Consider the following 57,135-nt stretch of genomic DNA (forward strand, 5'->3'; position numbering starts at 1 on the left):
GGTTACATTCCGAACCCGGAAGCTAAGCCTCACAGCGCCGATGGTACTGCAGGGGGGACCCTGTGGGAGAGTAGGACGCCGCCGAACAATCATTCAGGGAAAGCCCCCCGCCTTTTGGCGGGGGGCTTTTTCGCGTTTCTGGAGAATTCCCGGAGCATTCCCGAAGGACCCCGGAGGCGTGCACGGCCTGTTGCCGGGTGGTTCCGTGCGCGGCACACTGTGGCGTCATGGTCGTGGAGCAGGGCGAGGGGGCCGGCGGAAGAGCCGGCCGGGGCGGCGACGACTTTCGGGTGTTCTACGAGGCTGCGTACGGTCAGCTGGTGGCGCACTTGTATGCGCTGACGGGCGATCTGGGTGAGGCGCAGGACGCTGCCCAGGAGGCGTTCGTCCGGGCGTGGAACCACTGGGGGCGGCTGGTGTCGCACGAGAATCCGGTGGCGTGGGTGCGGCTTACGGGGCAGCGGATCGCGATCAGTCGGTGGCGGCGGGCGCGGACGGCGTTGCAGAGCTGGATCCGGCACGGGGATGCGAATCTGCCGGTTCCGGGGCCGGGGCCGGAGACCGTGGTGCTGGTGGAGGCGTTGCGGCAGTTGCCGGAGGCGCAGCGGTCGGCGTTGGTGTGGCATCACATGGGGGGTCGTTCGGTGGCGGAGATCGCCGCGGACGAAGGGGTGCCGGTGGGGACGGTCAAGGCGCGGTTGCACCGGGGGCGGCAGGCGTTGGCGGTGCTGTTGGGGGAAGATCCGGCGGCGGTCGTGGAGGAGCCGACGATCGCGCCGCTGCGGTCGGCTCCGGCGGTTGCCGCAGGTGAACGGTCGGCGGGGGACGGGGAGTTGACGGGGGACGGGGAGTTGACGGGGCTCGGCGGCGGTGACGGGGAGCCGGTGAAGGTGACGGGGGCTCAGGTGCAGGTGGCGGAAGACTGCGGTTCGCATGTCTAGGCCCGAGGCGGAGACGGTGCGGACGGCAGGGGCAGCGCGGGCAGCGGGGGCGGCGGACCGTCCGGCGATCGGGGCGGCCCGGCTGGAGACGATGTTCGACGGGTTGCGGCGCGAGGTGGTGCTTGCCGTGCCGGTGCCGCCGAGTGCGGAGGTGGCGCGTCGCGGGGCGAGGCGGCGTCGGCGTCGGGTGGGGGCGGTGGTGGTGGCGGGGGTGTTGGGCGTCGCCGTGCTGTGGTCCGCGGCGGCGGTGGTGCCCGGGCCGGTGGGGCACGGGGTGGCGGGGTATCCGGTGCCGCCGACGGCTGCGGCGCCCGCGCCGAAGCTGGAAGTGCCTTTGCCGGAGCCGCAGTTGCCGTTGCTGCCGTCGGTGAACTGGGTGGCGGAGTGGCCGTCGCTGGAGTCCGCCGATCCGATGGCGCGGGCGCTGGTGCTGGACGTGTCGCGGCTGCCGAGCGTGCTGGGCGGGTACGGCCCGTGGACGGCGCTGCCGGCCGTGGACCCGGCGGCGGCAGGTCCGTCCGGGAGCGCGTCCCCGGGCGGGCCCGCCACGATTCGTCCGAGCGCAAGCGCCGGCTCGTCTGCCACCAACAGCCCTTCACCGAGTGGGAGTTCGAGCGGAAGCCCGTCCGGTGGCCCGTCGGCCGATCCGTCCGGAACTCCCGGTCCGGGGGCGTTCGCGGACGGGTGCGTAGCGCGGCTGGTGAGTACGTCGGGTGCCGAGCAGTTGTGGGGGCAGCGGTATGTGGATGCCGGGCACCCGGAGGTGTCGGCGCAGCAGATTGTGATGCGCTTCGGCTCGCCGCTGGCGGCGGAGCACCAGGCGACCCGGCTGATGGCGGGCGGGGAGTGCGTGAGCTCGGGGGCGGGCTGGGCGGTGGAGCAGCAGGTCGGCGCGGTGGTGGCGTTGGGTGTGCGGCAGCCGGTGGCGTACGCGGAGGAGTTGGCGGTGCACATCAGCGGGACGACGGTGGCGGTGCTGACGGTGCATCGGGGCGGGCGGGGGGTGGCTCCGGCGGCGGGGTTGTCTGATCCGTTCCGGGAGTCGGCGCTGGAGTTCCTGCAGTTGCGCGCGTCCGAGCCGGGGGAGGGCTGAGGTCCGCGTCGGCGCTTCGGCAGTCCAAAGCGGGCGCTGCTCGGAGGGTTTCGAAGAAAGTCCGTGGGCCGGTGCAACCGGTCTGCTTCGGGCCGCGTTGGTGTGGTGAGGCCGCTGTCGATCGGGGCGGTGGCCCGCGGGGGGTGCGCCCGGTTGGGCGGTCGGGGCAGAACAGGGGACTGCCCCGGCTGTCCGACCGGGCGTCGGCCCGGAGTGCAGGCCGTGGTGAATCGTGGGTTCGGCGGCCGGAGGGGAATGCGGTGGGGGCTGAGGCGGTGGGGGTGCCGGCGGGGCCGGAGCCCGGGGGGCTGGAGGAGTTGCGCAGGCGCGCGGCCGCGGCGGGTCCGCCGCCGGCCGAGGGCATGGTGGTGTGCGAGAACCTGATGCGGATCCACCGTTCCGAGGGCGTCGAGGTGCAGGCCCTGCAGGGGCTCGATCTGACGGTCGAGGACGGCGAGTTGATCGCGGTGGTGGGCGCGTCGGGTTCGGGGAAGTCGACGTTGCTGGGGATCCTCGCGGGGCTGGACGTGCCGACGGCGGGCAGTGCCCGGGTGGCGGGGAACGATCTGCTGGCGATGGACAAGAAGGAGCGGTTGGCGTTCCGGCGCCGGACGGTGGGGTTCGTCTGGCAGCAGACGGCGCGGAATCTGCTGCCGTACCTGACGGCGGTGGAGAACGTGATGCTGCCGATGGGGTACGCGGGGGTGCCGCGGCGGGACCGGCAGCGGCAGGCGACGGATCTGCTGGGGATGCTGGGGATCGGGCACCTGGCGGAGCGTAGGCCGGCCGAGATGTCGGGTGGTGAGCAGCAGCGGGTGGCGATCGCGGTGGCGAACGCCAACGCGCCGGCGCTGCTGCTGGCGGACGAGCCGACGGGTGAGCTGGACAGTGCGACCAGCGAGGAGATCTTCGCGGCGCTGCGGTCGGTGAACGAGGAGCTGGGGGTGACGGTGCTGATCGTCACGCACGACCCGATGGTGGCCCAGGAGGTGCGGCGCACCGTGCGGATCCGCAACGGGCGGACGTCGACGGAGGTGCTGCGTCCGGAGCGGGGCGAGCCGGGGGTGGAGTACGCGGTGCTGGACCGGGTGGGCCGGTTGCAGTTGCCGCAGGACTTCACGGAGGCGTTGGGGCTGAGCCGCCGGGTGCGGCTGGCGTTGGAGGAGGACCACATCGGGGTGTGGCGCGCGGAGGGTGCGGAGGTACGCGGATGAGTGGCGCGATGGTGGTCGTGGAGGACGTGCACCGGACGTTCGGTGCGGGCGACCGGGCGGTGCACGCCGTGCGCGGGGTGTCGTTCACGGCGAAGGCCGGGGAGTTGACGGCGCTGCGGGGAAGGTCGGGGTCGGGGAAGACGACGCTGCTGAACCTGGTGGGCGGTCTGGACATGCCGTCGGCGGGGCGGATCAGCATCGCCGGGATGGACCTGTCGGGTCTGGACGAGTCGGGCCGGTTGGCGTTGCGCCGGGACCGGATCGGTTTCGTGTTTCAGTCGTTCGGGTTGATCTCGGTGTTGACGGCGGCGGAGAACGTCGGGGTGCCGATGCGGCTCCGCCGGGTGGCGGTGAAGGAGCGCGAGGAGCGGGTGCGGACGCTGCTGGCGCTGGTGGGTCTGGCGGACCACGCGGCGCAGCGGCCGACGGAGATGTCGGGTGGTCAGCAGCAGCGGGTGGCGGTGGCGCGGGCGTTGGCGAACGAGCCGGCGTTGTTGATCGCGGACGAGCCGACCGGGCAGCTGGATTCGGACACCGGTATGGCGATCATGGAGTTGCTGCGGGCGGTGGTGCGCAGTGAGGGCGTGACGGCGCTGGTGGCGACGCACGACCCGCAGCTCATGGACCTGGCGGACCGGGTGCTCGAGCTGCGGGACGGCAAGATCGTCGAGCCGTAGGGGTCAGAGCCAGAGTTTGCGGACCTGGTCGGCGACCCGCCGGGCCTGGGCCCGGCCGGCTTCGGCGGCGGGGGCGCGGACGGTGGTGTCGAGCGGGTTGGCACCGAAGGCGGCGAGCGCGTCCTCGTCGGGGGTGATGGCGAGGACGGTGCCGGTGGTCCGGAGGGTCTCCAGCTCGGTGTCGAGGTTGGGGTCGGGCATCGGGGCGACGACCAGGACGGTCTGCTGGCCGGTCATCAGGTCGGCGTTGGCGTAGGTGCGGATGCCGCCGTCCATGTAGCGGTGGCCGTCGATCTCGACGGTGGGCCAGATGCCGGGGATGGCGCAGCTGGCGGCGACGGCGTCGACCAGGGGGACGCCGCTGTGGCGGTCGAAGGTGCGGGGTTCGCCGGTTTCGGCGTCGACGGCGGTGAGCGTGAGCGGCCGGCTGGGCCAGTCGTGGGCGGGGAGGCGGCCGGCGATGACGGCGCGTCGGTCGGCGGCGGGGACGGTGTCGGCGTCCAGGGCGAGGCGGCCGATGCGGCGGCGCAGTTCGGCGGGGTCGGTGATCTCGGCGTGCAGGGCGGCGAGGGTTTCGAGCAGCGGCCAGAGGGTCTCGACGGGCGGGACGATTTCGTGGTTCTGCCGGGCGGGATCGGTCTGTCGCAGGTGGAGTTCGGCGAGCGGTAATCCGGAGGAGAGTTGGCCGGCGACGGTGGCGCCGGCGGAGGTGCCGAGGATGTGGTCGGCGGTGCCGGGGAGGTCCAGGCCGGTTTCGGCGAGGCCGTGGAGCAGCCCGGTCATCCAGGAGATGCCGGCGAGTCCGCCGCCGCCGAGTACGAGTCCGCGCATGGTGGGTCCTTTCAGGTCGATCTTTCCGTTCGGCATTTTGGCGCAACGGCCGTCAAGAAGTTGACAATTCTTCAGCCAAACCACCCTGATCAGCGGATATTCAGATTGCAGGGCTTAACCTCAAGGGCATGGTGCACACGGGCCGCGGCCGGCTGCGGATCTACCTCGGGGCGGCCCCGGGCGTCGGCAAGACGTACGCCATGCTCGCCGAGGCGCACCGGCGTCTGGGCCGCGGCGCGGACGTGGTGATCGGCTTCGTGGAGACCCACGGACGGGCTCACACCGCCGAACTGCTGGACGGCCTGGAGACCGTCCCGCGCCGCACGCTGATCCACCGTGGCGCCGAGTTCACCGAGCTCGACCTGGACGCGGTGCTGGCCCGCGACCCGGCGGTGGTGCTGGTCGACGAGCTCGCCCACACCAATGTCCCCGGCTCGCGGCACACCAAGCGCTGGCAGGACGTCGAGGAGCTGCTGGCGGCCGGGATCGACGTCATCTCCACCGTCAACATCCAGCACCTGGAGTCGCTCGGCGACGTGGTCGAGGGCATCACGGGCGTCCGCCAGCGGGAGACCGTCCCGGACGAGGTGGTGCGGCGCGCCGACCAGATCGAGTTGGTCGACATGTCGCCGCAGGCACTGCGCCGCCGGCTGGCGCACGGCAACGTGTACGCGCCGGAGAAGGTCGACGCGGCGCTCGCCCACTACTTCCGGCTCGGCAACCTGACGGCGCTGCGCGAACTGGCGCTGCTCTGGACGGCGGACCGGGTCGACGAGTACCTCCAGCGGTACCGGGCCGAGCAGGGCATCCAGGGCACCTGGCAGGCCCGGGAGCGGATCGTGGTCGGCCTGACCGGCGGCCCGGAGGGCGCCACGCTGATCCGCCGCGCCGCCAGGATCGCGGCCCGGGCCAGCGCCGGCGAACTGCTGGCGGTGCACATCTCGCGGTCCGACGGACTGTCGGGCTCCTCGCCGCAGACGCTGATCGAGCAGCGCGCGCTGGTGGAGAGCCTCGGCGGCAGCTTCCACTCGGTGCTCGGCGACGACCCGGCGGCCGGGCTGCTGGACTTCGCGCGCGGCGTCAACGCCACCCAGATCGTGATCGGCACCAGCCGCCGCAAGTTCTGGCAGTACCTGTACGGGCCGGGTGTCGGCCTCACGGTGACCCGGGACTCCGGCGACATCGACGTCCACATGGTCAACCACGAGCACGCGGCGCGCGGCCGGGGCCGGATCCCGATCCGCAAGGTCACCGACCTGGGCCGGACCAGGACGGTCGCGGGCTGGCTGATCGGCGTGGCCGGGCCGCCGCTGCTGGCGTTGGTGCTGACGCAGTTCCGGGGGCAGGGGCTCTCCACCGACATGCTGCTGTTCCTGTCGCTGACGGTGTGCGCGGCGCTGGTCGGCGGGCTGTACCCGGCGATCGCCTCGGCGCTGGTCGGATCAACGGCGCTCAACTACTACTTCGCGCCCCCCATCCACGCCTTCACCATCGCCGAGCCGCAGAACATCCTGGCGGTGGCGGTCTTCACCGCCGTCGGCATCGCGGTCGCCACCGTGGTCGACCTGGCGGCCCGGCGCAGTCATCAGGCGGCCCGCGCCCAGGCCGAGGCGCAGACCATGTCGGCACTGGCCGGCACCGTGCTGCGCGGCGCCCCCACCGGCGAGGGGGTGCTGACGGCGCTGCTGGAACAGGTCCGGGAGACCTTCCAGCAGGACGCCGTGGCACTGGTCGAACGCGCCGACCCGCACGCCGCCTGGCACGTCGCCGCCTCGGTCGGACCGCGCCCGCCGGCCGGGCCCGAACAGGCCGACGTGGACGTGCCGGTCGGCGAACGCCTCGCCCTGGTGCTGCGCGGCCGGGTACTGCCCGCCGCCGACCGGCGGATGCTCGGCGCGTTCGCCAACCAGGCCGCCGTCCTGCTCGAGCGCCGCCGGCTGGCCGGGGAGGCGGCCGCCGCCCGCCGCGAGGCCGAGGGGAACCGGATCCGCACCGCGCTGCTCGCCGCCGTCTCGCACGACCTGCGCACCCCGCTGGCCGGGATCAAGGCCGCCGTCACCTCGCTGCGCGCCGAGGACGTCGAATGGGACCCGGAGGACGAGGCCGAGCTGCTGGCCGGCATCGAGTCCGGCGCGGACCGCCTCGACCACCTGATCAACAACCTGCTGGACATGAGCCGCCTGCAGACCGGCACCGTCACCCCGCTGCTGCAGCCCACCGACCTGGACGAGGTGGTGCCGTTCGCGCTCGGCGGCGTCCCGCCGGGCAGCGTCCGGCTGGACGTGGCGGAGTCGCTGCCGATGGTGCGCGCCGACGCCGGGCTGCTGGAGCGGGTGCTGGCCAACCTGGTGGAGAACGCCGTCAAGTACGGCCCGTCCGACAGCCAGGTGCTGGTCAAGGCGGACCTGCTGCCGCGCGACGCCCGGGTCGAGCTGCGCGTCGTCGACCGCGGCCCGGGCGTCCCCGAGGAGGCCCGGGAGCGGATCTTCGCCCCGTTCCAGCGTTACGGTGACGCCCCCCGCGGCACCGGGGTGGGCCTCGGCCTGGCGGTGGCGCGCGGCTTCACCGAGGCGATGGGCGGCTCCGTCACCGCCGAGGACACCCCCGGCGGCGGGCTGACCATGGTGGTCTCGCTGCCCGCCGTCGACCTGCACGACCACCCTGACAACGGAAAGGCCGGTCCCGCATGACCCGGGTCCTCGTGGTGGACGACGAACCCCAGATCGTCCGCGCCCTGGTGATCAACCTCAAGGCCCGCAAGTACGAGGTCGATTCCGCGCACGACGGCGCGAGCGCCCTGGAACTGGCCGCCGCCCGCCACCCCGACGTGGTGGTGCTCGACCTCGGCCTGCCCGACATGGACGGCGTCGAGGTGATCCGCGGCCTGCGCGGCTGGACCAGGGTGCCGATCATCGTGCTGTCCGCCCGGCACGCCTCCGACGAGAAGGTCGAGGCACTGGACGCCGGCGCCGACGACTACGTCACCAAGCCGTTCGGGATGGACGAGCTGCTGGCCCGGATGCGGGCCGCGGTGCGCCGCGCCGAGCCGGTCACCGCCGAGGGCGAGCCGGTGGTCGTCACCGACTCGTTCACCGTCGACCTGGCCGCCAAGAAGGTCACCCGTCAGGGCGCCGACGTCCGGCTCACCCCCACCGAGTGGCACCTGCTGGAGGTGCTGGTGCGCAACTCCGGGCGGCTGGTCAGCCAGACCCAGCTGCTGCAGGAGGTGTGGGGCCCGGCCTACCGCAAGGAGACCAACTACCTGCGGGTCTACCTGGCGCAGCTGCGCCGCAAGCTGGAGGCCGACCCGTCGCACCCCCGGCACTTCATCACCGAACCGGGCATGGGCTACCGCTTCGAGCCGTGACCGGGGCGTGACCGGCGCGGCCGGAGCTCTGCCGCCGGGCGGGGATGAACCGGTACCCTTCCGGCATGAGTGGTGACAACATCGGCGACCAGCCGCAGGGCCGTTTCCGCCGCATGCTGAGTCGGCTGACGTCCTCCTCGGAGGAGCTGGCCGCCCAGGAACTGCGGCAGGACACCGCCGAGGCGGGCTGCACCCCGATCGCCGCCTGCGGCGACCGTGAGATCGTCACCGTGGCCGGCACGCTGCGGACCGTCACGCTCCGCCCCCGCGCGGGTGTGCCCGCGCTGGAGGCCGAGCTGTTCGACGGCACGGAGGCGTTGGACGTGGTGTGGCTGGGCCGTCGCTCGATCGTGGGAATCGAGCCGGGCCGCCGCCTGATCGCCAGCGGCCGGATCGGCCACGCACGCGGGCGCCGCGTGCTCTTCAACCCCCGCTACGAGCTGCGTCCGGTGGGACACGGGAGCGAGTCCGCGTGAGCAACGAGGCCGAGGCGGTCCGGGTGACCGCCCACGACCCGCAGGGTGACGAGCAGAGCAGCGCGCAGCACGAGCGGGACGCCTCGAAGGAGGCGGCCGAGACGGTGCTGAAGGCGTTCGGCGGGATCCGCGGCATGGTCGACATGACGCTGCCCGGCCTGGTGTTCATCATCGCCTTCAACATCACCCACAAGGTGCCGGTCGCCGCCTGGTCGGCGCTGGCCCTGTGCGCGGTGTTCGTGGTGGTCCGGTTGGCCCGCCGGGAGACCATCCAGCACGCCTTCTCCGGCGTGTTCGGCGTGGCGATCGGCGCCTGGATCTCGATGAAGACCGGCAAGGCCGAGGACTTCTACCTGCCGGGCCTGCTGTGGAACGTCGGCTACTGCGTGGCGCTCGCGGTCTCCGCGCTGGTGCGCTGGCCGATGATCGGCCTGATGCTGGGCCCGATCACCGGCGAGATGTTCACCTGGCGCAAGCAGAACCCGGGCCGACTGGCCGCCTACACCAAGGCGACCTGGGCCTGGGTGCTGATCATGGGCCTGAAGCCGGTGATCCTCTTCCCGCTGTACTTCACCCACAACGTCAACCTGCTGGGCTGGCTCAAGGTCGCCCTCGGCATCCCGCCGATGCTGCTGGCGATGTACGTGACCTGGCAGATCCTGCTGAAGGCGCCGCCGCCGATCAAGGCGGAGCTGCCCGAGGACGACGAAGAACCCCGGAAGTAGCGCCACAGACGTGACGAAGGGCCCGCGCGATGCGCGGGCCCTTCGCCGTACGGCGGGGTGGATCAGCCGGCAAGCAGCGTCTCCAGCTCCTCCTCGCGCTCCTGGGCGGCGACGAACAGCAGCTCGTCACCGGCCTCCAGGGTGTCGCTGCCACCGGGGACCAGCACCCGGCCGGCCCGGATGATGGTGACCAGCGCGGTGTCCACCGGCCAGGCCACGTCCGAGACCCGGGTCCCGACCAGGCCGGTGTCGGCGGCCAGGGTGAGCTCGACCAGGTTGGCATTGCCCTGCGAGAAGCGCATCAGCCGGACCAGGTCGCCGACGCTGACGGCCTCCTCGACCAGCGCGGACATCAGGCGCGGGGTGGAGACGGCGACGTCCACGCCCCAGGACTCGTTGTACAGCCACTCGTTCTTCGGGTTGTTCACCCGGGCGACCACCCGGGGCACCCCGTACTCGGTCTTGGCGAGCAGCGAGACGACCAGGTTGACCTTGTCGTCACCGGTGGCGGCGATCACCACGTGGCAGCGCTGCAGCGCGGCCTCGTCCAGCGAGGTGATCTCGCAGGCGTCGGCGAGCAGCCACTCCGCCAGCGGGACCCGCTCCACCGAGATGGAGTTCGGGTTCTTGTCGATCAGCAGGACCTCGTGGCCGTTCTCCAGCAGCTCTCCGGCGATGGAACGGCCGACGGCACCGGCTCCGGCGATTGCGACGCGCATCAGTGACCAGCCTCCTCGGGGCCCTTGGCGAAGGCCGCCTCGACCGCGGTCAGTTCGTTGCGGCGCAGCATCACGTGCACCAGGTCGCCCTCCTGCACCACCATCTGCGGGTTGGGCAGCACGCCCTCGCCGACCCGGGTGACGAACGCCACCCGGGCACCGGCGGCGGCCTCGAGCTCGGACAGGCGGTGGCCTATCCACGCGGGGGCGAACGCCACCTCGGCGAGCTGCACGGCGCCCGAGGGGTCCTGCCAGACCGGCTCGGCGCCGCTGGGCAGCAGCCGGCGCAGCATCTGGTCGGCGGTCCAGCGGACGGTCGCGACGGTCGGGATGCCCAGGCGCTGGTAGACCTCGGCGCGGCGCGGGTCGTAGATGCGGGCCGCGACGTGCTCGACGCCGAAGTTCTCGCGGGCCACCCGGGCCGCGATGATGTTCGAGTTGTCACCGCTGGAGACGGCGGCGAAGGCGCCCGCCTCCTCGATGCCGGCTTCCCTCAGGGTGTCCTGGTCGAAGCCGACACCGGTGACGCGGCGGCCGTTGAAGCCCGCGCCGAGTCGGCGGAAGGCGGTCGGGTCCTGGTCGATGACCGCGACCGAATGGCCTTGTTTCTCGAGCGTTCTGGCGAGGGCGGAGCCCACGCGTCCGCAACCCATGATGACGATGTGCACGCGACTACCTCACCCGATCCGTTGGGGTCATGACCTGCGTAAACACCGCTCATCGTCCTTCCGTGCCCCCGATTCCGGGGGCCAGTTGTCGGCCGCGCCTGTGATCCGACGCGAGGGGGCAACGAGGTGTTGCCCGCTAACCCTTAATCCGACACGCTAGCCGGTCCGCCGAACAGAGTCGCGACCAAGGTGGCCCCGTGCGGCGTCGGCTCCCAGCGAGGGGCCTTACGATTCCTTGCTGTGCCTATGCCTGCTGACCTACCGAAACGCATCCTGATCGGGCGTGCGCTGCGCAGCGACAAGCTGGGGGAGACGCTGCTCCCCAAGCGCATCGCGCTGCCGGTGTTCGCCTCGGACGCGCTCTCCTCCGTGGCGTACGCGCCCGAGGAGATCCTGCTCACGCTGTCGCTGGCCGGTGCCGGGGCGATCCACTTCTCCTGGCAGATCGGCGTCGTCGTCGCCATCGTGATGCTCGCGGTGGTCGCCTCGTACCGACAGAACGTGTACGCGTACCCCAGCGGCGGCGGCGACTACGAGGTCGCCACCGTCAACCACGGACCGAACTCCGGCCTGGTGGTGGCGAGTGCGCTGATGGTCGACTACATCCTGACCGTGGCGGTGTCCACCACCTCCGGCGTGGCCAACGTGGTGTCGGCGGTGCCGGCGTTGCGCGGGCACGAGTTGGCGCTGTCGGTCACCGTGGTCATCCTGCTGATGGGCATGAACCTGCGTGGTGTGCGCGAGTCCGGTTCCGCGTTCGCGGTGCCGACGTACGCGTTCATGGTGGGCGTGCTCGGCATGGTGGTCTACGGACTCGTGCGGCACTTCGGGTTCAACACCGCGCTGCCCGCCGAGAGCTCGGCGTTCCACCTGGCGCCAACGCCCGGCAACGAGGGGCTGACCGGGTTCGCCCTGGTGTTCCTGCTGCTGAAGGCGTTCTCCTCGGGCAGCGCGGCGCTCACCGGTGTGGAGGCGATCTCCAACGGCGTGCCCGCCTTCCGCAAGCCGAAGAGCAAGAACGCGGCGACCACGCTGCTGATGATGGCCACCATCGCTGTGACGATGTTCATGGGCATCATCTACCTGGCGCACCTGACCGGGACGCAGATGGCCGAGAACCCGGCCGAGCAGCTGATCGGCGCGCCCGCGGACTACCACCAGAAGACCGTGCTGGCGCAGATCTCCGAAGCGGTGTTCTCCAACTTCACCCCGGGCTTCTACTTCGTCGCCGGCACCACCGGCCTGATCCTGGTGCTCGCCGCGAACACCGCGTTCAACGGCTTCCCGGTGCTCGGCTCGATCCTGGCCCAGGACCGCTACCTGCCGCGGCAGCTGCACACCCGCGGCGACCGGCTGGCGTTCTCCAACGGCATCGTGCTGCTCGCCGGCGCGGCGATCCTGTTCATCGTGGCGTTCGGTGCCGACCCGAACCGGCTGATCCAGCTGTACATCGTCGGCGTCTTCGTGGCGTTCAACATGAGCCAGTCCGGCATGATCCGGCACTGGACCCGGCTGCTGAAGACCGAGACCGACCCGAAGAAGCGCAACCGCATGCAGCGCAGCCGGGCGATCAACACCTTCGGCCTGGTGATGACCATGGCCGTGCTGATCGTGGTGCTCGCCACCAAGATCGGCCACGCCTGGATCGCGATCGCGCTGATGGTGGTGCTGTTCGTGATGATGAAGGCGATCCGCCGCCACTACGACAGCGTCAACGCCGAACTGAAGGCCGCCGAGGAAGCCGCGGACGTCGCCCCGCCGACCCGCGTGCACGCCGTCGTCCTGGTCTCCAAGCTGCACAAGCCCGCGCTGCGCGCCCTCGCGTACGCCCAGCTGTCCCGGGCGCACATCCTGGAGGCCGTCACCGTCAACGTGGACCCGGCCGACACCGCGGCGCTGCGCGAGGAATGGGACGAACGCGGCATCGCCGTGCCGCTGAAGGTCCTCGACTCGCCGTACCGCGAGATCACCGGTCCGGTGCTGGAGTACGTCAAGAACCTGCGCCGCGACAGCCCGCGCGACGTGGTCGCGGTCTACATCCCCGAGTACGTGGTCGGCCACTGGTACGAGCACCTGCTGCACAACCAGAGCGCGCTGCGGCTCAAGGGACGTCTGCTGTTCAAGCCCGGTGTGATGGTGACGTCCGTACCCTGGCAGTTGGAGTCCTCGGAACGCCGCAAGGCGCCCAAGGCGTGGTCCGCGCCCGGCGCGGTGCGCCGCGGCGAGCCCCGCCCGCGCGCCGGGCGAGCCACCGGGGAGTCCTCCGGCGGCAAGGACGAAGCCGCGCCGCGCGACTGAGCGACGCAGCCCGTCCGGCCTCCTGATGGCCTTCAATGGGCCCGTGGCGGATCGTTTCCGGTCCGCCACGGGCCGCCGTTGTTCTCCACCGTCCCGATCTTTTTGTTGGTTTTCGTCGTTCGTCGTTCGTCTTCGCGTAAGGAAGCGCCCCGTGACCCGCAACAACCCGCCCCGCTCCTCCGGTCGCCAGGGCCGCCCCGGCCGCACGTCCGGCGCCAAGCCCGGGCAGGTGGCGCACCCGCGCTGGAGCAGCCGGCCGTCCCGGCCCGAGGCCACCGACCGGGAAGGCAACACCGCCCGCAGCCTGCCGCCGGTGCCGGGCGAGCAGCGGCCCGCCGCGGAGCGGCCGGCGCCCGAGAAGGGCGCGCGGGGCGCGCAGGCCGCGCAGGGCGGCAAGGGTGCGCCGGGCGGCAAGTCCGCTCAGGCCGGCAAGTCTGCTCAGGCCGGTAAGTCTGCTCAGGCCGGCAAGGGTGCTCAGGGTGCTCAGGCGAAGAAGGCCGAGCGGCAGGGGCGCAAGCCCGGTGCGGTGCGGGCGCCGAAGGCGGCGCGGTCCGCCCAGCCGGTGCTGCGGCAGCCGTCCGGTGACCCGCTGGTCGGCGAGCGCTACGAGGTCGAGGTCGGGCCGGTCGCGCACGGCGGGCACTGCGTGGCCCGGCACGAGGGCCGGGTGCTGTTCGTCCGGCACGCGCTGCCCGGCGAGCGGGTGATCGCGCAGGTCACCGACGGCACCACCACCTCGCGCTTCCTGCGGGCCGACGCGGTGGAGGTGCTGGAGGCCGCCAAGGAGCGGATCGAGGCGCCCTGCCCGTTCTCCGGCCCCGGCAAGTGCGGCGGCTGCGACTGGCAGCACGTCACCCCCGGCGGGCAGCGCAAGCTCAAGGGCGCGGTGCTCACCGAGCAGCTCGCCAAGCTGGCCGGCCTCACCCCCGAGGAGGCCCGCTGGGACGGCTCGGTCGAGCCGGTCGGCGGCAAGCTGCAGGCCGGCGAGGTCCCGGCCTGGCGCACCCGGGTGCAGTACGCCGTCGGCGAGGACGGCGCGATCGGGCTGCGCAAGCACCGCTCGCACGACGTCCAGCCGATCGACCGCTGCCTGATCGCCGCGCCCGGCGTCACCGAGCTCGGCATCGAGTCCCGCGACTGGACCGGCATCGCGTCCGTCGAGGCGATCGCCGCGTCCGGCTCCTCCGACCGGCAGGTGATCCTGCGGCCGCAGCCCGGCGAGCAGCTGCCGCTGGTCGAGCTCGACCGTGAGGCCTCGATCGCCCGGATCGACGAGCAGGACCTGTTCCACCGCGTGCACGGCCGGGCCTTCGTCCGCGAGCGCGCCGCCGGCCGCACCTGGCGGGTCTCCAACGGAGGCTTTTGGCAGATCCACCCCGAGGCCCCGGCCACCCTGGTCGACGCCGTCCTCACCGGCCTCGACCCGCAGTGGGGCGAGAACGCCCTCGACCTGTACTGCGGCGTCGGCCTGTTCGCCGGCGCGCTCGCCGAGCGGGTCGGCGAGGAGGGCGCGGTGCTCGGCATCGAGTCCGGCAAGCAGGCCGTCGCGGACGCCCGGCACAACCTCGCCGCGCTGGAGAACGTCCGGATCGAGTGCGACAAGGTCGAGACCCTGCTGCCGCGCACCGGCATCACCTCGACCGACCTGATCGTCCTCGACCCGCCGCGGGCCGGCGCCGGCCGCGACACCGTCGCCCACCTCTGCTCGCTCTCCGCCCGCCGCATCGCCTACGTCGCCTGCGACCCCGCCGCCCTCGCCCGCGACCTGGCCTTCTTCCGCGAGGGCGGCTACCGCCCGGTCTCGCTGCGCGCCTTCGACCTGTTCCCGATGACCCACCACTTCGAGTGCGTGGCCATCCTGGAGCCGATCGCCGGCCGGCAGTAACCGAACCGATCATCAGCACGGGCGCGGGAGCCTCTCCCGCGCCCGTGCGGCGTTTCGGGGCCGTCAGCCGCGGCGACGGGCCCGGTCGGGGCGACGGGCCCGGTCGGGGCGCAGGGTGCGGAGGATCACGCGGCAGAGGAGGACGAACTGCCCGGCGAGGAGGCCGCCGGTGCCGGCCCGGAGCATGCTGCCGGTCTCGCTCGCGGGGTCGGTGCGGCCCACCAGGACGAGCAGGACGACGGCGAGCGCCACGAAGGCGAGCACGGCGGCGAGAATCTTGACGGCCGTGGGGAACCGCATCGGGCACCTCGTTCCAAGGTCGGAACGATCATCGTATGGGGCGGGCCGGGAGCTCGATGGGGGTGGCCGGTTTTCGTAGGGGCGTGGGCGGAGAAGGTGGGGGAGTGGGGGTGCGGCCGGTTTGCGCCCTTGTTGTGCTAGCACCTCGGTGCTAGCGTGAAGCATGGCCAAGAAGCAGCTGAACGTCAGGGTGGATGCGACCACCGCCGAGATGGCCCGCGAGCGGGCCGAACAGCAGGGGATCAGCATGAACCAGTACATCGAGCGTCTGGTCCAGCAGGACATGGGCGAGGCGGGCCGCAATTTCGTGGATGCCGCGGCGCAGTTCATGAAGGAGCACGAGGCGGCGTTCCTCGCCGAGTTCGGGTCGCCGAGCGAACTCCAGGACGTGCGCCGTTGAAACTTGAGGTCGACCTCTCGTGGCTGCTCATGACCGCGGAGCAGTACACGCCCGGTGACCCGCAGGTCACCGACTACGGATCGCTGCTCGCGGCGGTCACCAGGCACCAGGCCGAGATCTTCGACATCGCCGTCTACCCGGAGCCGCAGGACCGTGCGGCCGCGCTGATGCACCAGCTGATCCGGGTCCCCGCGCTGGAGCGCAACAACGAGCTGTTCGCCACCGCCGTGGCCTACGCGTACCTGGTGGCCAGCGGCTGCCGGGTGGCGACCACCGCGCGGGAGGTGCGCAGCCTGGCCCGGGCGATCCGGGAGGGCAAGCTCGGCATCACGGGTGTGGCGGAGCGGCTGGCGATGTGGGTGGTCGACGAGTCGGAGGAGGAAGAGGTCGGCGACGACGGCGAGGAGTGAGCCGTCGGCACGTCGGCGCAGGTGGGGTCAGGGGTCGGGAGAGCGACGAGGCGTCCGCAGCCGGGATACCCTCGACGTTCCCCCGACCTCTGACGATCCCGCGAGGATGCGACCGAGTTGCTGCAGGACATCGAGCCCTATCTGGTCTGCCCGCACTGTGCCCGCCCACTGACCCTGGACGGTCGCACCCTGCGCTGCCCGCAGGGCCACAGCTTTGACCAGGCCCGGCAGGGCTACGTCAGCCTGCTGACGGGTGACGCGAAGGCGGGCACCGCCGACACCGCGGAGATGGTCGCCGCCCGCAGCGAGTTCCTGGCGGCCGGCCATTACCGTCCGCTGGAGCGGGCGCTGGCCGAGGCCGCGGCCGGCGTCGCGGCGGACACCGGGCTGGTGGCGGACCTGGGCGCGGGCACCGGCCACTACCTGGCGCGGGTGCTGGAGGCGCGGCCGGGCGCGGCCGGCGCGGCCCTCGACCTGTCGAAGTACGCGCTGCGGCGCGCCGCGAAGGCGCACCCGAGGATCGGCGCCGTGGTGTGCGACGCGTGGCGCCCGCTCCCGTTGCGGGACGGCGCGGCGGACGTGCTGCTGAACGTGTTCGCGCCGCGCAACGGACCGGAGATGCGGCGGGTGCTGCGCCCGGGCGGACGGCTGCTGGTGGCCGCGCCGACCTCCCGTCACCTGCGGGAACTGGTGGGCGCGCTGGGCCTGTTGTCGGTGGACGAGGACAAGGACCGGCGGATCGAGGAGAAGCTCGGCCCGTGGTTCGCGCCGGTGGGGCGCACCGAGGTGGAGTTCACGCTGCGGCTGTCGCGGGCGGACGCCGCCGCGGTGGTCGGGATGGGACCGAGCGCCTGGCACACCGACCCGGCCGCACTGACCGCCGCGCTGGACGGGCTGCCGCAGCCGGTGGAGGTCACCGGTTCGGTGCGGATCACCGCGTACGAGTGACACTCCGCCGGGGCCGGGGACGGTTGGGACTCGAAGGGGTGAAAGGCCGTCAGGAGGGACGTTTCTCCAGCTCACTGCGCACCTAAAGTGCTCCGGGTGACCAGCGAAGCCCCCTTGGCCCCGCCCCCGGTCGGCCCGCCCGACCGCTCCTCCGCCCAGCCTGGCCGACGCCCGCCCGCCCCCCTGGTGAAGCGCCCGACCGTTGAGGAACTGCGACTCACGTCCTTCAAGTCCTACCGGCGCGCCACCCTGCCGCTGTCGCCTCTGACCGTCCTGCACGGCCCGTCCGGCGCGGGCAAGTCCAACGCGCTGGACGCCCTCTGCGTGCTCTCCCGGCTCGCCCTCGGCGAGGAGATCAGACCCTCGCTGGACGGCATCGGCGGGATCGGCGGCCCGCTCGCCGCCCCGGTCCGCGGCGGACTGATCGGCTGCGTGCCCCACGGACGCAACGCGATCATCCTGGGCTGCACCGTCCGCTCCAGCGTCGGCCCGGTCCGGCTCGAAGTGGTGGTGCGCACGGACGAACGCGTCCGGATCGCCCGCGAATTGCTCACCGTGGACGGCCAGACCCTGATGGAGACCGGCGAACAGGACCTCGCCCGCGGCCGGGTCAACGTCACCTGGCACAACGACTCCCGGCAGGGCGACATCCGCGCCCCGCTCTCCAGCAACAGCCTGATCACCGCCCAACTGCCGCTTCGGGTCGCCGGATCGTCCAAGGGTGAACGCAAGGTACTGGCCGCCACCGAACAACTGCTCACCGCGCTGCGCGAGGTGTTCAACCTGCACCCCGTGCCCGCCGCGATGCGCGGCTGGGCCCGGCCCGAACCACAGGCCCGGCTGCTCGGCACCGCCGCCAACATCTCCGCCGTCCTCGGCCGCCTCAAACACGAATGCCAGCGCCGTTGGGCCCGACTGCTGCGCACCGTCCAGGCCGCCGCCCCGCACCCGCTGCTCGACCTGGACGTCGCCCGGCGCGGCGAGGGCGCGCAACAACGGATGATCGCCGTCTTCGACGAGGGCGTACTCGGCCGCACCGGCGCCGACCAGGCCTCCGACGGCATGCTGCGACTGCTCGCCTTCGCCGCCGTCCTGCTCACCGGCGCCGACGTCATCGATGTCGACCCGGCCGGTGAAGTCCCCGACGCACACCGGCAGTTGGTGCTGCTCGCCGAGGACCTAGGCGCCGGCCTGGCGGCCGAGCAGGTCGCCGTGCTGCTGCGGCTGGCCCGCGAAGTCACCGGCAAGGGCGACATCCGGCTGCTCGCCACCCTCCAGGAACCCGGCCCCGCGCTCGGCCTGGACGGCGTCGAGCTGGTCGAGTGCCGACGCGATCCGGCCACCGGCCACAGCCTGCTGCGCCGCACCGAACCCGCCCCCCGGGTGCCCGCCCAGGGCACCTCGCCCGACCAGGCCGCGGTGGTAGACCTGGGGGAATGAGCGACGAACTGACGGTGCCCGAACTCCAGCGGCGACTGGCCGAGTTCGCGGCCGCCCGGAACTGGCAGCCGTTCCACACCCCGAAGAACCTGGCCTCGGCGCTGACCGTCGAGGCCGGCGAACTGCTGGAGATCTTCCAGTGGTTGACGCCCGAACAGGCCGGCGCGGTGATGGCCGACACGGACGCGGCGCACCGCGTCCGCGACGAGGTCGCCGACGTGCTGGCCTATCTGCTGCAGCTGTGCACCGTGCTGGAGGTGGATCCGCTGCGGGCGCTGGCGGAGAAGATCGAGCGCAACGAGAGCCGGTTCCCGGCGGCGGGGGGCGGTTCGTAGCGCGGTGGCCTGCGGTCCTGCGGTCCTGCGGCCCTGTGGGGTTCGTGGCGGGTTCCCGGCGGGCTCGTGGCGGGTTCCCGGTGGGCGGGGAAATCATCCGGTTTTCCCTCTTGCGGGGGACCGGAGTTTTCCACAGGGCCGGGTTGTCCACAGGCGCGGCGAATGCGCTGGGAGGACCAGGCCGTCGGCGGCACGCTGAGCCCCTGACCGACCGACCGCCGACCCGACGGCGGAGGCGGTGAACGAGGGGAGCGCGCCGTGGAGGCACTGCGACTGATCAAGACCGTCCGGCACGCCTTGGCCGAAGCCCGGGCGACCGGGGACATCCTGCACCAGGCCTGGCAGTCCGTCCTGCTCACCGAGGCCGTCGGGGCGCGGCTCGCCGACCACGACGGCGAGGAGCTCGCCACCCTCGGGCAGCAGCTCTCGGAGGCCGGCGCGCACACCGCGAGCTGCCTGCGACAACCGCCCGGCCCCGGCCTCGACGGGCCCGGTGGCCCGCTCTGCGGTGGACTCGCGGGCGGCCTCGGCGAGTGGTCCGGGCCGGGGCTGGTCGAGCGGCTCACCGAACTCGGCGACCTCGAACCGGTGTTGGTCGAGCTGGCCGGGCTGCTGGCGGAGACCGGCGAGAACCTGGTGGTGCTGGCCTGCGGGGCGGAGACCGAAAGCCTGTACTGGACGTGCATCGACGGGCTAGATGCGAGCTCCGAATGCCGGGATCTGGTCGCCGAGTTGCTGCGCGAGCAGCGGCGGGTGACGGCGGCCGACGGGGCGTCACCCGAAGGCACGGAGGACATGGAGGGCATGGAGGCCGCGACAACGGCATTGGTGGCACTGCGGGAGGAGGAGACGGTGCCGGCCGGGGCCCGGCGGGAGGGGGAGCCGATGCTCGTGGTCCCGCTGGGCCCGCCGGTCCCGGTGGCGTGTGCTCAGTCGCGGGCCGAGTCGTCCGGCTCGTCCCGGGGTGCGGTGTCCCGCAGCTCGGAGTCGAGTCCGGCCAGGTCGGTGTTGATCGAGGCGAGCAGCTCCTGCATCTGCTCCAGCAGCGACTTGGTGGTGACGGGCGCGCCGCCCGTGGGGGTGCCCGGGGTGGGCGGCTCGGTCCAGGGCTCGGACATGAGGGGGCCCCTTCAGCTCGGTGGTGCGGTGTGAAGCGCCGGGGGTCGACGCCGCCGGTCCAACGAGCTCCCGCCGTACGCGGTCACCCCGGACCACTCGTAGAGGTCCAACCGCCGGGCCCGGTCAGCCCCAGGGGTGAGCCGAGTTTGCGAGCCCGGCCCCCGCTCGGCTACAGCACCGAGCGGGGGCCGGGACTCCGCGGCGGCCGTCGGGCGGCTGCCGGACAGCCGCACCGCGACTGCTGAACGGATACGACCTGGAAGGAGGTCAGTTGTGCGAGTGCAGATCCGCGTTCAGGCCGCCCCACGAACCGGTGCGGGCGATCACCTCGACCGCGCCGGACTGCGAGTTGCGGCGGAACAGCAGGTTGTCCTGGCCGGACAGCTCCACCGCCTTCGCCACCGCGCCGTCCGGGGCGGTGACCCGGGTGCCGGCGGTGACGTACAGGCCCGCCTCCACCACGCAGTCGTTGCCCAGCGAAATACCGATGCCCGCGTTGGCGCCCAGCAGGCAGCGCTCGCCCACCGAGACGACCTGCTTGCCGCCACCGGACAGGGTGCCCATGATCGAGGCGCCGCCACCGATGTCGCTGTGGTCGCCGACCACCACGCCCGCGCTGATCCGGCCCTCCACCATCGAGGTGCCCAGGGTGCCGGCGTTGAAGTTGACGAAGCCCTCGTGCATCACGGTGGTGCCCTCGGCCAGGTGCGCGCCGAGGCGGACCCGGTCGGCGTGCGCGATGCGCACCCCGCTCGGCGCCACGTAGTCGGTCATCCGCGGGAACTTGTCGATGCCGTACACCGCGAGCTGCCCGCCCTGGGCGCGCACGGCCAGCCGGGCCTGCTCCACGTTGGCCACCGGCACCGGGCCGATCGACGTCCAGGCGACGTTCGCCAGCAGGCCGAAGACGCCGTCCAGGTTCTGGCCGTGCGGCTTCACCAGACGGGAGGAGAGCAGGTGCAGTCGCAGGTAGACGTCGTGCGCGTCCAGCGGCTTCTCGTCCAGCGAGGAGATCACGGTGCGCACCGCCACCACCTCGACGCCGCGCCGCGCATCGGCGCGCAGCGCCTCGGCGGCGCCCGGGCCGAGCGCCTGCTCGGCCTCTTCGGCGCTCAGCCGGACGGTACCGGACGGGCCGGGGGCAGCGGCCAGCTCCGGCGCGGGGAACCAGGTGTCGAGAACGGTGCCGTCGGCGGCGATGGTCGCCAGGCCGACGGCCACCGCACCGTTTACGGGAGTGGAGGTCTCAGCAGTCACATCCCGCACGTTAACCAATTGGGGCAAGTGCTGACCAACACGCTCACCGGACGGACAAAACCTGATGCCCGAGAACAGGCCCACCGGCCATACTCGGCCGGGTGTTCGTATCGATCTCCACCACCGGCACTGCCGGGAATCCTGCCTCCGACCTGGGCTTCCTCCTACACAAGCACCCCGACAAGGTGCAGCGGTTCACCACCGCGCACGGCACGGCGCACGTCTTCTACCCCGAGTCCGGGGAGCACATGTGCACCGCCGCGCTGCTGTTGGAGGTCGACCCCGCGGCGCTGCTGCGGCAAGGCCGCGGCAAGGGCCGTTCCGGTTCGCCCGACCTGGCGCTCGCCGAGTACGTCAACGACCGGCCGTACGCCGCGTCCTCGCTGCTCGCGGTGGCGCTGCGCACGGTGTTCCGGTCCGCGATGAAGGGCGAGTGCACGCACCGCCCCGAACTGCCCGGCCGCGCCATGCCGTTGCGGATCTCGCTGCCCGCCGTCCCGGTGGCCGGCGGCGGACCGGCCCTGGTGGAGCGGCTGTTCGCCCCGCTGGGCTGGCAGGTCGAGGCGACGCCCGTCCCGCTGGACGAGTCCTTCCCCGAGTGGGGCGACTCCCGGTACGTACGGCTCGAACTCACCGGCACCCTGCGGCTCGCCGACGCCCTGCAGCACCTGTACGTGCTGCTGCCGGTGCTGGACGGCGCCAAGCACTACTGGGTCGCGCCCGACGAGGTCGACAAGCTGCTGTCGGCCGGTCAGGGCTGGCTCGCCGACCACCCCGAACGCGCCCTGATCACCCGCCGCTACCTGTCCCGCCGCTACTCGCTGACCCGACTCGCGATGGAACGCCTCGCCCTGGCTCGCCTGGCCGAGGCCGACGACCGCGAGGCCGAGGAACTCGACAACGCCGTCCCCGACGCCCCGGAGGAGGTGACCACCGACGGCACGGCCGCCCCCGCTGCTGACGCCGCGCCGACCCAGGTACAGGCGCAGGCGAACGCGGAGCCGACCGCCGAGCCGGAGCCGGGGCACCCCGCTGCCGACGACGAGGCGACCGGGCGCGGTGGGCCGCTGGCCGTCCAGCGGCGGACGGCGATCCTGGCCGCGCTGGCCCGGACCGGCGCCGCCCGGGTGCTCGACCTGGGCTGCGGCCAGGGCGAGTTGGTGGGTGCGCTGCTCAAGGAATCGCGTGTGACGGAGGTGATCGGTGTGGACGTGTCCTCCCGGGCGCTGACGATCGCCGCCCGCCGGCTGCGGCTGGACCGGATGTCGGAGCGTCAGGCGAGCCGGGTGCGGCTGCTCCAGGGCGCACTGACGTACACCGACGCCCGGCTGAAGGGCTACGACGCGGCGGTGCTGTGCGAGGTGATCGAGCACCTCGACCTGCCCCGGCTGCCCGCGTTGGAGTACGCCGTGTTCGGTTCGGCCCGGCCCGCCGCGGTCGTGGTCACCACGCCGAACGCCGAGTACAACGTGCGCTGGGAGAGCCTGCCCGCCGGGCACCTGCGGCACGGCGACCACCGGTTCGAGTGGAGCCGCGCCGAGTTCACCGCCTGGGCGGCGCGGGTGGCCGACAGCTACGGCTACACGGTCGCGTTCGAGCCGGTCGGGCCGGTCGATCCCGAGGTCGGCGCGCCCACCCAGCTCGCCCACTTCCACCTCGGCGAGCCCGCCGCCGCCCCGGCTGCCGCAGTCACCACAACAACGACCACCGACCGCACCGACGCCCCGTCGAACGACCTCGCCCCGGAAGGGAGCGCTCACCGATGACCACCGAAACCCTGGAGGCCGGCACCCCCACCGGCCGGCGCCTCCCCGTCACCGACGTCTCGCTGGTGGTGCTGATCGGCAGCACCGGCTCCGGCAAGTCCAGCTTCGCCCGGAAGCACTTCCTGAGCACCCAGGTGATCTCCTCGGACTACTGTCGGGGGCTTGTCTCCGACGACGAGAACGACCAGTCCGCCTCGGCCGACGCGTTCGACCTGCTGCACTACATCGTCGGCAAGCGGCTCGCGGCCGGCCGGCTCACCGTGGTCGACGCCACCAACGTCCAGCACGACGCCCGCCGCGCGCTGATCGCCCTGGCCCGGGAGCACCACGTGCTGCCGATCGCGATCGTGCTGGACGTGCCCGCCGAGGTGTGCGCTGAACGCAACCGGGCCCGGCCGGACCGGCAGCTGCCCCCGCACGTGATCCCGCGCCACCAGCGCGACCTGCGGCGCTCGCTGCGCGGCCTGGAACGCGAGGGCTTCCGCAAGGTGCACGTGCTGCGCGGGGTCGAGGAGATCGAGCGTGCCGAGATCGTGCCGGAGAAGCGCTACAACGACCTGCGGCACCTGACCGGCCCGTTCGACATCGTCGGCGACATCCACGGCTGCCGCTCCGAGCTGGAGACCCTGCTCGGCCGGCTCGGCTACGCGATCGTCCGCGACGAGCAGGGCCGCCCGGTCGACGCCGCGCACCCGGACGGCCGGACCGCCGTGTTCGTCGGCGACCTGGTCGATCGCGGCCCGGACAGCCCGGGCGTGCTGCGCCTGGTGATGGGCATGGTCGCGGCCGGCCACGCGCTCTGCGTTCCCGGCAACCACGAGAACAAGCTCGGCCGCTGGATGGACGGCCGCAAGGTCACCGTCTCGCACGGCCTGCAGGAGACCATCGACCAGCTGTCCGGCGAGAGCGAGGAGTTCCGCGCCCAGGTGCGGTCGTTCATGCGCGGCCTGGTCAGCCACTACCTGCTGGACGACGGTGCGCTGGTGGTCTGCCACGCCGGTCTGCCGGAGAAGCTCCAGGGCCGCGCCTCCGGCCGGGTCCGCTCGCACGCGCTGTACGGCGAAACCACCGGCGAGACCGACGAGTTCGGCCTGCCGGTGCGCTACCCGTGGGCCGAGGAGTACCGAGGCCGCGCCCTGGTGGTCTACGGCCACACCCCGGTGCCGGTGGCGAGCTTCCTCAACAACACCATCTGCCTGGACACCGGCTGCGTCTTCGGCGGCAGCCTCACCGCGCTGCGCTACCCGGAGCGGGAGATCGTCGGCGTGCCCGCCGAACAGCAGTGGTACGAGCCGGCCCGCCCGCTGCGCGGGGACGCGCCCGGCGGCCGGGAGGGGCGTCCGCTGGACCTCGCCGACGTGTCCGGCCGCCGCGTGGTGGAGACCAGAACCCTCGGCAACGTCGCCGTCCGGGAGGAGAACGCCGCTGCCGCGCTGGAGGTGATGAGCCGCTTCGCACTCGACCCGCGGCTGCTCGCCTACCTGCCGCCGACCATGGCACCCTCGCCGACCTCCCGTCGCGAAGGCTGCCTGGAGCACCCCGAGGAGGCGTTCCTCGCCTACCGGCACGACGGGGTGCGGCAGGTGATCTGCGAGGAGAAGCACATGGGCTCGCGCGCCGTCGTCCTGGTCGCCAGGGACGACACCGCGCTGGACAAGCGCTTCGGCCTGCCCGGTCCGGGCGCGATCTGGACCAGGACCGGCCGGGCCTTCCTGTCCGACGAGAGGCTCACCGGCGCGATACTCGACCGGCTGCGGGCCGCCGCCGAGCAGTCCGGCCTGTTCGACGAACTGGACACCGGCTGGCTGCTGTTGGACGCCGAGCTGATGCCTTGGTCGCTGAAGGCCGTCGAACTGCTGCGCCGCCAGTACGCCGCGGTCGGCGCTGCCGCCGGCGCCGCCCTGCCCACCGCACTCGACGCCCTCGCCAAGGCCGCCGCCCGCGGACTGGACGTGGCGGACCTGACGGACCGGCAGCAGCAGCGCACCGCCGACGCGCTGGCCTTCACCGAGGCGTACCGGCGCTACTGCTGGCCGACCGAGGGCCTCGACGGCATCCGGCTGGCTCCGTTCCAGCTGCTCGCCGCCGAGGGCGCCAACCTGGCGCTGCGCCCGCACACCGAGCACCTCGACCTGATCGACCGCCTGGTGGACGCCGACCACCGCCTCGCGGAAGAGGCCGGTGGCACGGCCCCGGTGCTGCACCGCACCGGGCGGATGCTGGTCGACACCGAGGACGATTCCTCGGTGGCCGCAGCCATCTCCTGGTGGGAGGAGCTGACCGGTGCGGGAGGCGAGGGCATGGTGGTCAAGCCAGTCGAAGCGCTGCACCGGGACAGCACCGGGCGGCTGGGCCAGCCCGGCCTGAAGGTCCGCGGCCGCGAGTACCTGCGGATCATCTACGGCCCGGACTACACCCGGCAGTTGGACCGGCTGCGGCAGCGTTCGCTGGGCCACAAGCGCTCGCTCGCCCTCCGCGAGTACGCGCTCGGCCTGGAGGCACTGGACCGACTGGCGGCCGGCGAGCCGCTCTGGCGGGTGCACGAGGCGGTGTTCGCGGTGCTGGCCCTGGAGTCCGAGCCGGTCGACCCCCGCCTCTGACGCCAGGGCCCGCCTCTGACGTCCGGTCCCGCAGCCGGCGCCGGGCCCGTGCCGCTGGCACCGGGCCCGGCGTTGCGGCATTGCATGAATATTCGAATACTCGTATACACTTCCCGTCTCAGTCCGTTGACCGACCCAGGAGACCGGTATGGCGTTCAACCTCCGGAACAGGCACTTCCTCAAGGAGACCGACTTCACTCCCCAGGAGTTCCGTCACCTGGTCGATCTCGCTGCGCAGCTGAAGGCCGCCAAGTACGCCGGTACCGAGCAGCCCCGGCTGCGGGGCAAGAACATCGCCCTGATCTTCGCCAAGACCTCCACCCGCACCCGCTGCGCGTTCGAGGTGGCGGCGCACGACCAGGGCGCGTCCACCACTTACCTGGACCCGGCGGGCTCGCAGATGGGGCACAAGGAGTCGGTCAAGGACACCGCCCGCGTGCTGGGCCGGATGTTCGACGGGATCGAGTACCGGGGCGACGGCCAGGAGATCGTCGAGGAACTGGCTGCCCATGCGGGCGTCCCGGTCTGGAACGGCCTGACCGACGAGTGGCACCCGACCCAGATGCTGGCCGACGTGCTCACCATCCAGGAGCACTCCACCAAGCCGCTGAGCGAGACCACCCTGGTCTACCTCGGTGACGCCCGCTCCAACATGGGCAATTCGCTGCTGGTCACCGGCGCGCTGCTGGGCATGGACATCCGGATCGTCGCCCCGGCGCAGCTGTGGCCGTCGGAGGACGTTCAGAAGACCGCCCACACGCTGGCCGAGGCCAGCGGCGCCCGGGTCACCCTGACCGAGGACGTGGCGGCCGGCGTGGCCGGTGCGGACTTCCTGTACACCGATGTCTGGGTGTCGATGGGTGAGCCCAAGGAGGTCTGGGCCGAGCGGATCGCCCTGCTGAAGCCCTACCAGGTCTCGATGGACACGGTGCGCGCCACCGGAAACCCGGCGGTCAAGTTCCTGCACTGTCTGCCCGCGTACCACGACCTCGGCACCGAGATCGGTCGGCAGATGTTCGAGTTGACCGGCATGTCCGAGTTGGAGTGCACCGACGAACTCTTCGAATCGGCGCACTCCGTGGTCTTCGACCAGGCCGAGAACCGCCTGCACACCATCAAGGCCGTGATGGTGGCGACCCTCGGCTCCTGATCACCTCTTCTGACCGCCGGGCCGGACGCCGGTCAGAAGTCGACGTTCACACAGCCGACCCGGTCGGTGGGGGCGTGCGATCCGGCGTCGGGGCCGGCGTGCAGCACCAGCGAGTGCGCACCGTCGGGGCGGAACGCCCAGGGGACGGCCGCCGAGGCGTCGCCGGCCCCGCCGGGATCGGTGCGTACGGTCATCCGTACCTCGTTGTCCCCGGCGTCCGAGCCCGCCACGTGCTGGTAGTGCGGGCCGGACGCCGCCGGGTCGGAGCCGCAGTGGCCGGTGTGCACGTGCGCCGGGAACTCGTGCGGGCCCGTCACCCCGGCGACCTCCACCGCGACGGTCGTCCGGCCCGCCTCGCGGTGGACGGTGACCCGCACCTGCGCGCCGTACGGCACCAGTTCGGGTGCGTGGGTGATCGCCTTGGCGGGGACGATGCCGTTCGCGCGGTCGAACTGGGCGTCCACCACCTGGTCGGGGACGGCCCCAACGGCTGTCGCACCGGGACGGAATGCCGGGCCGGGGGCGGGGACTTCGGGCGGGCCGATCGGCAGCAGGGTGAGCGGCACCAGCAGTGCGCCGGCGGCGGAGGACAGGGGCATCGCGAACCTTCCGACAGACCGTCAGGGAACACCGCTCACCGTGGCCGCCGGTGACCCCGCCGCGCACGCCGCCGTGCCGGACCGCCGCCCGCAACCACCCGTACGAGAACGCAGGCCTACGAGAACGCTGGCCATGGCGCGGTCCGGACCGGCCGGAGGTCTCAGCCGGTGGCGGTGATGCCGCGGATCTCGCAGCGCGGCCCGCTGGCGCGCATCAGCCGCAGGTCGGCGGTGATCAGCGGGGCGCCGCAGTGCTCGGCGACCGCGACGTAGGCGGCGTCGTCCGGGGTCAGGTTGTCCTTGAGCTCCCAGATCCGGCCGAGCAGAGGGGCGATCTCCACCTTGCGGATCGTCAGCTCCGGCAGCCGCCGGGCGACGTCGGCCGCCTGCTCGGCCGTCACCTCCTTGGCGAGGTAGAGCCCGCGCAGCGACTGCATCACCTCGATCAGCACATGCTCGGGCGCGACCCAGTCGGGGTCGGCGGCCAGCGCGGCACGGGCAGCGGCCCCGCGCGGTCCCGGGTCGGCGAGCGAGAGCACCACCGCAGAAGCGTCCACCACGATCACCCGCCCACGGTAGCCCGCCCGTACCGCGGCACTGCGGCGGGGTGCCCAACCGCCGCCCCCACCACGCCGACCCGTGCCCGCCGGTCACCGCTACGGCTCGGGCCCACCGGCCACGCCTACGGCACGGACCTTCCCGGCGTCGCCACCGCGCCCACGGACCCGCCCCCCGCCGAGCCCGCACCCGACGTCTTCGCCTCCACGGCCGCCACTTCCGCCGGACTCAGCGCGGGTTGCCCTGCCAGCCGCTGCTCGGCGTCCTCGGCGAGCCGTCGGTCGATGACGGGTTGCCACCCCGGGAGGAGAACCCACTTCGAGATCTCGTTCTGCGACACCAGCGGCTCGTTCCGACCCGCACCGGTGGAGATCAGGGTGATCATGACGCCGTCGGTCCGTTGGAGTTGCGAAAGGAAGGTGATCCGCTGGGCGTCGTCGCGCCGGGCGATGACCGTGCCGTTCTCGGCCTTGAACGAATCGCATTTCTCGTCCGCGAGTCCGGGGGTGCAGCCGAATACGCCGGTCTGTGGCCGTGACGGGCCGGCGGGGGGTTCCACCTGGAGCATCAGGGTGCCGGTGTGTCCGTTCCTCGGGTCGTGCAGAGAGAGCATGACCGCGGTGCCCGCCTGGAGGTCCGAGGGGGCGACCTTGTTGGTCCAGTAGTCGACGACCAGGCGGGAATCGAGCAGGTCGCCCAGCATGAGCCGGGCTGCAGGGCCGGTGAGCGGCACCCGTTCCGACGGCAGGGTGGTCTCCGGCGTGGGGGTGGCCGTCGTCCTGCCGGCCGTCGCGGTGCCGGCCGAGCCCGGGGGAACGGTGGTGGCGGTGGGCGGGCCGGGGCGCAGCAGCAGTCCGCCGACGAGGCCCAGGCCGGCGACCGCGACGATCACGCCGGTGAGCGTGGCGCGCCGCCGCAGCCGGAGGGACCGTCCCTCGGCGGTGGCCCCGGCGACGAGCAGGCCGAGGTCGGGTGCGGCGTCGCCGATCGCCCGCTCGAAGACGTCGGTCAGCTCCTGTTCGGGCATCGGGGCTCTCGCATTCTGACGGCGCGTCGGTCGGTCCGGCGGGCGGCCGGCGGGCAGGGCGGCCGGGGAGGGGCAGCCGGTGGGCAGGGCGGGGCGGCCGGGTGGCGGGGCCGCCGGGGCGGGGCGGCCGGGGAGGGGCTTGGGCTCGGTCACGACGCCAGGCTGTCCAGGTGCGGGGCGAGCTGGCGGCGCAGCCGGGTGAGGGCGCGCAGCGCGCGGACCCGGACGGTGCCGGGGGCGAGCTGGAGTTCGGCGGCGGTCTCCTCGACGCTGCGGTCCTCCCAGTACCGCAGCACCAGGACGGCCCGGTCCTTGGGCGGCAGTTCGGCGAGTGCGGCGAGCAGGGCGACGCGCAGTGCCGGGTCGCTGTCGGGGGCGGCCTGTTCGGGGAGGAAGTCGAGGCCGGGCAGTTCGCTGCTGCGGCGCAGCCGCCGGTGCGAGAGGTAGCAGCGGAGCAGGACGGTGCGGGCGTAGGCGACGGGGCTGTCGGCCTGTCGGACGCGTCCCCAGGAGGCGTAGATGCGGGCGAGCGCGGTCTGGGTGAGGTCTTCGGCGAGGTGCCAGTCGCCGCAGAGCAGCAGGGCGGTGCGGAACAGTGCGGTGCCGCGGGCGTGCGCGAACTCCTCGAACTCGCGCCGCTCCTCGGCCCGTCGCCGCCCCACCACCATCCGCACCCCTTGTTACATGCCGCGTTCCGGCGGCCCCGTCACTGGATGCGGTGCCGCTCGGTACATAGAAGTCAGATGCCCCGGGGCTGCGGTTGCGTTACAGGATGAGCCGGTGAAGTTTGGACGGAGCCATGCACTATGGTTTATCTCGACATCGAGATACATTCGGCGTTAGACTATATCTTGACGTCAAGATACTTGCCGAGAGGCGCAGGTCCCGCGTTCGGCGGGCCTTCCATCATCGGCCGGTAAGCGGCGGCCGTCAGGTTAGCCAAGGCTTACCTTATCACCGGGTGGACCAAGAAGGAGTCAGTCGTGTCCGCGAACAGCTTCGACGCCCGCAGCTCGCTGCAGGTGGGCGACGAGTCGTACGAGATCTTCAAGCTCTCCGCCGTCGAGGGTTCCGAGCGGCTGCCGTACAGCCTCAAGGTCCTGCTGGAGAACCTGCTCCGCACCGAGGACGGCGCGAATATCACCGCCGACCACATCCGCGCGCTGGGCGGCTGGGACCCGACGGCCGAGCCGTCCGAGGAGATCCAGTTCACCCCGGCCCGCGTGATCATGCAGGACTTCACCGGCGTTCCCTGCGTGGTCGACCTGGCCACCATGCGTGAGGCCGTGAAGGAGCTGGGCGGCGACCCGTCCAAGATCAACCCGCTGGCGCCGGCCGAGCTGGTCATCGACCACTCCGTCATCGCCGACAAGTTCGGCACCCCGGACGCCTTCGTCCAGAACGTCGAGATCGAGTACGGCCGCAACAAGGAGCGCTACCAGTTCCTGCGCTGGGGCCAGACCGCGTTCGACGAGTTCAAGGTCGTCCCGCCCGGCACCGGCATCGTCCACCAGGTCAACATCGAGCACCTGGCCCGCACCGTCATGGTCCGCAACGGCCAGGCGTACCCGGACACCTGCGTCGGCACCGACTCGCACACCACCATGGTCAACGGCCTGGGCGTGCTGGGCTGGGGCGTCGGCGGCATCGAGGCAGAGGCCGCGATGCTCGGCCAGCCGGTCTCGATGCTGATCCCGCGCGTGGTGGGCTTCAAGCTCAACGGCCAGCTGCCGGCCGGCACCACCGCCACCGACCTGGTGCTCACCATCACCGAGATGCTGCGCAAGCACGGTGTGGTCGGCAAGTTCGTCGAGTTCTACGGCGAGGGCGTCACCTCGATCCCGCTGGCGAACCGCGCCACCATCGGCAACATGTCGCCGGAGTTCGGCTCGACCTGCGCGATCTTCCCGATCGACGCCGAGACCATCAACTACCTGAAGCTCACCGGCCGTGACGAGCAGCAGCTCGCCCTGGTCGAGGCGTACGCCAAGGAGCAGGGCCTCTGGCACGACCCGTCGGTCGAGCCGGTCTTCTCCGAGTACCTGGAGCTGGACGTCTCCACCGTCGTCCCGTCGATCTCCGGCCCGAAGCGCCCGCAGGACCGCGTGATCCTGGCCGAGGCCGCCGAGAAGTTCGGCGAGGCGCTGCCGACCTACTCCGCCGAGGCCTCGAAGCCGACCGCCGTCACCGCGGCCGACGGCTCGTCCTACGAGATCGACAACGGCGCGGTCGTGATCGCCTCGATCACCTCCTGCACCAACACCTCCAACCCCTCCGTCATGCTGGGCGCCGCCCTGCTGGCGAAGAAGGCCGTGGAGAAGGGCCTCACGGTCAAGCCGTGGGTCAAGACCACCCTGGCGCCCGGCTCCAAGGTCGTCATGGACTACTACGAGAAGGCCGGCCTGCTCCCGTACATGGAGAAGCTGGGCTTCAACCTGGTCGGCTACGGCTGCGTCACCTGCATCGGCAACTCGGGCCCGCTGCCCGAGGAGGTCTCCGCCGCGGTGAACGAGTCCGACCTGGCGGTCGTCTCGGTGCTCTCCGGCAACCGCAACTTCGAGGGCCGGATCAACCCGGACGTCAAGATGAACTACCTGGCGTCCCCGCCGCTGGTGGTCGCCTACGCCCTCGCCGGCAACATGAACATCGACCTGACCCGGGACGCGCTGGGCCAGGACGCCGACGGCAACGACGTCTTCCTCGCCGACATCTGGCCGTCCGAGCAGGAGGTCGCCAACGCGGTCGCCGGCTCGATCGACGAGGCCATGTTCGACAAGGGCTACCAGGACGTCTTCGCCGGCGACCACCGCTGGCAGTCGCTCCCGGTCCCGACCGGCAACACCTTCGAGTGGGACGCCGAGTCCACCTACGTCCGCAAGCCCCCGTACTTCGAGGGCATGGCCAAGACCCCGAGCCCGGTGACCGACATCGCCGGTGCCCGCGTGCTGGCCAAGCTGGGCGACTCGGTCACCACCGACCACATCTCCCCGGCCGGCAACATCAAGCCGGGCACCCCGGCGGCGCAGTACCTCACCGAGCACGGTGTGGAGAAGCGTGACTTCAACTCCTACGGCTCGCGCCGTGGCAACCACGAGGTCATGATCCGCGGCACCTTCGCCAACATCCGCCTGCGCAACCAGATCGCGCCGGGCACCGAGGGCGGCTACACCCGCGACTTCACCCAGGCCGACGCTCCGGTGTCGTTCATCTACGACGCCTCGCAGAACTACCAGGCCGCGGGCATCCCGCTGGTGGTCCTGGCCGGCAAGGAGTACGGCTCCGGCTCGTCCCGCGACTGGGCGGCCAAGGGCACCGCGCTGCTCGGCGTCAAGGCCGTCATCGCCGAGTCCTACGAGCGCATCCACCGCTCCAACCTGATCGGCATGGGCGTCCTGCCGCTGCAGTTCCCGGCCGGCCAGAACGCCGACTCGCTGGGCCTGACCGGTGAGGAGACCTTCGAGTTCACCGGTGTCACCGAGCTGAACGAGGGCCGCACTCCGAAGACCGTCAAGGTCAAGGCTGGTGCGGTCGAGTTCGACGCCGTGGTGCGCATCGACACCCCCGGTGAGGCGGACTACTACCGCAACGGCGGCATCCTGCAGTACGTGCTGCGCAGCCTGATTGGCTGACAGTAGGTCGGAAGAGCCGCACCGTTCCCGCAAGGGACGGTGCGGCTCTTTGCCATTTCTTGGAGGAATCCGGCCACCCTCTTGTGCGGCGCCCGTCAGGTGGACTAGACCTCTCCATCAGCACTTGGTCCATACCAATTGACGCCGAATCGGAGAGATGCTCGGAATGACCAGACGAACCTCCGCACTCCTCGCCGCCGCCACCATCGGTGCCCTGCTCGTCTCCCCGGCCACCGCGCACGCCGACCAGCAGGGAAAGCGCCTGAGCGGTCAGCGGGTCGGCTACTTCACCCAGTGGGGCATCTACAGCGGGTTCTCCGCCAAGAAGGTCCAGGACAGCGGCCAGGCCGGCAAGCTGACCGTGCTCAACTACGCCTTCGGCAACGTCTCCGCCGACGGCACCTGCTTCGAGGCGAACGAGGCCGGGGCGGGCGACGCCTGGGCCGACTACCAGCGGCCGGTGAGCGCCGAGGAGTCGGTGGACGGCGTGGCCGACGCCCCGGACCAGGCGCTCAAGGGCAACTTCAACCAGCTGCGCAAGCTGAAGGCGAAGAACCCGCAGCTGCGGGCGGTGATCTCGCTGGGCGGCTGGAGCTGGTCCAAGCACTTCTCGGACGCGGCGCTCACCGACGCCTCCCGGAAGAAGTTCGTCTCCTCCTGCATCGACCTCTACGTCAAGGGCAACCTGCCGCAGCTGGGCTCCGCCGAGGGCGGCGTGGGCGCCGGCGCGGGAGTGTTCGACGGCATCGACATCGACTGGGAGTACCCGGGCAGCCCGGGCGACGACGGCAACGTGGTGCGTCCCGAGGACGGGCGGAACTTCACCCTGCTGATGCAGGAGTTCCGCACCCAGCTGGACGCGCTGTCCGGCAGGAAGGGCCCGCACCACCTGCTGACCGCCGCGGTGCCGGCCGGTGAGTCCGCGATCGACAAGTTCGAGATCGACAAGGTCGCCGAGCCGGTGGACTGGCTGAACCTGATGGCCTACGAGCTGCACGGCCCGTGGGAGACCAAGGGCCCGACCAACCACGAGTCCAACCTGTACTCCGACCCGAACGACCCCACCGGGCTGCGGCTGAGCGTGGACCGGCTGGTCGGCACCTACACGGACCGCGGCCTGCCGTCCAGGAAGGCCGTGGTGGGCGTCCCGCTCTACGGCTTCGGCTGGACGGGCGTGCCCGGTGGCCCGCGCGGCAATGGCCTGTACCAGTCGGCCACCGGCCTGGCCCGCGGCGGCACCCTGGCCTACAAGCAGATCAAGGACCTGCCCGGCACGGTCTACAGCGACCGGGCGCACGGGGTGAGCTGGAAGTACGACGGCACCGACTTCTGGACGTACGACACCCCGGAGATGGCGACCGCCAAGGCCCGCTACGTCCGGGAGAACGACCTGGGCGGGGTGATGGTCTGGTCGCTGGACGGTGACGACGCCCAGGGCGGCATGATCGCCGCGCTGGACAAGGGGCTTCGGGACAACTGAGACTGAGGGCCCGTCAGGGCGCTCACCGCGCGCAGCTTTGCCGTTACGGTTCCCTAACGTGATGCGCAAAGCTGCGCATTTCTATGTTCAAACGAACATAACCGCGCTAGATTCGCGATCAGGTCTGGCGCGGACACGTAATGTGCAGGGTCCCTGCACATTGCACATGCTGCACCGCCGACAACGCTTTGACTGTCAGGTTTGTTATCAGACCGGCGGCCTATTGCTGTCAGATGAACAGTGGACTATACCTTTGCGCATCATCACACCGCCTCTGACCGGCATATTCGCCGCTGGGCACCTTTCGGGCCACGAAAGTTGACGCGACGTCAGCTTTGGCTCACATCTTCTGGAACTGAGGGGTTAGGGCACGCATGGGCTCTGCAACTGAGTACAACCGCCGCGACCTGTTCAAGCGCGCGGCCGCGATCACCGTCCTGGCGGCCGGCAGCAGCTCGCTGCTCGCGGCCTGTGCCGGCGGTACCGGGAGCTCCGACAAGGGCACCAAGGCGGCGGGTGGCTTCAACCTGAGCGACGCCAAGAACCCGTTCGGGGTCAAGGACTCCGACGGCCTCGAGGTCTTCATCTTCGACGGCGGCTACGGCAACGAGTACGCCAAGGCGTTCGAGGCGATCTACTCGAAGCAGTACCCCGGTGCGAAGGTCAACCACCAGGCCGACAAGGACGTCACCGGCAAGCTCCAGCCGCGATTCAACGCCGGTTCCCCGCCGGACGTCATCGACGACTCGGGTGCCAAGCAGATGAAGCTGGACGTCCTCGCGGACTCCAACCAGCTCACCGACCTGGCCCCGCTGCTGGACGCGCCGTACATCGACGACCCGTCGAAGAAGGTCCGCGATGTGCTGATGCCCGGCACCGTCGAGTCCGGCACGGTCAAGGGCAAGGTCTACAACCTGTCCTACGTGTACACGGTCTGGGGCTGGTGGTACTCCGGCAAGCTGTTCAAGGACAACGGCTGGACCGCGCCGAAGACTTGGGCCGAGTTCATCACCCTGTGCGAGCAGATCAAGGCCAAGGGCATCGCCCCGGTCGCGCACCAGGGCAAGTACCCGTACTACATCAACGTCGTCATGATGGACATGATCGCCAAGCAGGGCGGCCTGGACCTCATGAAGCGGATCGACGCCCTCGACGCCGCCGCGTGGGACGACCCGGCCGTGAAGACCGTGGTCGAGGCGTTCTACCAGGTCGTCGACAAGGACTTCCTGCTCCCCGGCACCAACGGCATGACCCACACCGAGTCGCAGACGGCGTGGAACCAGTACAAGGCCGCGTTCATCCCGTCCGGCTCCTGGCTGGAGAACGAGCAGCTGCCGACCACCCCGGCCGACTTCGACATGAAGTTCCTGCCGATGCCGTCGCTGCCCGGTGACAAGCTGCCCTTCGAGGCCATCCGCGCCGGTGCCGGTGAGCCGTTCATCGTTCCGTCGAAGGCCAAGAACGTGGCCGGCGGCCTGGAGTTCCTGCGGATGATGCTGACCAAGGAGGCCTCGGGCAAGTTCGCCCAGACCGCCAACAGCCTCACCTGCCTCAAGGACGGTGTCGGCCCGGAGGTCCAGCTGAAGCCGGGCACCGCCTCCACCGTGGTGGCGCTGAAGGCCGCGGCCGCGAACACCTTCAACTTCCAGTACCCGAACACCGCTTCGAAGTTCGACGAGGACCTGCAGAACGCCTCCGGCGAGCTGATGGCCAAGCGCATCGGTCCCGACGAGTGGATCAAGCGCGCCAAGGAGTCGGCCTCCAAGAACAAGACCGCCTGATCGGTCACTCGATCAACGCACCGGGGGCGTCGAGGCGCCCCCGGTGCGTCTTCCTGACGGACAGGAGAAGTGGCCATGCGTCACGGCAAGTACCCCTTCATCGTGGGGTTCCTCTTCCTTCCGATCGTGCTGTACGTCGGCCTGGTGCTCTGGCCCTACGCGCAGACCTTCGGATACTCCCTGACCAACTGGTCCGGGGCGAGCCAGGAGATGGATTTCGTCGGCCTGGACAACTACACGAAACTCCTCGATGACGAGGTCTTCGCCGGTGCCCTCTGGCACAACCTGATGCTGCTGATCCTGCTCCCGGTCGTCACCATCCTGATCGCGCTGTTCTTCGCCTTCATGCTGAACGTCGGTGGCAAGGGCGGCACCGGCGGTGTGCAGGGCGTCAAGGGCGCGGCCTTCTACAAGGTCGTCTTCTTCTTCCCGCAGGTGCTGTCGATCGCCATCCTCGCCGTGCTCTGGCAGGCGGTGTACCGCACCGACCAGTCCGGCCTGGCCAACGGCATCCTGATCAAGCTCGGCCTGGCCACCGTGAACGACCCGGTGCAGTGGCTGTCCGACCCCGACCTGGTCATGTGGTGCGTGCTGGCGGTGCTGGTCTGGTCCGGCGTCGGCTTCTACCTGGTGCTGTTCTCGGCCGCCATGCAGGGCATCCCGAAGGACATCTACGAGGCCGCCCTGCTGGACGGCGCCAAGCGCGGCCAGACCTTCTTCAAGATCACGCTGCCGCTGCTCTGGGAGACCGTCCAGACCGCCTGGGTCTACCTGGCCATCGTCGCCATGGACGCCTTCGCGCTGGTCGCCTCGATCACCCCCGGCGCGTACTTCGGCGGTGGTCCCGACCACCACAGCGAGCTCATCTCGACCTACCTGATGCGCAACTTCCTGCGCAACGGTGAGGCGGGCTACGCCTGTGCGATGGGTGTGGTGATCTTCTTCTTCACCCTCATTCTGACCGTCGTCTCGCTGTGGGCCACCAAGCGCGACAAGATCGAGTACTGAGCGGGGACCGGACATGACCACTCTCGACAAGACCGCGAGCGTCCCCGGTCAGCGCGGCACCAAGCCCACGCCGGGCAAGGACCAGCGCTTCGCCGACGGCGGCGGCGTGCTGAACGTCTTCTCGCACGGCTTCCTGGCCATCTGGGCCGTCCTGATCGTCCTGCCGCTGATCTGGGTGGTGCTCGGCTCGTTCAAGACCGACGCGCAGATCAACGGCTCGGCCTGGAGCTGGCCGGCGCACTGGGGCTTCGACGCCTTCAGCCGCGCCTGGTCCAAGGGCATCGGCGGCTTCTTCACCAACACGATCATCGTGCTGCTGGGCTCCGTCACCCTGACCATGCTGCTCGGCTCGATGGCCGCCTACGTGCTGGCCCGCTACGAGTTCAAGGGCAACCGGTTCATCTACTACCTGTTCGTCGCGGGTTCGATGTTCCCGGTGTACCTGGCCCTGGTGCCGCTGTTCTTCATGGTCCGCAACCTCGGTGAGATCTCGCCGTACCTCGGCCTGAACAGCTACGCCGGCCTGATCCTGGTGTACGTCGCCTACTCGCTGCCGTTCACCGTGTTCTTCATGTACTCGTTCTTCCGCACCCTGCCGAGCGCGGTGCACGAGGCCGCGATGCTGGACGGCTGCTCGCACACCCGGACGTTCTTCCAGATCATGGTGCCGATGGCCAAGCCCGGCCTGATCAGCGTGGGCATCTTCAACGTGCTCGGCCAGTGGAACCAGTACATCCTGCCGGTCACCCTGATGCAGCCCACCACGGCCGGCGAGGCCGACCACTCGATGCTCGCCCAGGGCCTGGTCAACCTGGCCCTGCAGTCCGGCTACAAGAGCGACGCCCCGGCGCTGTTCGCCGGTATGACGATCGCGATGCTGCCGGTGCTGGTGGTGTACCTGTCCTTCCAGCGCCAGGTCCAGGCCGGTCTGACCTCCGCCACCCTCAAGTAGCGGACGCCGCACGGCAGAAGGCCCGGCCGCCGTTCCGAATCGGAGCGGCGGCCGGGCCGTTGTGCGCGGAATCGCTACTGGATGTCGCAGGCCTGCGCGCGCAGCGCCCGGGCCAGGTCGTCGCGGCACTCCAGCACCAGGCGGCGCAGCGCGGGGGCGGCGTCCTGGTGGGCGGTCAGCCAGTCGTCGGTGGCCGCCAGCGTCTCGGGCGTGGTCTGGTAGCGCGGGTAGAAGCCGCCGACGATCCGCATCGCGATCTCGATCGAGCGGTCCGCCCAGATCGACTCCAGCATCTCGAAGTACGGCTCGGCGTAGGAGGCCGTCAGCTCGCGCTGCCCGGCCTGGTTGAAGCCGGCGATCTGCGCCTCGACCAGGGCGTTGGGCAGTTCGTCGGAGTCGACCACGGCGGACCAGGCGGCGGCCTTGGCGCCCGGGGTGGGCAGCGCGGCCAGGCACTCGGTGTGCTGGCGGCGGCCGCTGGCGGTGTTGTCGCGGGCCAGTTCGGCGGCCAGCTCCTCGGTGTCGGCCGCGCCGTTGGCGGCGAGGGACAGCCAGAAGTTCCAGCGCAGTTCCTGGTCCACCGTCAGGCCGTCGATCCGGGCGGTGTCCTCCAGCAGGCCGCGCAGCAGCCGCAGGTGGTCGGCGCGCTCGGCGGTGTCGGCGAGGAAGCGGGCCCAGGCGAGCTGGTGGTCGCTGCCGGGGGCGGCCTGCGAGAGCTCGCGCAGCGCGACCTCGGCGAGCGCGGTGCCGTACTCGGCGCGGCGGGCCGGGTCGGCGTACACCTGCAGGGCGACGCCGGCCTGGAGGTGCAGGGACTGCAGCACGCCGATGTCGGACTCCCGGCCGGCGAAGCGCTGCACCAGGTCGAGGTAGTCGCGGGTGGGCATCAGCCCGTCCCGGGTCAGGTTCCACACCGCGGACCAGGCCAGCGCCCGGGCCAGGCCGGTCTCGCCGGTGAGGTCGCCGAGGCCGGTGCGCAGGGTCTCCAGCGAGCGCTCGTCGAAGCGGACCTTGCAGTACGTCAGGTCGTCGTCGTTGAGCAGCACCAGCGCGGGCACCGAACGGCCGGCCGCGTCGGCGACCACGGTGCGGGCGCCGGTGACGTCCAGTTCGTAGCGGTCGGTGCGCAGCAGCGCGCCGTCCTCGGCGAGGTCGTACAGGCCGACCGCGATCCGGTGCGGGCGGAGTACCTCGCCGTCCTGGCGGATCGCCAGTTCGGTGATCCGGCCCTCGGCGTCGTACGTGACCTCGGGGGTGAGGGTGTTGACGCCGGAGGTCTGCAGCCAGGCGGCGGACCAGGCGCGCAGGTCGCGGCCGCTGGTCTCCTCCAGGGCGTCCAGCAGGTCGCCGAGGACGGTGTTGCCGAAGGCGTGCTTCTTGAAGTACCGGCGGGCGCCCTCGAAGAACGCGTCCCGGCCGACGTAGGCGACCAGCTGCTTGAGGACGGACGCGCCCTTGGCGTAGGTGATGCCGTCGAAGTTGAGCTTGGCGTCCTCGAGGTCGCGGATGTCCGCGGTGATCGGGTGGGTGGTGGGGAACTGGTCCTGCCGGTACGCCCAGGCCTTGCGGCGGTTGGCGAAGGTGATCCAGGCGGAGCGGTACTTGGTGGCCTCGATCTGCGCGAACGAGCCCATGAAGTCGGCGAACGACTCCTTCAGCCACAGGTCGTCCCACCACTTCATGGTGACCAGGTCGCCGAACCACATGTGCGCCATCTCGTGCAGGATCACGTTGGCGCGGGCCTCGTAGGCGGCCTCGGTGACCTTCGAGCGGTAGATGAACTCCTCGCGGAAGGTCACGCAGCCCGGGTTCTCCATCGCGCCGATGTTGTACTCGGGGACGAAGCACTGGTCGTACTTGCCGAACGGGTACGGGTAGTCGAACTCGTCGTGGAAGAAGTCCAGGCCCTGCTTGGTGACGGCGAGGATCTCGTCGGCGTCGAAGTACGGGGCCAGCGAGCGGCGGCAGGTGGTGGCGAGCGGGATCTCCAGCACGGTGCCGTCGGGCAGTTCGCGCGAGTAGTGGTCGCGCACCACGTGGTACGGGCCGGCCACCACGGCGGTGAGGTAGGTGGAGATCGGCTTGGTCGGCGCGAACTCCCAGGTGCGGGTGGAGCCTTCCTCGGTGACGCGCTCGTGCACGGCGTTGGCGTACACGTCCCACGCGGCCGGGGCGGTCACGGTGAAGCTGAACGGGGCCTTCAGGTCGGGCTGTTCGAAGTTGGCGAACACCCGGCGGGCGTCGGCCGGCTCGTAGTGGGTGTACAGGTAGGTCTCGCCGTCCACCGGGTCGACGAAGCGGTGCAGGCCCTCGCCGGTGCGGCTGTAGGCGCACTCGGCGACCACCGTCAGCTCGTTGTGGGCGGCGAGCTCCGGCAGTGCGACCCGGGCGCCGTCGAACACCTCGGCCGGGTCCAGCCGGCGCCCGTTCAGCTCGACGGAGACCACCTCGGGGGCGAGCAGGTCGGCGAAGCTGGACGCGCCCGGGGTGGCGCAGTCGAAGGAAATCCGGGTGGTGGAACGGAAGGTGGGCCGGCCGGGGTCGGCCGCCGCACTCACGTCCAGGTGGACGCGGTAGCTCTCCACCCGGATGATCCCGGCCCGGTCGCGGGCCTCCTCACGGCTCAGGTTCTTGCCCGGCACGGCGGTACTCCTCTGTACGGAACACACGGCTTTGGGGGTGTTCATGGCACCCCGTCGGGGGCATCCTTTCACGCCGTTCCCACGGTGCCATTGCACTGGGCGAGGAATCATCACACTGGGGCCGGAGTTGCCGTTCGGAGGGGGCGACGCCCCCGCAACTCCCGATCGCCGACACCGAGGACGCCGCCCGTGAGCACCGCAGACACTCGCAAGACCGCCGACTTCTGGTTCGACCCGATCTGCCCCTGGGCCTGGATGACCTCCCGCTGGATGCTGGAGGTCGAGCAGCTCCGCCCCGTGGACACCCGCTGGCACGTGATGAGCCTGTCCGTCCTCAACGAGAACCGCGACGACCTGCCCGAGCAGTACCGCGAGCTGCTGGCCGCCGGCTGGGGCCCGGTGCGGGTGCTGATCGCCGCCGCCGAGGGGCACGGCGAGGAGGTGCTCGGCCGGCTCTACACCGAGCTCGGCACCCGCTTCCACAACCAGGGCCTGCCCAACACCCGGGAGACCGTGGTCGCCGCCCTCACCGCCGCCGGCCTGCCCGCCGAGCTCGCGGACGCCGCCGACACGGACGAGTTCGACGAGAAGCTGCGCGCCTCCCACGCCGAGGGCATCGGCCTGGTCGGCCAGGACGTCGGCACCCCGGTCATCGCCGTGGACGGGCCGGACGGCGACCGGATCGCCTTCTTCGGGCCGGTCGTCACCCCCACCCCGCGCGGCGAGGCGGCCGCCCGGCTCTGGGACGGCACCCTGCTGGTCGCCTCCACCCCCGGCTTCTACGAGATCAAGCGCACCCGCACCGCGGGGCCCTCGTTCGAGTAGTCCGCACGCGGAAACCCCCGCACCAAGGGGTGCGGGGGTTTCTGCATGTGTTCAGACCACGGCCGGCCGGCGGCTCCGCAGGTAACCGACCACCGCCAGCACGACCGTCAGGCCGGCGGTGAAGTACAGCTGGATGCGGTTCGCGGAGTCCATCGTCATCAGCACCAGGACCACCGCGATCGCGGCCAGCGCCGCGTACGTCAGGTACGGGAACGCCCACATCCGGACGGGGAGCTGCGCCGCCGGCAGCTTCCGGCGCATCCGCAGCTGGGCGACGGCGATGAACGCCCACACCACCAGGACGGCCGCGCCGACCATGTTCAGCAGCCAGGAGAAGACCGTCTCCGGCCACCAGTACGACAGCAGCACGGCCAGGAACCCGAACCCGCAGGACGCCAGCACCGCGCGCCGCGGCACGCCGCCGGAGATCCGGGCCAGTGCGCGCGGGCCGTGGCCGCGGGCGATCAGCGAGTGCGCCATCCGGGAGGAGCCGTAGATGTTGGCGTTCATCGCGGAGAGCAGCGCGATCAGCACCACCACGTTCATCAGCTCCGCGGCCCCCGGGATGCCCAGGGTGTGCAGCACCGCCACGTAGGGGCCGGGCCGGACCACGGACGGGTCGTCCCACGGCACCAGGGTGACGATCACCGCCATCGAGCCGACGTAGAACAGGGCGATCCGCCACATCGCGGTGCGCACCGCCGTGGCCACGCTGCGCCGGGGGTTCTCCGACTCGGCGGCGGCGATGGTGACGGTCTCCAGCCCGCCGTACGCGAACACCGAGGCCAGCAGGCCGGTGACCAGCCCGGCGGTGCCGTGCGGCAGGAAGCCGTGGTGGCCGGTGAGGTTGGAGGTACCGGGGGAGGAGGTGCCGGGCAGCATTCCGAGCACGGCGAGCACGCCGATCACCAGGAAGGCGCTGATCGCGAGCACCTTGATCGCGGCGAACCAGAACTCGAACTCGCCGAAGTTGCGGACGGCGGCCAGGTTGGTACCGCAGAAGAACGCCATGAAGGCGGCGACCCAGACCCAGGACGGGACACCGGGCAGCCAGCCGGAGACGATGCCGGCCGCGCCGATCGCCTCCACGCCGACGCCGACGCACAGCAGCACCCAGAACAGCCAGCCGGCCGTGAACCCGGCCCACGGGCCGATCTCCCGCTCGGCGTGCACCGAGAACGAGCCGGAGGCGGGCCGGGCGGCGGACATCTCGCCGAGCATCCGCATGACCAGCATCACCAGCAGCCCGGAGGCCGCGAAGGCGAGTACCACGGCGGGCCCGGCGGCGGCGATTCCGGCGCCGGAGCCGACGAAGAGGCCTGCCCCGATCACTCCACCGAGGGCGATCATCGACAGGTGACGCTGCTTGAGACCGTGGGCCAGCCCGGCGTCCTCGGCGGCGCCATCGGCGTCCGGCCTGACAGCGGCGCGGGCGGAGGTGGGAGTACGGGTCATGCGCGGGGTTTCCAGACTGTGCGACTTCCCGACCATTTCGGCGGGGTCTGTCCACTATTCGGCATATGACGTGGACGCCCCAATCGGGACCGGCATCCGGACGGCCGTCCGACGGACAGTGACGGCCGCACCACCGTGTGCACACGGTGAGGGCTTGGTCACAGGCCGGACCCGACAAGCCCGGCCGGGTCGGCTTTGTCGTGCCCCGACGCGGCGGTGGAGCCCTGACACCGCATAGGTTCACAAGTGATCACCCCATCGGACACCCCGGGAGCAGCCATGGCCATCGCCGCGTCGACACCGTCCACCGCCGTCCTTGCCGACCTGCTGCCGCAGGCGTCCACCCGGATCGGCGCGCGGGCCCGCGACCTGGCCCTGGTGGCCGGCGGCGCCGCACTGACCGGCATCGCCGCCCAGCTGTCCGTCCCGGTGCCGGGCTCGCCGGTGCCGGTGACCGGGCAGACCTTCGCCGCGCTGCTGGTCGGCACCGCGCTCGGCGCCCGCCGCGGCGCCGCCGCGCTCGGCCTCTACCTGGCGGCCGGCGCGGCCGGCCTGCCCTGGTTCGCCGAGGGCACCTCCGGCGCGGGCATGGCCACCTTCGGCTACGTGATCGGCTTCGTGCTGGCCGCCGCCCTCACCGGCGCGCTGGCCCGCCGCGGCGCCGACCGCAGCCCGCTGCGCACTGCCGGCGCGATGGCGCTCGGCAGCCTGGCGATCTACGCGGTCGGCGTGCCGTACCTGGCGTTCGCCCTGGACGTCCCGCTGGCCAGGGCCGCGAGCCTCGGCCTCTACCCGTACCTGGTCGGCGACGCGCTGAAGATGGTGCTCGCGATGGGCGCCCTGCCGCTCACCTGGAAGCTTCTCGGCCGCCGCTGACGGGCGACCTGTTCCGAACCGGGCCCGCCGCCCCTGCCGGGGCGCGGGCCCGGTGGCATGTCACACTCGTGTCCATGCGCGTCTACCTGGGCTCCGACCACGCCGGATACGAACTGAAGAACCACCTCGTCGAGTGGCTGAAGGGGGCCGGGCACGAGCCGGTCGACTGCGGCCCGCACATCTACGACGCCGAGGACGACTACCCGCCGTTCTGCCTGCGGGCGGCCGAGCGCACCGCCGCCGACCCGGAGGCGCTGGGCGTGGTGATCGGCGGCTCCGGCAACGGCGAGGCGATCGCCGCCAACAAGGTCAAGGGCGTCCGCGCCGCGCTGGCCTGGAGCGAGCAGACCGCCGCCCTCGGCCGCGAGCACAACAACGCCAACGTGATCTCGGTCGGCGGCCGGATGCACACCGTGGACGAGGCCACCAAGTTCGTCGAGATCTTCCTCAACACCCCGTACAGCGGCGAGCCCCGGCACACCCGCCGGATCCAGATGCTCTCCGAGTACGAGACCACCGGTGAGCTGCCGCCCGTCCCGGCCCACCACCCGCAGGGCTGAGCCGGACCCAACGCACCGCGCCCGCCCGGGAGTTGTCCCGGGCGGGCGCGTTCGCTCTTTCCCGCACGGTCAGAAGCCGTGCGGCAGCCAGGGCTCCAGCCCCGAGCGGAACGCCGCCGACACCTGCTCCAGCGCACCCGTCCGCAGCTCCCGCACCAGCCCCGCCGCGGCCAGCGCCGTCAGCGAGGTGCCGCCCAGGTAGACCGAGCCCAACTCGCGGACGTCCAGCTCCAGATCGGCCGGCTCGTCCGTCGGCACGCAGGAGGCCGGCTTGCCCGGTACGGCCGTCAGCCGCCAACGGCCCGCGTTCCACGGGCAGAACGCGTCGGTGACCTCCAGCACCGCGTCCACCGGCTGCGCCCAGCCGCGCGCCTCAAGCGCCTTCGGCAGGTCCACCAGCCGCACGAACATGGCGTCCACCAGGCGGGGCATCAGGTGCCGGTAGTCCGACACCAGGTGCATCAGCGGGTCGTCCGCCGGCAGGTTGAACGCCTCCACCCGCTCGGTGAGGTCGAGGTCCAGCAGGAACTCCCACAGCCGGGCGTACACCCAGGGCTGCTCCGCCTGCACCGCGCGGACCCGGACCACGCCGGCCGCGCCACGATCGTTCCAGTCGTCCTTCACCGCGTACCGGGCGTAGCCGAGCAGCTCACCGGTCTCCGGATCCTCCGCCACCACCGACTGCAGCGGGGAGAAGCCGCTGCGGGACTCCGGCGCGTCCAGCACCGGCAGCTTGTCCCAGCCCGGCTGCCGCACCAGGGTGCCCGGGCGGCGAGTGGCCAGACGGTCGTACAGCTCCTCGCAGCGGGCCAGTTCGGCCCCCGGATCGGCCAGCCGCAGCACCAGCTCGCCGCGGCGCTCCGGCGTGTGCACCTTCACCCGGCCGCGGATCATCGATATGACCGCCTTGCGGGTGCCCTGCCCGTAGCCGAACCGCCCGTAGATCACCGGCTCGGACGCCGTCAGCACCGCCAGCGCCTCCCCGGCCGCATGTACGTCGGCCAGCTGACGGCGCATCATGGCGGTCAGCGCGCCCCGGCGCCGATGGGTGGGCAGCACGCCCACCATCGTCACGCCCGCCGCCGGGACCACCGCTCCGCCCGGCACGACCAGCCGGAAGCTGAACGCCGAGCAGCCGCCGACGATGCGCTCGCCCTCACAGATCGCCAGCGAACGCTCCACCTCGGTCAACTCGTGCCACAGCGCGCGTTCGGCGGGAGCCTCCCCGCCGCCGCCGAAGGCCACGTCAAGGGTGCCGTACCAGGTCTCCCACTCCTCGGCGCGCAACGGCCGGATGGTCAGATCGGGGTGTCGAATCGTCATGAGCCCCTGCCTACCACCCGATCCGGAACCGTGCGACCGATTTGTCACGCCCATGCCGTAGCCGGCCTCCCGGGCGGCCGAAACCCACCGGAGCGTGCCCCTCCCGTTGCACTCGGTGCCACCGGGCCGTCGACGCGCGCACCGGCGGTGGATACAGTCGGTCCCCATGGTCGGCAGAGCGCGCCCCAGAGCGACGGGCCGGGACGGCGGACCGTCCCGCGAGCCCGTGACGGCCCGGCTGCGCGCTGCGCTGTACCGGGCCAGGCGCAGGGTGCGCCGCACCGGAGTCGACTACTTCCGCGGCGACGGCGCCGACTGGTGGGCGTTCGCCGCCCTCGCCCTCGCCGTGCCCGTCCTGGTCCTGCTGAACATCCTGCTTCCCGACTGGGCCCCGCCCACCGCCCTGGTGCTGCCCGTGCTGGCCGGCGCGCTGCTGCTGCGCCCCGGCACCCTGGTGCTGCTGTACGCCGTCGCCGCCGCCGGACTGATCACCGAATCCCTGGTGCACACCGGCGAACGCGTCGCCAGCGCGCAGCCGGAGACCTACACCCACGGCGTCACCCCCGGCTCCGCGCTGGTGGTCGGCGCGGTCGGCGTCGCCGGACTGCTGGTCGCCCAGTTCCGCCGCCGGATCGGCGTGCCCTGGCGCGGCGGCTCCACCATGCTGTTCGACCTGCGCGAGCGGATCCGGATCCAGGGCCGGGTCCCGGAACTGCCCGACGGCTGGCACACCGACACCGCGCTGCGCCCGGCCGGCGGCCAGTCCTTCTCCGGCGACTTCATGGTCGCCGCCCGCACCGGCCCCGGCGGACGGATGCTGGAAGCCGTCCTCGCCGACGTCTCCGGCAAGGGCATGGACGCCGGCAGCCGCGCCCTGCTGCTCTCCGGCGCCTTCGGCGGCCTGCTCGGCTCGCTGCCCGCCCACGACTTCCTGCCCGCCGCCAACGGCTACCTGCTGCGGCAGGACTGGGCGGAGGGCTTCGCCACCGCCGTCCATCTGGTGGTCGACCTGGACACCGGCGAGTACGAACTGCTCTCCGCGGGGCACCTGCCCGGCATGCACCGTCTCGCGGGCGCCGGGTACTGGGAGGTCAAGGAGGCCGAGGGCCCGCTGCTCGGGGTCTACGACGAGGCCAAGTTCGAGGGGGTGCGCGGCACCCTCGGCCCCGGCGACGTCCTGATGCTGTGCACCGACGGCATGGTGGAGATCCCCGGCCGCGACCTCGCCGAGGGCATGGACCGGCTGATGGGCGAGGCCGACCGGCTGGTCGCCACCGCCCCGGGGTCGATCCGGCCCGGCTCCGCGGTCCGGCTGATCGACACCGTCGCCAAGCACGTCAACGACGACCGCGCGGTGCTGCTGGTCTGGCGCCGCTGAACTTCCGTCCGGTGCAGACGCGGTGAGCGCGGAGTGTCCACGGAGTGTCAAACCCGGACGTTGATCTTCGGCCAATTCCGGTTCGCGGCCCGAGCCGGGCGGCGATGCTGGATCTGCCTGCCGGTTTGCCGCGCAGGCCAGCACGGACCACCGCCCGCCGACGGGGTGTCAGAACCCGTCCGCTATCGTCGCGGTCGGCGAAAATCAGTCCTGCCAGGCGGGTTCGGGCACCGAGCGACCGGGCAAGTCCTTTACGCACTCAGCACGAGCGACCACACTGAGTCCGGATGGAGTGGTGGGGACACGGGGGGCAGGGGCCGGTTTCCGCCTGGGAGCCAACGCCGGCTTCCACCGAACCCCCGCCACGAATCGAGGAAGTGAGTCCTGGTGGCCTTCTCCGTCTCCGCGCTTGTCCTGTTCGGCATCATCGTCGCGATCTTCATTCGCAACAAGCAGCTGAAGACCGGGCACGCCATCGTCGCCGCCCTGTTCGGCTTCATGCTGAGCCAGTCGACCATGGCCGGCCCGATCCAGCAGTTCCTCACCTCGGTCTCCAAGGCCATCGCGTCGATCGCGGGCTGACGGCCTGTCGGCTCCCCGGCGGCACGCCACGACGGGCGGGAGACACCCCCGCGCCGTCCATTCGGCCTGCCCACGGTGACCAGGCTCACCCGCGACGTCACGCCAGGTCCGCGCCCGAACGCGCACGGTGGCCGAAGTCGCCCACCGTGCGGGGTTCGTACGCGCACTGTCATGATCGCGTACGCGCACCGCAGCGTGGTGTCGGCACAGCGTGACCTGGTGGATCGTCAGCCCCTTCCCGACCCAGGGAGCGGGGCCGATCGGCGTTTGCCAGCCTCACGGGCCGTGGGATTTGCTTCCTCCGCAGCCCGGCCAGTGACCGGGCGGGCCACCGGACGGAACGCCTAGTCCTGCCGTCGTCCGGTGCCGACCAGATACCACGCCACGGCAGGAGCGGGGGAACCACAGGTAAGTCGCCGGGCCCGGAAACCACCGGGAACGGCTCGGGGTGAAGCCGCAGTCCCTGCGGCCGGGCAACTCTCGCCCGAACCCGACAGCTCACCTCGCAGGCGTCGGAGAGGAACGCCTTCATGTCCGCTCAGGGCAAGCACCGCAAGCCGAGCCTGGCCACCATCGCCCGGATCGCCATCGCCACCGGTGTGGCCGGCGCCGCGATCGGCCTCCCGGTCACCGCCGCCTCCGCGCACACCGCCACCGAGCAGGCCGGCAGCCACCCGTCCACGGTCTCGGTGGACGCCACCCCCGTCGCCGACCAGGCCGCCGCCCCGCACAGCTACCGGGTCGCCTCCGGCGACACCCTGTCCAAGATCGCCGCCGCGCAGCACGTCGACGGTGGCTGGCAGAAGCTGTACCAGGACAACCGCTCCGTGGTCGGTGGCAACCCCGACCTGATCTTCCCGGGCCAGAAGCTGGCCATCAACGGCCAGGCCGCCGCCCCCGCGCAGGCCCCGGCCGCCAAGTCCACCTCCACGGACACCGCCACCGCGCCGAAGGTCGCCGTCAAGAAGGCCGACACCGCGAAGCCGGCCACCACCGGCACCGTCAAGGCCCAGCCCGTGGCCCCGGCCCCGCAGGCGGCGCCCCCGGTCGCCACCACGGCCACCACCGCTTCCCCGGCCGCCGTTCCGGCTGCCGCGAGCAACAGCTCCACCTACGTCGCCCCGGCGCCGGGCAAGGTCACCACCGGTTACAAGGTCGCCGGCTCCAACTGGTCCTCCGGCTACCACACCGGCATCGACTTCCCGGTCGCCACCGGCACCAGCCTCAAGGCCATCGCCAACGGCACCGTGGTCTCCGCCGGCAACGGCGGTGCCTACGGCAACCAGGTCGTCATCAAGCTGGCCGACGGCAAGTACGCCCAGTACGCCCACCTGTCCTCGATCTCCGTCTCGGCCGGCCAGTCCGTGACGGCGGGTCAGCAGATCGGTCTCTCCGGCGCCACCGGCAACGTGACCGGCCCGCACCTGCACTTCGAGATCCGCACCACCCCGGACTACGGCTCCGACATCGACCCCGTCGCCTACCTGGCGGCCCACGGCGTCAACGTCTGATCCACGCCTCACCCCTCGAAGGCCCCGCGCAGTCCGCTGCGCGGGGCCTTCGGGCTTTCCGGCGCCCTTGCGCGGGCGAAGGCCCCCCGGCCACGCGGCGCGGCCGACCAACGGCAACGGCCCCGACTGCGTTGGCAGTCGGGGCCGTTGGCCTTGTGGAGCGGGTGACGAGAATCGAACTCGCGTGACCAGTTTGGAAGACTGGGGCTCTACCATTGAGCTACACCCGCAAAGGCGTACCCGCACCGCGTCGCGGTGGCGAGGACTGGATCAGGGTACCTGGTCGAGCCGGTGGATTGCACACTCCTTCCGCGCTGTCGGCTCGCGAATATCGCCCCGGTCGGAGGCGGCCCGACGTGTACTCTTCTGCTCGGCACCACGGGGTGTGGCGCAGGTTGGTAGCGCGTCCGCTTTGGGAGCGGAAGGCCGTCGGTTCGAATCCGGTCACCCCGACCGTGCGGCAGGGTCTCGTCCGTGGGCGGGGCCCTGTTGTCGTTGTGGGGCGCGGCCGCCCCGGCCCCGCTCCGCCGTGCACCCGGTGCCGGGCGCAGTCACTTTCGTGGTACCGGTAGGATGGACCGCTGGCGGTAGTACGGACAGCATTGCAGCCCCAACCGCCTATCGCCCTGACCGCAAGCCCCCCTAGGAGACCCCACCGTGAAGAGCGCCGTCGAGACTCTGAACCCGACCCGGGTTCGACTCACCGTCGAGGTGCCCTTCGAGGAGCTCAAGCCCAGCCTCGACGCGGCGTACAAGAAGATCAACCAGCAGGTCACCGTCCCGGGCTTCCGCAAGGGCAAGATCCCGAACCGGGTCATCGACCAGCGCTTCGGCCGTGGCGCGGTGCTGGAGGAGGCCGTCAACGACGCGCTTCCGCGCTTCTACACGCAGGCCGTCGACGAGGGCCAGATCGATGTGCTGGGCCAGCCGGACATCACCGACATCGCCGGTGTCGAGAACCTGGCCGACGGCGGTGACCTGAAGTTCACCGCCGAGGTCGACGTCCGTCCCGAGGTCGCCCTGCCGGACTTCGCCGAGATCGCCGTCGTGGTGGACCCGGTCGAGGTCACCGACGAGGACATCGAGAAGTCGCTGCAGCAGCTGCGCGAGCGCTTCAGCTCCGTGAAGGATGTCGAGCGCGCCGCCGCCGAGGGCGACGTCGTGGTCATCGACCTGGAGGCCAAGGTCGACGGTGAGGTGCCGGAGGACGGCACCGCCACCGGCGTGAGCTACGAGATCGGCTCCGGCCGCCTGCTGGACGGCATCGACGAGGCCGTCGTCGGCCTGTCCGCCGGTGAGGCCAAGACCTTCACCACCACCCTCAAGGGTGGCACCCAGATCGGCAAGGACTCCGAGGTCACTGTCACCGTGACCACCGTCCAGGAGAAGGAACTCCCGGAGCTGGACGACGAGTTCGCGCAGCTGGCGAGCGAGTTCGACACCCTGGAGGAGCTGCGCGGGGACTCCCGCAAGCGCCTCGAGCGGATGAAGGAGTTCGACCAGGCCACCCAGGCCCAGGAGAAGGTCCTCGACGAGCTGCTCACCCGGGTCGAGATGGACTACCCGGAGAAGCTGCTCGCGGACGAGATCGGCACCCGCAAGCACAACCTGGAGCACCACCAGCTGGAGCCGATGGGCATGACCCTCGACACCTACCTGGCCTCCCAGGACAAGTCCCGCGAGGACTTCGACAAGGAGACCGAGGACCAGGCGAAGAAGGGCATCAAGACCCAGTTCGTGCTGGACCAGATCGTCAAGAACGAGGAGCTGGGCGTCAACCAGGAGGAGCTCACCGAGCACCTCATCCGTCGCGCCGCCGGCTCCGGCCTGACCCCGGACCAGTTCGCCCAGCAGGTCGTCCAGGGCGGCCAGGTCCAGCTCCTGGTCGGCGAGGTCGCCCGCGGCAAGGCGCTGGCCCTGGTTGTCGAGGCCGCCAAGGTCACCGACACCAACGGTGAGGTCGTCTCCTTCGAGGACGATGAGGAAGAGGTTGTCACCGAGGCCGCCGCCGAGGAGACCACCGAGGCCTGAGCCTCGTAACCGCCGGGAATCCGGCGGACCGCAGCACCGGGACGGGCCCGGGCACCGCATGGTGCCCGGGCCCGTTCGCGTTGGGCCCAGTTACCCTGCGCTCACAGCGAACAGTTCTGCGTGGGGGATTCAGCGGCCGGGCCTGCGCGTTAGGGTCGGTGGACAGCGACACACACGCAGATCGACTGAGCAGGTGGCTAAGTGACGTTCCCGCAGATGCAGATGCCTGGCCTGATGGCACCGCACGCCGCCGGCGGCGACGTGGGCGGCGGCCTGGGCGATCAGGTCTACAACCGGCTGCTCAACGAGCGCATCATCTTCCTCGGCCAGCAGGTCGACGACGACATCGCCAACAAGATCACCGCCCAGCTCCTGCTGCTCGCGGCGGACCCCGAGAAGGACATCTTTCTCTACATCAACTCCCCGGGTGGCTCGATCTCGGCCGGCATGGCGATCTACGACACCATGCAGTACATCAAGAACGACGTCGTGACCATCGCCATGGGCATGGCCGCGTCGATGGGTCAGTTCCTGCTGACCGCGGGCACCCCGGGCAAGCGCTTCTCGCTGCCGAACGCCAACATCCTGATGCACCAGCCCTCCGCGGGCCTCGGCGGCTCCGCCACCGACATCCGGATCCAGGCGGAGCAGCTGCTGCGCACCAAGAAGCGGATGTCGGAGATGATCGCCCACCACAGTGGGCAGACCTTCGAGCAGGTCACCGCGGACTCCGACCGCGACCGCTGGTTCACCCCGGAGGAGGCCAAGGCGTACGGCCTGATCGACGACATCATGCACAGCGCCGCGGACGTCCCGGGCGGCGGCGGCACCGGCGCCGGCCTGGCCGGCTGACCGGTTTCGGAATCCAGACCGCACGCTTCGGAGGACCACAGAACATGAACATCCCCAGCCTGTCCGGTGCCAAGGCCCGCCTGGAGGACATGCGGGCCGAGGGCCGCTACATCGTCCCGCGGTTCGTCGAGCGCACCTCGCAGGGCGTTCGCGAGTACGACCCGTACGCCAAGCTGTTCGAGGAGCGCATCATCTTCCTCGGCTCGCAGGTGGACGACGTCTCCGCGAACGACATCATGGCGCAGCTGATCTGCCTGGAGTCGATGGACCCGGATCGCGACATCTCGATCTACATCAACTCCCCGGGCGGCTCGTTCACCGCGCTGACGGCGATCTACGACACCATGCAGTTCGTGAAGCCGGACATCCAGACGGTCTGCATGGGCCAGGCCGCCTCGGCCGCCGCGGTCATCCTGGCCGCGGGCACCCCCGGCAAGCGGATGGCGCTGCCGAACGCCCGGGTGCTGATCCACCAGCCGTACACCGAGACCGGCCGCGGTCAGGTGTCGGACCTGGAGATCCAGGCCAAGGAGATCTTCCGGATGCGCGAGCAGCTGGAGACCATGCTGGCCAAGCACTCCAACAAGGAGGTCGAGCAGGTCCGCGAGGACATCGAGCGCGACAAGATCCTGACCGCCGAAGAGGCGCTGGAGTACGGCCTGGTCGACCAGATCGTCTCGACCCGGAAGAACTCGTACACCGACTGAACCCTCGCCCCGGGGCGGCGCGTACGTGACGTACGCCCCGCCCCGGGGCGTTCCGGTCGGGGCCACGGCCCCGGCACAATGGCTGTCGGGTCATGCACCCGCGACGGCATCTGTTCGGTATCAATTCGCCCAGGGCGTAGGGCAGAGCGGCCGAAGTCGACGGAAACAACGGCTCGGCAGAGTACCGTCGGATACCAGACCGACCGCCGACGCAGCCGGTCTCACAGCACCAGGCCCCGACCCCCGCGGGGCCCCTGGCGAAGGGGAAGCACCTCGTGGCACGCATCGGAGACGGTGGCGACCTGCTCAAGTGCTCGTTCTGCGGCAAGTCGCAGAAGCAGGTGAAGAAGCTGATCGCCGGGCCAGGCGTGTACATCTGCGACGAGTGCATCGACCTCTGCAACGAGATCATCGAGGAGGAGCTCGCCGAGAGCTCCGAGGTGCGCTTCGAGGAACTCCCGAAGCCCCGCGAGATCTACGAGTTCCTGGACCAGTACGTGGTCGGTCAGGACCTCGCCAAGAAGGCGCTGTCGGTCGCGGTCTACAACCACTACAAGCGCGTCCAGGCGGGCGAGGCCGGTCGTTCCGGCTCCGGCCGGGACGACGCGATCGAGCTGGCCAAGTCGAACATCCTGCTGCTGGGCCCGACCGGCTCCGGCAAGACGCTGCTCGCGCAGACCCTGGCCCGCATGCTGAACGTGCCGTTCGCGATCGCGGACGCCACGGCGCTGACCGAGGCCGGCTACGTCGGCGAGGACGTCGAGAACATCCTGCTGAAGCTGATTCAGGCGGCCGACTACGACGTCAAGAAGGCCGAGACCGGGATCATCTACATCGACGAGATCGACAAGGTCGCCCGCAAGAGCGAGAACCCGTCGATCACCCGCGATGTCTCCGGCGAGGGTGTGCAGCAGGCGCTGCTGAAGATCCTGGAGGGCACCACCGCCTCGGTGCCGCCGCAGGGCGGGCGCAAGCACCCGCACCAGGAGTTCATCCAGATCGACACCACCAACGTGCTGTTCATCGTGGGTGGCGCGTTCGCCGGCCTGGAGCGGATCATCGAGGGCCGGGCGGGTGCCAAGGGCATCGGCTTCGGCGCCACCATCCGCTCCAAGCGTGAGCTGGACGCCTCGGACCACTTCCGTCAGGTGATGCCGGAGGACCTGGTGAAGTTCGGGATGATCCCGGAGTTCATCGGCCGTCTGCCCGTCATCACCAGCGTGCACAACCTGGACCGCGAGGCGCTGCTGCAGATCCTCACCGAGCCGAAGAACGCGCTGGTGAAGCAGTACCGCAAGCTGTTCGAACTGGACGGCGTGGAGCTGGAGTTCACCCGGGACGCACTGGAGGCCATCGCCGACCAGGCGATCCTGCGGGGCACCGGCGCGCGCGGTCTGCGGGCCATCATGGAGGAGGTGCTGATGTCCGTGATGTACGAGGTGCCGTCCCGTCAGGACGTCGCCCGGGTGGTCGTCACCGGGGACGTGGTCTCCAAGCACGCCATCCCGACCCTGGTCCCGCGCGACATGATCAAGCGCGAGCGCCGGGACAAGAGCGCCTGACCAGGCGTCAACCCGGCCGCAGCGAAGGGGCCCCGCACCGGTGAACGGTGCGGGGCCCCTTTCATGTCCCGTGCGGCGGAGGCTACTTGGGGACCTCGGCGAGCTTGCGCAGCTCCTGGGTGTCGGCGATGACCTTCTCCTTGGTGATGCCGTCCTCGGCGGAGATGTCGAGTTCTATGACCATCACCACGGACGAGCTGTCGGCCCAGACGCAGATGCCGCCGTGCTGACCGCTCAACTCCAGGTCGCCGCAGGACATCCGGCCGCCGAGCGGGCCCGCGTCGACGTCGCTGCGGTTGGTGGCGCCGCCGGACGGGAGGCTGCTGTACAGCACGTCGACCTGCTTGGACGGGAGCAGCACGTGGCCGGTCAGGCCGGACACCAGCAGCATCTTCTCCTGGTCCGAGGAGCGGTAGATGGCGCTGACCGGCTGCGGGTCGGTGAAGGAGTCCTTCTCCGACTGCAGGCCGCTCTGCAGGGAGGTGGCCAGGTTCTTGGCGTCCGCGTCGTCCGGGTCGTTGGTCATGTCGTGGAAGGACTGCGGCAGGACGACGTTGTTCTTGCCGGTGTCCGCCGCGGTGTGGACGATCAGGTAACCGAGCGTGGTCGCGCCGCCGAGAACCACCGCGGCCACCACGGACAGGCCGATCCACAGGCCCTTGCGGGACTTCTTCGGCGCCACCGGATACCCGGGCGGGTAGCCGCCGGGGGTGCCGGGCGGGAACGCCTGCGGCGGCACCGCGCCGCCGCCCCAGGCCTGCTGCGGCGCGGCCGGCTGGCCGTAGCCGCCCTGGGGCGCCGCAGGCGCGCCCTGCGGGGGTATCGCGTCCTGGACGGGCGGGGGTCCGAAGCCGGGCTGCGGCGGGCCGAACTGGTTGTCGGACACGGGGCGATACTCCGTTCGAGCGTGAAGTGCGGTACTGCGGTGGTTACTTGGTGACGGTCGCGGCGTCGCGGAGCTGGCGGGCGCGGGTCGCGGCCTCGGTGGTGCTGATGGCCTTGCCGGAGGGGTCCATGGAGACGAACGCGACCACGCCGATGGTGGAGTGGCTGGCGAACATGCACATCGGGATGCCCATCGAAGCCTTGCCGGTGCCGGTGTCCGAAGTGCCCACGCCGCAGCGGAGCTTGGCGCCCGGGTCCGTCGGGTCGCTGGCGTCGACGTCCGCCAGCTCCTGCTTCCAGACCAGCTTGCCCGCGGAGGCGTCGCTGCCGTCGCCCTCGTTGATCTTCTTGGTGAGCACGTCGAGCGCCTTGGCCGGGTCCGGGACCTTGCCCCAGGAGCCGCTGAGGCTGGCCACGTCGGTGGCGGTCTTCTGGTAGGTCGCGGCGAGCGAGCCCTCGAAGGTGCCGACGCCGTCCAGGCCCTTCAGCCCGCCCTTCTCGTCGGCGTTCTTCTTGGTGTAGCCGGCCGCGCTCTCCGGCGCGGACAGCTTGTACTTGCCCTCGGTGTCCGAGCCCTTGGTGCCGCTCAGCCCCCAGTAGGCGAGGCCGCCGCCGATGGCCAGCACCAGGACCACCACCACGGCGATGATCCCGCCCTTGCCCTTGGACGGGGCGGGCGGCGGCGGGAAGCCGCCGTAGCCGGGCTGGCCGGGCTGGCCCGGCTGCTGGGGCATGCCGCCCCACTGCTGCTGGGGCGGCGGCGCCTGCTGCGGGTAGCCGTACCCCGGCTGCCCGGCGGGCGGCGGGGTGCCGTAGCCCGACGGCTGCGGAGCGCCGTACGCGGGCTGCTGCGGGGCGCCGTAAGCCGGCGGCTGGGGGGCGCCGTAGGCCGGCGGCTGCTGCGGCGCACCGTAGCCGGGCTGCGGCGGGGGAGCGCCGTACGGCTGCTGCGGCTGCCCCTGCGGATACTGCTGCGGTCCCTGGCCCTGGCCGTACATATGTCTTTTCTCCCCCGCCGCCTCTGTTTGCGCGGCCCCGTCCGATCGACTATGCGGGCACGCTACCGTACGGCCCCCCCACCGCGCCGAGCGGTCGGCGCACTGTCGGTCACAACTGTGGTCGGGTCTTCCGTAAACTGTGCGTCGTGACCGACACGACGAACCAGCGCCCCGCGAGCAAGCCCGGGGACGAAGCAGCCACCCTCCCGACGACCTACGCCCCGGCCGAGGTAGAGGGCGAGCTGTACGAGCGCTGGGTAGAGCGTGGCTATTTCACCGCCGACGCGAAGAGCGACAAGCCCGCGTACACCATCGTCATCCCGCCGCCGAACGTCACCGGTGCGCTGCACCTGGGCCACGCGTTCCAGCACACGCTGATGGACGCGCTGACCCGCCGCAAGCGGATGCTGGGCTTCGAGGCGCTCTGGCTCCCGGGCATGGACCACGCGGGCATCGCCACCCAGAACCGGGTGGAGCAGCAGCTCGCCGAGTCCGGCCTGTCCCGGCACGACCTGGGCCGTGAGGCCTTCGTCGAGAAGGTCTGGGAGTGGAAGGAGAACTACGGCGGCCGGATCCTCGGCCAGATGCGCCGCCTCGGCGACGGCGTGGACTGGTCGCGCGAGCGCTTCACCATGGACGAGGGCCTGTCGCAGGCCGTCCAGACCATCTTCAAGAAGCTCTTCGACGACGGCCTGATCTACCGCGCCGAGCGCATCATCAACTGGTGCCCGCGCTGCCTGACCGCGCTGTCCGACGTCGAGGTGGACCACAAGGACCTCCCGGGCGAGCTGGTCTCGATCCGCTACGGCGACGGCGAGGACTCGATCGTGGTCGCCACCACGCGCGCCGAGACCCTGCTCGGCGACACCGCGGTGGCCGTCCACCCGTCCGACGAGCGCTACGCGCACCTGGTCGGCCGGACCATCAAGCTGCCGCTGACGGACCGTGAGATCCCGGTCGTCGCCGACGAGCACGTCGACCCGGAGTTCGGCACCGGCGCCGTGAAGGTGACCCCGGCGCACGACCCGAACGACTTCGCCATCGGCCAGCGCCACAACCTGCCGAACCTGACCGTGATGGACGAGCGCGGTGTGCTCACCGTGCACGGCCCGTTCCTCGGCCTGGACCGGCTGGAGGCCCGCTCCGCCGTGGTCGGCGCGCTGCGCGAGCAGGGGCGCATCGTCGCCGAGAAGCGCCCCTACGAGCACGCCGTGGGCCACTGCTCGCGCTGCCACACCGTGGTCGAGCCGCGGCTGTCGCTGCAGTGGTGGGTCAAGGTCGAGCCGCTGGCCAAG

The 57,135-nt window shown here is 71.3% G+C and carries 49 protein-coding genes, 2 tRNA genes, 1 rRNA gene and 1 riboswitch (1 of these 53 only partly in view); of the genes, 37 read left to right on the forward strand and 15 right to left on the reverse strand.

The window, feature by feature from the left end; all coding sequences use genetic code 11:
* The 5 genes from rrf to ACFYS8_RS21165 all read left to right on the forward strand — a co-directional run.
* Positions 1–87, forward strand: a 5S ribosomal RNA gene (rrf, locus tag ACFYS8_RS21145); the annotation flags it as partial.
* Between the two features lie 140 nt (positions 88–227).
* Entirely contained in the window at positions 228–941 is a 714-nt protein-coding gene (locus tag ACFYS8_RS21150) for a SigE family RNA polymerase sigma factor (protein ID WP_387643050.1), read from the forward strand.
* Positions 934–2,034: a hypothetical protein gene (locus ACFYS8_RS21155; protein ID WP_387643051.1), complete on the forward strand. Its 1,101-nt coding sequence runs from the start codon at positions 934–936 to the stop codon at positions 2,032–2,034. Before ACFYS8_RS21150 ends, ACFYS8_RS21155 begins: the two co-directional genes overlap by 8 nt.
* Before the next feature lie 260 nt (positions 2,035–2,294).
* A complete protein-coding gene (locus ACFYS8_RS21160) occupies positions 2,295–3,248 on the forward strand; it encodes an ABC transporter ATP-binding protein (RefSeq protein ID WP_387643052.1) in 954 nt (317 codons plus the stop codon).
* The gene (locus tag ACFYS8_RS21165; protein ID WP_387643053.1) at positions 3,245–3,925 is read left to right on the forward strand and encodes an ABC transporter ATP-binding protein; all 681 of its coding nucleotides are present in this window, start codon (positions 3,245–3,247) and stop codon (positions 3,923–3,925) included. Before ACFYS8_RS21160 ends, ACFYS8_RS21165 begins: the two co-directional genes overlap by 4 nt.
* 3 nt (positions 3,926–3,928) lie before the next feature.
* Here ACFYS8_RS21165 and ACFYS8_RS21170 read toward each other — a convergent pair whose 3' ends face one another.
* The gene (locus ACFYS8_RS21170) at positions 3,929–4,756 is read right to left on the reverse strand and encodes a patatin-like phospholipase family protein (RefSeq protein ID WP_387643054.1); all 828 of its coding nucleotides are present in this window, start codon (positions 4,754–4,756) and stop codon (positions 3,929–3,931) included.
* A gap of 128 nt (positions 4,757–4,884) precedes the next feature.
* On the opposite strand from ACFYS8_RS21170, the gene ACFYS8_RS21175 reads away from it, so the two are divergent.
* From ACFYS8_RS21175 to ACFYS8_RS21190, 4 genes are all read left to right on the forward strand, one after another.
* On the forward strand, positions 4,885–7,446 hold the full coding sequence (locus ACFYS8_RS21175) for an ATP-binding protein (protein ID WP_387643055.1): 2,562 nt from the start codon (positions 4,885–4,887) through the stop codon (positions 7,444–7,446).
* Complete coding sequence (locus tag ACFYS8_RS21180; RefSeq protein WP_387643056.1) at positions 7,443–8,123, forward strand: response regulator; 681 nt, start codon at positions 7,443–7,445, stop codon at positions 8,121–8,123. The genes ACFYS8_RS21175 and ACFYS8_RS21180 overlap by 4 nt, the downstream gene beginning before the upstream one ends.
* 65 nt (positions 8,124–8,188) lie before the next feature.
* Positions 8,189–8,599 (forward strand): OB-fold nucleic acid binding domain-containing protein, encoded by a 411-nt coding sequence (locus tag ACFYS8_RS21185; protein WP_073812423.1) that lies wholly within the window; start codon positions 8,189–8,191, stop codon positions 8,597–8,599.
* Complete coding sequence (locus tag ACFYS8_RS21190; protein WP_387643057.1) at positions 8,596–9,324, forward strand: DUF3159 domain-containing protein; 729 nt, start codon at positions 8,596–8,598, stop codon at positions 9,322–9,324. The genes ACFYS8_RS21185 and ACFYS8_RS21190 overlap by 4 nt, the downstream gene beginning before the upstream one ends.
* 62 nt (positions 9,325–9,386) lie before the next feature.
* Here ACFYS8_RS21190 and ACFYS8_RS21195 read toward each other — a convergent pair whose 3' ends face one another.
* A complete protein-coding gene (locus ACFYS8_RS21195; RefSeq protein WP_073812422.1) occupies positions 9,387–10,043 on the reverse strand; it encodes a TrkA family potassium uptake protein in 657 nt (218 codons plus the stop codon).
* Entirely contained in the window at positions 10,043–10,711 is a 669-nt protein-coding gene (locus ACFYS8_RS21200) for a potassium channel family protein (protein ID WP_387643058.1), read from the reverse strand. Before ACFYS8_RS21200 ends, ACFYS8_RS21195 begins: the two co-directional genes overlap by 1 nt.
* Before the next feature lie 246 nt (positions 10,712–10,957).
* On the opposite strand from ACFYS8_RS21200, the gene ACFYS8_RS21205 reads away from it, so the two are divergent.
* Positions 10,958–13,009, forward strand: a complete 2,052-nt coding sequence (locus tag ACFYS8_RS21205; protein ID WP_387643059.1) for an APC family permease — start codon at positions 10,958–10,960, stop codon at positions 13,007–13,009.
* A gap of 565 nt (positions 13,010–13,574) precedes the next feature.
* Positions 13,575–14,894 carry a class I SAM-dependent RNA methyltransferase gene (locus tag ACFYS8_RS21210; RefSeq protein WP_387643826.1) on the forward strand — a complete coding sequence of 440 codons (1,320 nt, stop codon included), beginning with the start codon at positions 13,575–13,577 and terminating at the stop codon, positions 14,892–14,894.
* A gap of 63 nt (positions 14,895–14,957) precedes the next feature.
* Here ACFYS8_RS21210 and ACFYS8_RS21215 read toward each other — a convergent pair whose 3' ends face one another.
* Complete coding sequence (locus ACFYS8_RS21215; RefSeq protein ID WP_387643060.1) at positions 14,958–15,194, reverse strand: hypothetical protein; 237 nt, start codon at positions 15,192–15,194, stop codon at positions 14,958–14,960.
* 163 nt (positions 15,195–15,357) lie between these two features.
* On the opposite strand from ACFYS8_RS21215, the gene ACFYS8_RS21220 reads away from it, so the two are divergent.
* From ACFYS8_RS21220 to ACFYS8_RS21245, 6 genes are all read left to right on the forward strand, one after another.
* Positions 15,358–15,594 (forward strand): toxin-antitoxin system HicB family antitoxin, encoded by a 237-nt coding sequence (locus tag ACFYS8_RS21220; protein ID WP_035862820.1) that lies wholly within the window; start codon positions 15,358–15,360, stop codon positions 15,592–15,594.
* Positions 15,591–16,004, forward strand: coding sequence for a hypothetical protein (locus ACFYS8_RS21225; protein ID WP_043914018.1), 414 nt, complete (start codon positions 15,591–15,593; stop codon positions 16,002–16,004). The genes ACFYS8_RS21220 and ACFYS8_RS21225 overlap by 4 nt, the downstream gene beginning before the upstream one ends.
* A gap of 117 nt (positions 16,005–16,121) precedes the next feature.
* Complete coding sequence (locus ACFYS8_RS21230; protein ID WP_387643061.1) at positions 16,122–16,952, forward strand: putative RNA methyltransferase; 831 nt, start codon at positions 16,122–16,124, stop codon at positions 16,950–16,952.
* 96 nt (positions 16,953–17,048) lie between these two features.
* A complete protein-coding gene (locus ACFYS8_RS21235) occupies positions 17,049–18,392 on the forward strand; it encodes an AAA family ATPase (RefSeq protein WP_387643062.1) in 1,344 nt (447 codons plus the stop codon).
* Positions 18,389–18,727, forward strand: coding sequence for a nucleotide pyrophosphohydrolase (locus tag ACFYS8_RS21240; RefSeq protein WP_387643063.1), 339 nt, complete (start codon positions 18,389–18,391; stop codon positions 18,725–18,727). Before ACFYS8_RS21235 ends, ACFYS8_RS21240 begins: the two co-directional genes overlap by 4 nt.
* 258 nt (positions 18,728–18,985) lie before the next feature.
* On the forward strand, positions 18,986–19,879 hold the full coding sequence (locus ACFYS8_RS21245) for a DUF6099 family protein (RefSeq protein ID WP_387643064.1): 894 nt from the start codon (positions 18,986–18,988) through the stop codon (positions 19,877–19,879).
* Between the two features lie 234 nt (positions 19,880–20,113).
* Here the strand turns inward: ACFYS8_RS21245 and dapD are convergent, their stop codons facing one another.
* Positions 20,114–21,103: a 2,3,4,5-tetrahydropyridine-2,6-dicarboxylate N-succinyltransferase gene (gene dapD, locus ACFYS8_RS21250; protein WP_387643065.1), complete on the reverse strand. Its 990-nt coding sequence runs from the start codon at positions 21,101–21,103 to the stop codon at positions 20,114–20,116.
* 101 nt (positions 21,104–21,204) lie between these two features.
* Here dapD and ACFYS8_RS21255 point away from each other — a divergent pair, with 101 nt between their 5' ends.
* From ACFYS8_RS21255 to argF, 3 genes are all read left to right on the forward strand, one after another.
* A complete protein-coding gene (locus ACFYS8_RS21255; RefSeq protein WP_387643066.1) occupies positions 21,205–22,869 on the forward strand; it encodes a 3' terminal RNA ribose 2'-O-methyltransferase Hen1 in 1,665 nt (554 codons plus the stop codon).
* The gene (locus tag ACFYS8_RS21260) at positions 22,866–25,469 is read left to right on the forward strand and encodes a polynucleotide kinase-phosphatase (protein WP_387643067.1); all 2,604 of its coding nucleotides are present in this window, start codon (positions 22,866–22,868) and stop codon (positions 25,467–25,469) included. Before ACFYS8_RS21255 ends, ACFYS8_RS21260 begins: the two co-directional genes overlap by 4 nt.
* Before the next feature lie 148 nt (positions 25,470–25,617).
* Positions 25,618–26,619 carry an ornithine carbamoyltransferase gene (argF, locus tag ACFYS8_RS21265; RefSeq protein ID WP_387643068.1) on the forward strand — a complete coding sequence of 334 codons (1,002 nt, stop codon included), beginning with the start codon at positions 25,618–25,620 and terminating at the stop codon, positions 26,617–26,619.
* Between the two features lie 32 nt (positions 26,620–26,651).
* On the opposite strand, the gene ACFYS8_RS21270 is transcribed toward argF, so the two are convergent.
* The 4 genes from ACFYS8_RS21270 to ACFYS8_RS21285 all read right to left on the reverse strand — a co-directional run bounded on the left by ACFYS8_RS21270 (position 26,652) and on the right by ACFYS8_RS21285 (position 29,471).
* A complete protein-coding gene (locus tag ACFYS8_RS21270; protein WP_387643069.1) occupies positions 26,652–27,218 on the reverse strand; it encodes a hypothetical protein in 567 nt (188 codons plus the stop codon).
* A gap of 161 nt (positions 27,219–27,379) precedes the next feature.
* The gene (locus ACFYS8_RS21275) at positions 27,380–27,784 is read right to left on the reverse strand and encodes a type II toxin-antitoxin system VapC family toxin (RefSeq protein WP_387643070.1); all 405 of its coding nucleotides are present in this window, start codon (positions 27,782–27,784) and stop codon (positions 27,380–27,382) included.
* A gap of 116 nt (positions 27,785–27,900) precedes the next feature.
* Positions 27,901–28,956 (reverse strand): hypothetical protein, encoded by a 1,056-nt coding sequence (locus ACFYS8_RS21280; protein WP_387643071.1) that lies wholly within the window; start codon positions 28,954–28,956, stop codon positions 27,901–27,903.
* Complete coding sequence (locus ACFYS8_RS21285) at positions 28,953–29,471, reverse strand: SigE family RNA polymerase sigma factor (protein WP_387643072.1); 519 nt, start codon at positions 29,469–29,471, stop codon at positions 28,953–28,955. Before ACFYS8_RS21285 ends, ACFYS8_RS21280 begins: the two co-directional genes overlap by 4 nt.
* Positions 29,472–29,786: 315 nt before the next feature.
* On the opposite strand from ACFYS8_RS21285, the gene acnA reads away from it, so the two are divergent.
* The 5 genes from acnA (at position 29,787) to ACFYS8_RS21310 (ending at position 37,653) form a co-directional block, all read left to right on the forward strand.
* Positions 29,787–32,432: an aconitate hydratase AcnA gene (gene acnA, locus ACFYS8_RS21290; protein WP_387643073.1), complete on the forward strand. Its 2,646-nt coding sequence runs from the start codon at positions 29,787–29,789 to the stop codon at positions 32,430–32,432.
* Between the two features lie 166 nt (positions 32,433–32,598).
* Positions 32,599–33,912, forward strand: a complete 1,314-nt coding sequence (locus ACFYS8_RS21295) for a glycoside hydrolase family 18 protein (protein WP_387643074.1) — start codon at positions 32,599–32,601, stop codon at positions 33,910–33,912.
* Between the two features lie 374 nt (positions 33,913–34,286).
* Positions 34,287–35,693, forward strand: coding sequence for an N-acetylglucosamine/diacetylchitobiose ABC transporter substrate-binding protein (gene ngcE, locus ACFYS8_RS21300; protein WP_387643075.1), 1,407 nt, complete (start codon positions 34,287–34,289; stop codon positions 35,691–35,693).
* A gap of 75 nt (positions 35,694–35,768) precedes the next feature.
* Positions 35,769–36,701, forward strand: coding sequence for a carbohydrate ABC transporter permease (locus ACFYS8_RS21305; protein WP_387643076.1), 933 nt, complete (start codon positions 35,769–35,771; stop codon positions 36,699–36,701).
* Positions 36,702–36,714: 13 nt separating this feature from the next.
* Positions 36,715–37,653, forward strand: a complete 939-nt coding sequence (locus ACFYS8_RS21310; protein ID WP_387643077.1) for a carbohydrate ABC transporter permease — start codon at positions 36,715–36,717, stop codon at positions 37,651–37,653.
* 74 nt (positions 37,654–37,727) lie between these two features.
* On the opposite strand, the gene pepN is transcribed toward ACFYS8_RS21310, so the two are convergent.
* The gene (gene pepN, locus ACFYS8_RS21315; protein ID WP_387643078.1) at positions 37,728–40,295 is read right to left on the reverse strand and encodes an aminopeptidase N; all 2,568 of its coding nucleotides are present in this window, start codon (positions 40,293–40,295) and stop codon (positions 37,728–37,730) included.
* A 189-nt stretch (positions 40,296–40,484) separates the two neighbouring features.
* On the opposite strand from pepN, the gene ACFYS8_RS21320 reads away from it, so the two are divergent.
* The gene (locus tag ACFYS8_RS21320; RefSeq protein ID WP_387643079.1) at positions 40,485–41,120 is read left to right on the forward strand and encodes a disulfide bond formation protein DsbA; all 636 of its coding nucleotides are present in this window, start codon (positions 40,485–40,487) and stop codon (positions 41,118–41,120) included.
* Between the two features lie 51 nt (positions 41,121–41,171).
* Here the strand turns inward: ACFYS8_RS21320 and ACFYS8_RS21325 are convergent, their stop codons facing one another.
* A complete protein-coding gene (locus ACFYS8_RS21325) occupies positions 41,172–42,575 on the reverse strand; it encodes an amino acid permease (RefSeq protein ID WP_387643080.1) in 1,404 nt (467 codons plus the stop codon).
* Positions 42,576–42,854: 279 nt separating this feature from the next.
* On the opposite strand from ACFYS8_RS21325, the gene ACFYS8_RS21330 reads away from it, so the two are divergent.
* Positions 42,855–43,451, forward strand: coding sequence for a biotin transporter BioY (locus ACFYS8_RS21330; RefSeq protein WP_387643081.1), 597 nt, complete (start codon positions 42,855–42,857; stop codon positions 43,449–43,451).
* Positions 43,452–43,525: 74 nt separating this feature from the next.
* The gene (locus ACFYS8_RS21335; protein WP_387643082.1) at positions 43,526–44,011 is read left to right on the forward strand and encodes a ribose-5-phosphate isomerase; all 486 of its coding nucleotides are present in this window, start codon (positions 43,526–43,528) and stop codon (positions 44,009–44,011) included.
* Positions 44,012–44,080: 69 nt separating this feature from the next.
* Here ACFYS8_RS21335 and ACFYS8_RS21340 read toward each other — a convergent pair whose 3' ends face one another.
* The gene (locus ACFYS8_RS21340; RefSeq protein ID WP_387643083.1) at positions 44,081–45,334 is read right to left on the reverse strand and encodes a GNAT family N-acetyltransferase; all 1,254 of its coding nucleotides are present in this window, start codon (positions 45,332–45,334) and stop codon (positions 44,081–44,083) included.
* Between the two features lie 166 nt (positions 45,335–45,500).
* Here ACFYS8_RS21340 and ACFYS8_RS21345 point away from each other — a divergent pair, with 166 nt between their 5' ends.
* The 3 genes from ACFYS8_RS21345 (at position 45,501) to ACFYS8_RS21355 (ending at position 48,805) form a co-directional block, all read left to right on the forward strand.
* Positions 45,501–46,712 carry a PP2C family protein-serine/threonine phosphatase gene (locus ACFYS8_RS21345; protein ID WP_387643084.1) on the forward strand — a complete coding sequence of 404 codons (1,212 nt, stop codon included), beginning with the start codon at positions 45,501–45,503 and terminating at the stop codon, positions 46,710–46,712.
* 387 nt (positions 46,713–47,099) lie between these two features.
* Positions 47,100–47,294: a hypothetical protein gene (locus tag ACFYS8_RS21350; RefSeq protein WP_035862776.1), complete on the forward strand. Its 195-nt coding sequence runs from the start codon at positions 47,100–47,102 to the stop codon at positions 47,292–47,294.
* Between the two features lie 370 nt (positions 47,295–47,664).
* A riboswitch (cyclic di-AMP (ydaO/yuaA leader) is annotated at positions 47,665–47,819 on the forward strand.
* A 5-nt stretch (positions 47,820–47,824) separates the two neighbouring features.
* Complete coding sequence (locus ACFYS8_RS21355) at positions 47,825–48,805, forward strand: peptidoglycan DD-metalloendopeptidase family protein (protein ID WP_387643085.1); 981 nt, start codon at positions 47,825–47,827, stop codon at positions 48,803–48,805.
* A gap of 156 nt (positions 48,806–48,961) precedes the next feature.
* Here the strand turns inward: ACFYS8_RS21355 and ACFYS8_RS21360 are convergent.
* A tRNA-Gly gene (locus tag ACFYS8_RS21360) sits at positions 48,962–49,035 on the reverse strand.
* Between the two features lie 149 nt (positions 49,036–49,184).
* Here ACFYS8_RS21360 and ACFYS8_RS21365 point away from each other — a divergent pair.
* From ACFYS8_RS21365 to clpX, 5 genes are all read left to right on the forward strand, one after another.
* Positions 49,185–49,258: transfer RNA gene (locus ACFYS8_RS21365), tRNA-Pro, on the forward strand.
* A 204-nt stretch (positions 49,259–49,462) separates the two neighbouring features.
* The gene (tig, locus tag ACFYS8_RS21370; protein ID WP_387643086.1) at positions 49,463–50,836 is read left to right on the forward strand and encodes a trigger factor; all 1,374 of its coding nucleotides are present in this window, start codon (positions 49,463–49,465) and stop codon (positions 50,834–50,836) included.
* Positions 50,837–51,058: 222 nt separating this feature from the next.
* The gene (locus ACFYS8_RS21375; RefSeq protein WP_387643829.1) at positions 51,059–51,688 is read left to right on the forward strand and encodes an ATP-dependent Clp protease proteolytic subunit; all 630 of its coding nucleotides are present in this window, start codon (positions 51,059–51,061) and stop codon (positions 51,686–51,688) included.
* 44 nt (positions 51,689–51,732) lie between these two features.
* Positions 51,733–52,395: an ATP-dependent Clp protease proteolytic subunit gene (locus ACFYS8_RS21380; RefSeq protein ID WP_387643087.1), complete on the forward strand. Its 663-nt coding sequence runs from the start codon at positions 51,733–51,735 to the stop codon at positions 52,393–52,395.
* A 275-nt stretch (positions 52,396–52,670) separates the two neighbouring features.
* A complete protein-coding gene (gene clpX, locus ACFYS8_RS21385; protein ID WP_043913988.1) occupies positions 52,671–53,957 on the forward strand; it encodes an ATP-dependent Clp protease ATP-binding subunit ClpX in 1,287 nt (428 codons plus the stop codon).
* Between the two features lie 82 nt (positions 53,958–54,039).
* On the opposite strand, the gene ACFYS8_RS21390 is transcribed toward clpX, so the two are convergent.
* Positions 54,040–54,843 carry a hypothetical protein gene (locus tag ACFYS8_RS21390; protein ID WP_387643088.1) on the reverse strand — a complete coding sequence of 268 codons (804 nt, stop codon included), beginning with the start codon at positions 54,841–54,843 and terminating at the stop codon, positions 54,040–54,042.
* Between the two features lie 43 nt (positions 54,844–54,886).
* Positions 54,887–55,840, reverse strand: a complete 954-nt coding sequence (locus tag ACFYS8_RS21395) for a hypothetical protein (protein ID WP_387643089.1) — start codon at positions 55,838–55,840, stop codon at positions 54,887–54,889.
* Positions 55,841–55,986: 146 nt separating this feature from the next.
* Here ACFYS8_RS21395 and ACFYS8_RS21400 point away from each other — a divergent pair, with 146 nt between their 5' ends.
* Positions 55,987–57,135, forward strand: the start of a protein-coding gene (locus tag ACFYS8_RS21400) for a valine--tRNA ligase (protein WP_387643090.1). The gene runs 1,488 nt beyond the window's last position; 1,149 of the gene's 2,637 nt are visible here — the first part of the coding sequence; it begins with the start codon at positions 55,987–55,989; the stop codon falls past the right edge of the window.

It is taken from the genome of Kitasatospora sp. NPDC004615, assembly GCF_042873545.1.
Taxonomy (GTDB): domain Bacteria; phylum Actinomycetota; class Actinomycetes; order Streptomycetales; family Streptomycetaceae; genus Kitasatospora.

Coding starts and splice junctions, on each gene's coding strand:
- ACFYS8_RS21150 (WP_387643050.1), top strand. CDS start 228: ATGGTCGTGGAGCAGGGCGAGGGGGCCGGCGGAAGAGCCGGCCGGGGC.
- ACFYS8_RS21155 (WP_387643051.1), top strand. CDS start 934: ATGTCTAGGCCCGAGGCGGAGACGGTGCGGACGGCAGGGGCAGCGCGG.
- ACFYS8_RS21165 (WP_387643053.1), top strand. CDS start 3,245: ATGAGTGGCGCGATGGTGGTCGTGGAGGACGTGCACCGGACGTTCGGT.
- ACFYS8_RS21170 (WP_387643054.1), bottom strand. CDS start 4,756: ATGCGCGGACTCGTACTCGGCGGCGGCGGACTCGCCGGCATCTCCTGG.
- ACFYS8_RS21175 (WP_387643055.1), top strand. CDS start 4,885: ATGGTGCACACGGGCCGCGGCCGGCTGCGGATCTACCTCGGGGCGGCC.
- ACFYS8_RS21180 (WP_387643056.1), top strand. CDS start 7,443: ATGACCCGGGTCCTCGTGGTGGACGACGAACCCCAGATCGTCCGCGCC.
- ACFYS8_RS21185 (WP_073812423.1), top strand. CDS start 8,189: ATGAGTGGTGACAACATCGGCGACCAGCCGCAGGGCCGTTTCCGCCGC.
- ACFYS8_RS21195 (WP_073812422.1), bottom strand. CDS start 10,043: ATGCGCGTCGCAATCGCCGGAGCCGGTGCCGTCGGCCGTTCCATCGCC.
- ACFYS8_RS21205 (WP_387643059.1), top strand. CDS start 10,958: ATGCCTGCTGACCTACCGAAACGCATCCTGATCGGGCGTGCGCTGCGC.
- ACFYS8_RS21215 (WP_387643060.1), bottom strand. CDS start 15,194: ATGCGGTTCCCCACGGCCGTCAAGATTCTCGCCGCCGTGCTCGCCTTC.
- ACFYS8_RS21220 (WP_035862820.1), top strand. CDS start 15,358: ATGGCCAAGAAGCAGCTGAACGTCAGGGTGGATGCGACCACCGCCGAG.
- ACFYS8_RS21240 (WP_387643063.1), top strand. CDS start 18,389: ATGAGCGACGAACTGACGGTGCCCGAACTCCAGCGGCGACTGGCCGAG.
- ACFYS8_RS21260 (WP_387643067.1), top strand. CDS start 22,866: ATGACCACCGAAACCCTGGAGGCCGGCACCCCCACCGGCCGGCGCCTC.
- argF (WP_387643068.1), top strand. CDS start 25,618: ATGGCGTTCAACCTCCGGAACAGGCACTTCCTCAAGGAGACCGACTTC.
- ACFYS8_RS21270 (WP_387643069.1), bottom strand. CDS start 27,218: ATGCCCCTGTCCTCCGCCGCCGGCGCACTGCTGGTGCCGCTCACCCTG.
- ACFYS8_RS21285 (WP_387643072.1), bottom strand. CDS start 29,471: ATGGTGGTGGGGCGGCGACGGGCCGAGGAGCGGCGCGAGTTCGAGGAG.
- ACFYS8_RS21295 (WP_387643074.1), top strand. CDS start 32,599: ATGACCAGACGAACCTCCGCACTCCTCGCCGCCGCCACCATCGGTGCC.
- ngcE (WP_387643075.1), top strand. CDS start 34,287: ATGGGCTCTGCAACTGAGTACAACCGCCGCGACCTGTTCAAGCGCGCG.
- ACFYS8_RS21305 (WP_387643076.1), top strand. CDS start 35,769: ATGCGTCACGGCAAGTACCCCTTCATCGTGGGGTTCCTCTTCCTTCCG.
- ACFYS8_RS21310 (WP_387643077.1), top strand. CDS start 36,715: ATGACCACTCTCGACAAGACCGCGAGCGTCCCCGGTCAGCGCGGCACC.
- ACFYS8_RS21325 (WP_387643080.1), bottom strand. CDS start 42,575: ATGACCCGTACTCCCACCTCCGCCCGCGCCGCTGTCAGGCCGGACGCC.
- ACFYS8_RS21330 (WP_387643081.1), top strand. CDS start 42,855: ATGGCCATCGCCGCGTCGACACCGTCCACCGCCGTCCTTGCCGACCTG.
- ACFYS8_RS21335 (WP_387643082.1), top strand. CDS start 43,526: ATGCGCGTCTACCTGGGCTCCGACCACGCCGGATACGAACTGAAGAAC.
- ACFYS8_RS21340 (WP_387643083.1), bottom strand. CDS start 45,334: ATGACGATTCGACACCCCGATCTGACCATCCGGCCGTTGCGCGCCGAG.
- ACFYS8_RS21345 (WP_387643084.1), top strand. CDS start 45,501: ATGGTCGGCAGAGCGCGCCCCAGAGCGACGGGCCGGGACGGCGGACCG.
- ACFYS8_RS21355 (WP_387643085.1), top strand. CDS start 47,825: ATGTCCGCTCAGGGCAAGCACCGCAAGCCGAGCCTGGCCACCATCGCC.
- ACFYS8_RS21375 (WP_387643829.1), top strand. CDS start 51,059: ATGCCTGGCCTGATGGCACCGCACGCCGCCGGCGGCGACGTGGGCGGC.
- ACFYS8_RS21380 (WP_387643087.1), top strand. CDS start 51,733: ATGAACATCCCCAGCCTGTCCGGTGCCAAGGCCCGCCTGGAGGACATG.
- ACFYS8_RS21395 (WP_387643089.1), bottom strand. CDS start 55,840: ATGTACGGCCAGGGCCAGGGACCGCAGCAGTATCCGCAGGGGCAGCCG.